54 protein-coding genes and 1 pseudogene (2 of these 55 cut by a window edge) are annotated in these 56,457 nt (G+C 58.8%); 32 read left to right on the top strand and 23 right to left on the bottom strand.

Annotated features, from left to right (window positions below; translation table 11 throughout):
* Positions 1-1,179, top strand: the 3' portion of a protein-coding gene (locus AC1Z24_RS10445; RefSeq protein ID WP_483745575.1) for a transglycosylase SLT domain-containing protein. The gene continues 750 nt to the left of window position 1, outside the view; the window shows 1,179 of its 1,929 coding nt (coding positions 751-1,929); its start codon lies off the left edge, out of view; it ends in the stop codon at positions 1,177-1,179.
* 115 nt (positions 1,180-1,294) lie between these two features.
* On the opposite strand, the gene AC1Z24_RS10440 is transcribed toward AC1Z24_RS10445, so the two are convergent.
* Positions 1,295-2,101: an MOSC domain-containing protein gene (locus AC1Z24_RS10440; RefSeq protein WP_483745574.1), complete on the bottom strand. Its 807-nt coding sequence runs from the start codon at positions 2,099-2,101 to the stop codon at positions 1,295-1,297.
* 67 nt (positions 2,102-2,168) lie between these two features.
* Positions 2,169-3,098, bottom strand: coding sequence for a chemotaxis protein CheV (locus tag AC1Z24_RS10435; protein WP_413305030.1), 930 nt, complete (start codon positions 3,096-3,098; stop codon positions 2,169-2,171).
* 277 nt (positions 3,099-3,375) lie between these two features.
* On the opposite strand from AC1Z24_RS10435, the gene AC1Z24_RS10430 reads away from it, so the two are divergent.
* From AC1Z24_RS10430 to AC1Z24_RS10415, 4 genes are all read left to right on the top strand, one after another.
* Positions 3,376-3,651, top strand: a complete 276-nt coding sequence (locus AC1Z24_RS10430; protein WP_483745573.1) for a hypothetical protein — start codon at positions 3,376-3,378, stop codon at positions 3,649-3,651.
* Positions 3,645-4,109, top strand: coding sequence for a hypothetical protein (locus AC1Z24_RS10425; RefSeq protein ID WP_483745572.1), 465 nt, complete (start codon positions 3,645-3,647; stop codon positions 4,107-4,109). Before AC1Z24_RS10430 ends, AC1Z24_RS10425 begins: the two co-directional genes overlap by 7 nt.
* 418 nt (positions 4,110-4,527) lie before the next feature.
* Positions 4,528-5,421 carry a sensor histidine kinase gene (locus AC1Z24_RS10420; protein ID WP_483746591.1) on the top strand — a complete coding sequence of 298 codons (894 nt, stop codon included), beginning with the start codon at positions 4,528-4,530 and terminating at the stop codon, positions 5,419-5,421.
* On the top strand, positions 5,418-6,077 hold the full coding sequence (locus AC1Z24_RS10415; RefSeq protein ID WP_483745571.1) for a response regulator: 660 nt from the start codon (positions 5,418-5,420) through the stop codon (positions 6,075-6,077). Before AC1Z24_RS10420 ends, AC1Z24_RS10415 begins: the two co-directional genes overlap by 4 nt.
* Before the next feature lie 113 nt (positions 6,078-6,190).
* Here AC1Z24_RS10415 and yegS read toward each other — a convergent pair whose 3' ends face one another.
* Positions 6,191-7,105, bottom strand: a complete 915-nt coding sequence (yegS, locus tag AC1Z24_RS10410) for a lipid kinase YegS (RefSeq protein ID WP_483745570.1) — start codon at positions 7,103-7,105, stop codon at positions 6,191-6,193.
* A gap of 432 nt (positions 7,106-7,537) precedes the next feature.
* On the opposite strand from yegS, the gene AC1Z24_RS10405 reads away from it, so the two are divergent.
* The 11 genes from AC1Z24_RS10405 (at position 7,538) to AC1Z24_RS10355 (ending at position 21,984) form a co-directional block, all read left to right on the top strand.
* Positions 7,538-8,977: an undecaprenyl-phosphate glucose phosphotransferase gene (locus tag AC1Z24_RS10405; RefSeq protein WP_483745569.1), complete on the top strand. Its 1,440-nt coding sequence runs from the start codon at positions 7,538-7,540 to the stop codon at positions 8,975-8,977.
* Positions 8,977-10,431 carry a mannose-1-phosphate guanylyltransferase/mannose-6-phosphate isomerase gene (locus AC1Z24_RS10400; RefSeq protein ID WP_483745568.1) on the top strand — a complete coding sequence of 485 codons (1,455 nt, stop codon included), beginning with the start codon at positions 8,977-8,979 and terminating at the stop codon, positions 10,429-10,431. Before AC1Z24_RS10405 ends, AC1Z24_RS10400 begins: the two co-directional genes overlap by 1 nt.
* 131 nt (positions 10,432-10,562) lie before the next feature.
* The gene (locus AC1Z24_RS10395) at positions 10,563-11,369 is read left to right on the top strand and encodes a polysaccharide biosynthesis/export family protein (RefSeq protein WP_483745567.1); all 807 of its coding nucleotides are present in this window, start codon (positions 10,563-10,565) and stop codon (positions 11,367-11,369) included.
* Positions 11,370-11,384: 15 nt separating this feature from the next.
* A complete protein-coding gene (locus AC1Z24_RS10390) occupies positions 11,385-13,376 on the top strand; it encodes a GumC family protein (protein ID WP_483745566.1) in 1,992 nt (663 codons plus the stop codon).
* A 1-nt stretch (position 13,377) separates the two neighbouring features.
* Positions 13,378-14,559, top strand: coding sequence for a glycosyltransferase (locus AC1Z24_RS10385; RefSeq protein ID WP_483745565.1), 1,182 nt, complete (start codon positions 13,378-13,380; stop codon positions 14,557-14,559).
* Positions 14,560-14,735: 176 nt separating this feature from the next.
* The gene (locus tag AC1Z24_RS10380; protein WP_483746590.1) at positions 14,736-16,016 is read left to right on the top strand and encodes a beta-galactosidase; all 1,281 of its coding nucleotides are present in this window, start codon (positions 14,736-14,738) and stop codon (positions 16,014-16,016) included.
* A gap of 3 nt (positions 16,017-16,019) precedes the next feature.
* Positions 16,020-17,243 carry a glycosyltransferase family 4 protein gene (locus tag AC1Z24_RS10375; protein WP_483745564.1) on the top strand — a complete coding sequence of 408 codons (1,224 nt, stop codon included), beginning with the start codon at positions 16,020-16,022 and terminating at the stop codon, positions 17,241-17,243.
* Positions 17,227-18,327, top strand: a complete 1,101-nt coding sequence (locus tag AC1Z24_RS10370; protein WP_483745563.1) for a glycosyltransferase family 4 protein — start codon at positions 17,227-17,229, stop codon at positions 18,325-18,327. Before AC1Z24_RS10375 ends, AC1Z24_RS10370 begins: the two co-directional genes overlap by 17 nt.
* Positions 18,327-19,745, top strand: a complete 1,419-nt coding sequence (locus AC1Z24_RS10365) for an O-antigen ligase family protein (protein WP_483745562.1) — start codon at positions 18,327-18,329, stop codon at positions 19,743-19,745. The genes AC1Z24_RS10370 and AC1Z24_RS10365 overlap by 1 nt, the downstream gene beginning before the upstream one ends.
* Positions 19,742-20,563, top strand: coding sequence for an acyltransferase (locus AC1Z24_RS10360; RefSeq protein ID WP_483745561.1), 822 nt, complete (start codon positions 19,742-19,744; stop codon positions 20,561-20,563). Before AC1Z24_RS10365 ends, AC1Z24_RS10360 begins: the two co-directional genes overlap by 4 nt.
* 8 nt (positions 20,564-20,571) lie before the next feature.
* The gene (locus AC1Z24_RS10355) at positions 20,572-21,984 is read left to right on the top strand and encodes a lipid II flippase MurJ (protein WP_483745560.1); all 1,413 of its coding nucleotides are present in this window, start codon (positions 20,572-20,574) and stop codon (positions 21,982-21,984) included.
* Between the two features lie 27 nt (positions 21,985-22,011).
* On the opposite strand, the gene AC1Z24_RS10350 is transcribed toward AC1Z24_RS10355, so the two are convergent.
* Positions 22,012-22,263, bottom strand: a complete 252-nt coding sequence (locus AC1Z24_RS10350) for a hypothetical protein (protein WP_483745559.1) — start codon at positions 22,261-22,263, stop codon at positions 22,012-22,014.
* A 109-nt stretch (positions 22,264-22,372) separates the two neighbouring features.
* Between AC1Z24_RS10350 and AC1Z24_RS10345 the strand changes: the two genes are divergently transcribed.
* From AC1Z24_RS10345 to AC1Z24_RS10335, 3 genes are all read left to right on the top strand, one after another.
* On the top strand, positions 22,373-22,621 hold the full coding sequence (locus AC1Z24_RS10345; RefSeq protein ID WP_483745558.1) for a helix-turn-helix domain-containing protein: 249 nt from the start codon (positions 22,373-22,375) through the stop codon (positions 22,619-22,621).
* 375 nt (positions 22,622-22,996) lie between these two features.
* Positions 22,997-23,464 (top strand): hypothetical protein, encoded by a 468-nt coding sequence (locus tag AC1Z24_RS10340; RefSeq protein ID WP_483745557.1) that lies wholly within the window; start codon positions 22,997-22,999, stop codon positions 23,462-23,464.
* A 130-nt stretch (positions 23,465-23,594) separates the two neighbouring features.
* Entirely contained in the window at positions 23,595-24,041 is a 447-nt protein-coding gene (locus AC1Z24_RS10335) for a GNAT family N-acetyltransferase (protein WP_483745556.1), read from the top strand.
* 324 nt (positions 24,042-24,365) lie between these two features.
* Here the strand turns inward: AC1Z24_RS10335 and AC1Z24_RS10330 are convergent, their stop codons facing one another.
* Positions 24,366-24,794: a response regulator gene (locus tag AC1Z24_RS10330; protein WP_483745555.1), complete on the bottom strand. Its 429-nt coding sequence runs from the start codon at positions 24,792-24,794 to the stop codon at positions 24,366-24,368.
* 390 nt (positions 24,795-25,184) lie between these two features.
* Here AC1Z24_RS10330 and AC1Z24_RS10325 point away from each other — a divergent pair.
* Positions 25,185-25,430: pseudogene (locus AC1Z24_RS10325) on the top strand (tyrosine-type recombinase/integrase); the annotation flags it as partial.
* Between the two features lie 255 nt (positions 25,431-25,685).
* Here the strand turns inward: AC1Z24_RS10325 and AC1Z24_RS10320 are convergent.
* The 4 genes from AC1Z24_RS10320 to mauJ form a co-directional block, all read right to left on the bottom strand.
* Positions 25,686-26,573 carry a DUF4214 domain-containing protein gene (locus AC1Z24_RS10320; RefSeq protein ID WP_483745554.1) on the bottom strand — a complete coding sequence of 296 codons (888 nt, stop codon included), beginning with the start codon at positions 26,571-26,573 and terminating at the stop codon, positions 25,686-25,688.
* Positions 26,574-26,629: 56 nt separating this feature from the next.
* Positions 26,630-27,547 (bottom strand): DUF4214 domain-containing protein, encoded by a 918-nt coding sequence (locus tag AC1Z24_RS10315; RefSeq protein ID WP_483745553.1) that lies wholly within the window; start codon positions 27,545-27,547, stop codon positions 26,630-26,632.
* Between the two features lie 934 nt (positions 27,548-28,481).
* Positions 28,482-29,120 (bottom strand): hypothetical protein, encoded by a 639-nt coding sequence (locus AC1Z24_RS10310; RefSeq protein ID WP_483745552.1) that lies wholly within the window; start codon positions 29,118-29,120, stop codon positions 28,482-28,484.
* A gap of 924 nt (positions 29,121-30,044) precedes the next feature.
* Complete coding sequence (mauJ, locus tag AC1Z24_RS10305; protein ID WP_483745551.1) at positions 30,045-31,388, bottom strand: methylamine utilization protein MauJ; 1,344 nt, start codon at positions 31,386-31,388, stop codon at positions 30,045-30,047.
* 603 nt (positions 31,389-31,991) lie between these two features.
* Between mauJ and AC1Z24_RS10300 the strand changes: the two genes are divergently transcribed.
* The 5 genes from AC1Z24_RS10300 to AC1Z24_RS10280 all read left to right on the top strand — a co-directional run bounded on the left by AC1Z24_RS10300 (position 31,992) and on the right by AC1Z24_RS10280 (position 37,212).
* Positions 31,992-32,975, top strand: coding sequence for a LacI family DNA-binding transcriptional regulator (locus AC1Z24_RS10300; protein ID WP_483746589.1), 984 nt, complete (start codon positions 31,992-31,994; stop codon positions 32,973-32,975).
* Positions 32,976-33,079: 104 nt separating this feature from the next.
* Positions 33,080-33,877 carry a sugar phosphate isomerase/epimerase family protein gene (locus AC1Z24_RS10295; RefSeq protein WP_483745550.1) on the top strand — a complete coding sequence of 266 codons (798 nt, stop codon included), beginning with the start codon at positions 33,080-33,082 and terminating at the stop codon, positions 33,875-33,877.
* Entirely contained in the window at positions 33,870-34,835 is a 966-nt protein-coding gene (locus tag AC1Z24_RS10290; RefSeq protein WP_483745549.1) for a sugar kinase, read from the top strand. Before AC1Z24_RS10295 ends, AC1Z24_RS10290 begins: the two co-directional genes overlap by 8 nt.
* A 60-nt stretch (positions 34,836-34,895) precedes the next feature.
* Positions 34,896-36,212, top strand: a complete 1,317-nt coding sequence (locus tag AC1Z24_RS10285) for an MFS transporter (protein ID WP_483745548.1) — start codon at positions 34,896-34,898, stop codon at positions 36,210-36,212.
* Positions 36,213-36,225: 13 nt separating this feature from the next.
* On the top strand, positions 36,226-37,212 hold the full coding sequence (locus AC1Z24_RS10280; protein WP_483745547.1) for an NAD(P)-dependent oxidoreductase: 987 nt from the start codon (positions 36,226-36,228) through the stop codon (positions 37,210-37,212).
* Positions 37,213-37,328: 116 nt separating this feature from the next.
* On the opposite strand, the gene AC1Z24_RS10275 is transcribed toward AC1Z24_RS10280, so the two are convergent.
* On the bottom strand, positions 37,329-38,039 hold the full coding sequence (locus AC1Z24_RS10275) for an SDR family NAD(P)-dependent oxidoreductase (protein ID WP_483745546.1): 711 nt from the start codon (positions 38,037-38,039) through the stop codon (positions 37,329-37,331).
* A 79-nt stretch (positions 38,040-38,118) separates the two neighbouring features.
* On the opposite strand from AC1Z24_RS10275, the gene AC1Z24_RS10270 reads away from it, so the two are divergent.
* The gene (locus AC1Z24_RS10270; RefSeq protein ID WP_483745545.1) at positions 38,119-39,003 is read left to right on the top strand and encodes a LysR family transcriptional regulator; all 885 of its coding nucleotides are present in this window, start codon (positions 38,119-38,121) and stop codon (positions 39,001-39,003) included.
* A gap of 114 nt (positions 39,004-39,117) precedes the next feature.
* Here the strand turns inward: AC1Z24_RS10270 and AC1Z24_RS10265 are convergent, their stop codons facing one another.
* Positions 39,118-40,134 carry an alpha/beta hydrolase gene (locus AC1Z24_RS10265; protein WP_483746588.1) on the bottom strand — a complete coding sequence of 339 codons (1,017 nt, stop codon included), beginning with the start codon at positions 40,132-40,134 and terminating at the stop codon, positions 39,118-39,120.
* Between the two features lie 270 nt (positions 40,135-40,404).
* Here AC1Z24_RS10265 and AC1Z24_RS10260 point away from each other — a divergent pair, with 270 nt between their 5' ends.
* On the top strand, positions 40,405-41,283 hold the full coding sequence (locus AC1Z24_RS10260; RefSeq protein ID WP_483745544.1) for a LysR family transcriptional regulator: 879 nt from the start codon (positions 40,405-40,407) through the stop codon (positions 41,281-41,283).
* A gap of 171 nt (positions 41,284-41,454) precedes the next feature.
* Here the strand turns inward: AC1Z24_RS10260 and AC1Z24_RS10255 are convergent, their stop codons facing one another.
* Positions 41,455-43,266, bottom strand: a complete 1,812-nt coding sequence (locus tag AC1Z24_RS10255) for an ABC transporter ATP-binding protein (RefSeq protein ID WP_483745543.1) — start codon at positions 43,264-43,266, stop codon at positions 41,455-41,457.
* A 538-nt stretch (positions 43,267-43,804) separates the two neighbouring features.
* On the opposite strand from AC1Z24_RS10255, the gene AC1Z24_RS10250 reads away from it, so the two are divergent.
* Entirely contained in the window at positions 43,805-44,209 is a 405-nt protein-coding gene (locus AC1Z24_RS10250; protein ID WP_483745542.1) for a DUF6632 domain-containing protein, read from the top strand.
* Between the two features lie 97 nt (positions 44,210-44,306).
* Here the strand turns inward: AC1Z24_RS10250 and AC1Z24_RS10245 are convergent, their stop codons facing one another.
* Positions 44,307-44,858, bottom strand: coding sequence for a TetR/AcrR family transcriptional regulator (locus AC1Z24_RS10245; RefSeq protein ID WP_483745541.1), 552 nt, complete (start codon positions 44,856-44,858; stop codon positions 44,307-44,309).
* Between the two features lie 90 nt (positions 44,859-44,948).
* On the opposite strand from AC1Z24_RS10245, the gene AC1Z24_RS10240 reads away from it, so the two are divergent.
* The gene (locus AC1Z24_RS10240) at positions 44,949-45,962 is read left to right on the top strand and encodes an NADP-dependent oxidoreductase (RefSeq protein ID WP_483745540.1); all 1,014 of its coding nucleotides are present in this window, start codon (positions 44,949-44,951) and stop codon (positions 45,960-45,962) included.
* 73 nt (positions 45,963-46,035) lie between these two features.
* Here AC1Z24_RS10240 and AC1Z24_RS10235 read toward each other — a convergent pair whose 3' ends face one another.
* Genes AC1Z24_RS10235 through AC1Z24_RS10225 form a run of 3 tightly spaced genes read right to left on the bottom strand, consistent with a single transcriptional unit; the run spans position 46,036 to position 47,478 of the window.
* Positions 46,036-46,419: a GFA family protein gene (locus AC1Z24_RS10235; protein WP_483745539.1), complete on the bottom strand. Its 384-nt coding sequence runs from the start codon at positions 46,417-46,419 to the stop codon at positions 46,036-46,038.
* Positions 46,397-46,828 carry a hypothetical protein gene (locus AC1Z24_RS10230; protein WP_483745538.1) on the bottom strand — a complete coding sequence of 144 codons (432 nt, stop codon included), beginning with the start codon at positions 46,826-46,828 and terminating at the stop codon, positions 46,397-46,399. The genes AC1Z24_RS10235 and AC1Z24_RS10230 overlap by 23 nt, the downstream gene beginning before the upstream one ends.
* Before the next feature lie 47 nt (positions 46,829-46,875).
* Complete coding sequence (locus AC1Z24_RS10225; protein ID WP_483745537.1) at positions 46,876-47,478, bottom strand: hypothetical protein; 603 nt, start codon at positions 47,476-47,478, stop codon at positions 46,876-46,878.
* Between the two features lie 465 nt (positions 47,479-47,943).
* Between AC1Z24_RS10225 and AC1Z24_RS10220 the strand changes: the two genes are divergently transcribed.
* Entirely contained in the window at positions 47,944-49,062 is a 1,119-nt protein-coding gene (locus AC1Z24_RS10220) for a hypothetical protein (protein WP_483745536.1), read from the top strand.
* A 45-nt stretch (positions 49,063-49,107) separates the two neighbouring features.
* Here AC1Z24_RS10220 and chrA read toward each other — a convergent pair whose 3' ends face one another.
* The 4 genes from chrA to AC1Z24_RS10200 all read right to left on the bottom strand — a co-directional run bounded on the left by chrA (position 49,108) and on the right by AC1Z24_RS10200 (position 52,576).
* A complete protein-coding gene (gene chrA, locus AC1Z24_RS10215; RefSeq protein WP_483745535.1) occupies positions 49,108-50,322 on the bottom strand; it encodes a chromate efflux transporter in 1,215 nt (404 codons plus the stop codon).
* An 82-nt stretch (positions 50,323-50,404) separates the two neighbouring features.
* Positions 50,405-51,010 (bottom strand): hypothetical protein, encoded by a 606-nt coding sequence (locus AC1Z24_RS10210; RefSeq protein WP_483745534.1) that lies wholly within the window; start codon positions 51,008-51,010, stop codon positions 50,405-50,407.
* Between the two features lie 164 nt (positions 51,011-51,174).
* The gene (locus tag AC1Z24_RS10205) at positions 51,175-51,810 is read right to left on the bottom strand and encodes a hypothetical protein (RefSeq protein ID WP_483745533.1); all 636 of its coding nucleotides are present in this window, start codon (positions 51,808-51,810) and stop codon (positions 51,175-51,177) included.
* Positions 51,811-51,826: 16 nt separating this feature from the next.
* Positions 51,827-52,576, bottom strand: coding sequence for a creatininase family protein (locus AC1Z24_RS10200; protein WP_483745532.1), 750 nt, complete (start codon positions 52,574-52,576; stop codon positions 51,827-51,829).
* Between the two features lie 263 nt (positions 52,577-52,839).
* On the opposite strand from AC1Z24_RS10200, the gene AC1Z24_RS10195 reads away from it, so the two are divergent.
* Positions 52,840-53,748: an alpha/beta fold hydrolase gene (locus AC1Z24_RS10195; RefSeq protein ID WP_483745531.1), complete on the top strand. Its 909-nt coding sequence runs from the start codon at positions 52,840-52,842 to the stop codon at positions 53,746-53,748.
* Here the strand turns inward: AC1Z24_RS10195 and AC1Z24_RS10190 are convergent, their stop codons facing one another.
* Both AC1Z24_RS10190 and AC1Z24_RS10185 read right to left on the bottom strand, forming a co-directional pair.
* Positions 53,749-54,078 carry a DHCW motif cupin fold protein gene (locus tag AC1Z24_RS10190; RefSeq protein ID WP_483745530.1) on the bottom strand — a complete coding sequence of 110 codons (330 nt, stop codon included), beginning with the start codon at positions 54,076-54,078 and terminating at the stop codon, positions 53,749-53,751. It lies immediately after the preceding gene.
* 158 nt (positions 54,079-54,236) lie between these two features.
* A complete protein-coding gene (locus tag AC1Z24_RS10185) occupies positions 54,237-55,145 on the bottom strand; it encodes a DUF6508 domain-containing protein (RefSeq protein ID WP_483745529.1) in 909 nt (302 codons plus the stop codon).
* Between the two features lie 96 nt (positions 55,146-55,241).
* Between AC1Z24_RS10185 and AC1Z24_RS10180 the strand changes: the two genes are divergently transcribed.
* Entirely contained in the window at positions 55,242-56,039 is a 798-nt protein-coding gene (locus tag AC1Z24_RS10180; RefSeq protein ID WP_483745528.1) for a phosphodiesterase, read from the top strand.
* Between the two features lie 169 nt (positions 56,040-56,208).
* Here the strand turns inward: AC1Z24_RS10180 and AC1Z24_RS10175 are convergent, their stop codons facing one another.
* Positions 56,209-56,457 carry the final stretch of an SdiA-regulated domain-containing protein gene (locus AC1Z24_RS10175; protein WP_483745527.1) on the bottom strand. The gene runs 693 nt beyond the window's last position, so 249 of the gene's 942 nt are visible here — the last part of the coding sequence; its start codon lies off the right edge, out of view; the stop codon is at positions 56,209-56,211.

The raw sequence follows: 56,457 nt of genomic DNA, 5'->3' as shown, positions 1-56,457 counted from the left end.
CAGGACCCGCAAAAAGCCCTGGAAATGCTCGACGGCTATGCCGCACGCCTGCACTTCTCCCGCGAGGAGCAAGTGGCCATTGCCAAGGAGATCGGTCTGACCCTGGCCCGCCGTTACGACGACCGAGCCCTGGAAATCATGACCAAATATGATCCGGACCTGCGCGACAACACCGTCACCGAATGGCGCCTGCGCCTGCTGTTGCGCCTGGGCCGCTGGGAGGATGCCTACGAGCTGACCCGCCGCCTGCCCAAGGACCTGGCCGATACCAATCGCTGGAAATACTGGGAAGCCCGCGCCCTGGAACTGGCCCAGCCGAACAATCCGTTGATCCCGAGCCTGTACAAGGGTGTGGCCAAGGAGCGCGACTTCTACGGTTTCCTCGCCGCCGACCGCACGCAAAGCCCGTATCAGCTGTTGAACAAGCCGCTGCTGTTGAGCCAGGCCACCATTACCAAGGTGCGCAACACCCCTGGCATTCGACGTGCCTTGGAGTTTCATGATCGCGGCCAAGTGGTCGATGGCCGTCGTGAATGGTATTACGCCAGCCGTCAGTTCAACCGCGACGAAATGGTCGCCCAGGCCAAACTGGCCTACGACCTGAAATGGTACTTCCCTGCGATCCGGACCATCAGCCAGGCGCAGTACTGGGATGACCTGGATATCCGCTTCCCCATGGCCCACCGCGAAACCCTGGTCCGTGAGGCCGGTGTGCGTGGCCTGCACTCGAGCTGGGTATTTGCCATTACCCGCCAGGAAAGCGCCTTCATGGACGACGCTCGCTCCGGCGTTGGCGCCAGCGGCCTGATGCAACTGATGCCGGCCACGGCCAAGGAAACTGCGCGCAAGTTCAGCATCCCCCTCGCCTCTTCCGAGCAGGTGCTGGACCCGGACAAGAACATCCAGCTCGGTGCCGCCTATCTGAGCCAGGTACACAGCCAGTTCAACGGTAACCGCGTCCTGGCCTCTGCCGCCTACAACGCCGGACCCGGCCGCGTCCGTCAGTGGCTCAAGGGCGCCAACCACCTGGCCTTCGACGTCTGGGTAGAGAGCATCCCGTTCGACGAAACCCGCCAGTACGTACAGAACGTGCTGTCGTATTCGGTGATCTACGGGCAGAAGCTCAATTCACCGCAACCGCTGGTGGATTGGCATGAGCGGTTCTTTGACGACTTGTGATAATCAATTGAGATGAGACCTTGTAGGAGCTGCCGAAGGCTGCGAATGACGGCATCAAGCCATTCGCAGCCTTCGGCAGCTCCTACAGGATTTGTGTTTTTCGATCCAAATCGCGCTATTCCAACACCACCACTTTCATCCCCACTTCCAGCACACCCGGCCCGTCATTGACCATGTTCTGCCCAAACCAGATCTCGCCTTCGCGTTCGCGATAGGTCTTGAGGGTAGTCAGGGGTTCACGGTCGGCGTTGCGCTCGCCAGTGGCCGGGTCGATGGTGGTGAGGATGCAGCGCGAGCAACCCTTGAGCAGGCGGAACTCCAGGGTGCCGATACGAATGCGTTTCCAGCTGTCCTCAGCAAAAGGCTCGGCCCCCTCCACCACCAGATTGGGCCTAAAGCGCAACATCTCCTGAGGTCGGCCAATGCGTGACGACAGATCATCCAGGGAGCCCTGGCCAATCAGCAGCAGCGGGAAGCCATCGGCAAAGCTCACGCGGTCCTCGATGGCGCCGTAACCGCTGGGCAGCCAGCGCGCGCGCTCGTCAGGCAGATGAACCATACGCGTCGGCTTGCCGAGAAACTCACTGGCCCAACGGGCCGCCTCGTCACCGGCATCCGGCACGCGCAAGGTATCGCGCCACACGGTCACACCGCGCAGGTTTGCTTCAATATCTTGCGGGAGAGGCACGTCCAGCGGCGAAAGCCCCGGCGCGCAAAGGGTCACGCCACCGTCGGCATTCCATAACACCGACAGCTGCGACATCTGCGGCAGAGCGCGTTGCGTGAAGAAGCGCCCACTGGCTTCATCCACCAGCATCCAGCGTCGATCCCCGGCCAGGCCGAGACCGTCGAACGCTGCCTGCTGCAACGGCTCGGGCTTGCATGACTTGAGGGGGAAACGGTAGAGCGCACTGAGATGCATGACCTGATCCTTGAGAGTTTAAGCTGCGACAACCAGGTCGCAGCTTAATGACAGGACGGGCCGATACTCAAGCGTTGTCGAGCATGATGCGTTCGCGCACGACATCGACCAACTTGTCGGGCTGGAACTTGGAAAGGAAGTTGTCGCAACCGACTTTTTTCACCATGGATTCGTTGAAGCTGCCCGACAGCGACGTATGCAGCACCACATAAAGGCCACGCAGGCGCGGGTCATCACGGATCTCGGTGGTCAGGCGATAACCATCCATCTCAGGCATTTCGGCGTCGGTGAAGACCATCAGGAGCTTGTCGGTCATGACCACACCGCTGTCAGCCCAAGCCTTGAGCATATTCAGGGCCTTGAGACCGTCGCTGGCGGTATGCAGCTTGACGCCGAGCTGGGACAGGGTGTCCTTGAGCTGGGACAGAGCCACCTTGGAATCGTCGACCAGGAGGATTTCCCGACCGCGAGCCTGTTCCAGCACCGGGTCTTCGAGCTTGTCGCGGGAGACCTTGGCATTGTAAGGAACGATTTCAGCCAGGACCTTCTCGACGTCGATGATCTCCACCAACTGGTCGTCGACCTTGCTGATGGCCGTCAGATAGTGCTGACGACCCGCGCTGGTCGGCGGCGGCATAATCGCTTCCCAGTTCATGTTGACGATGCGGTCCACGCCGCCGACCAGGAACGCCTGCACCGAACGGTTGTACTCGGTGACGATAATGGTGCTGTTCTCACCTGGCACCAGAGGACGCATACCAATGGCCTGGGACAGGTCAATCACCGGCAGGGTCTGGCCGCGCAGGTTGACTACACCGCAAACGAATGGATGACGCTGGGGCATCAGGGTCAGTTTCGGCAGTTGCAGGACTTCCTGCACCTTGAACACGTTGATCGCGAACAGCTGTCGACCGGCCAGGCGAAACATGAGGATTTCCAGGCGATTCTCGCCCACCAGCTGTGTGCGTTGATCTACCGAGTCGAGAATGCCAGCCATTTAGAGCTCCTGAAGCGAGGTATACAGTTGAGTCCGCTAACCTGTTATCGGCTGAAAACAGCCGGACCTTAATTGTTATAAAATGCCATGCTAGCCCATTGATGTCACATTAACATCATGCTCTACTGGCATCCGTCTTCCGACCTACACGTTCACAGCGTGGGCCTTACTGCCCCTAGGGGTACGCCTTACCAGCAATCGGGGCTGACCCGATATTCCCAATATCTAATAGCTATTATTGTGACGCCATTCTCATTGCATGAATGGAGTCAGGCTTTTGTTTGCGTTCACGGCCAGCCAATCGAGCAACACCTTCAAGCGTCCTCGCCAGGGCGGCGCTGATGCCATGCTTGCCGAAGCAGACCACATAACGCTCGCAAACAATATCATTACGCCATCACTTAGCAATAGTGCTGCAATGCAGAATGCCATTAGCTGGCAACAATCGGAATCGTCCTACAGACTTTCCTTTGAAATCCGCATTAACTTCCAGCCACTCGCCGCGCCGCCAAGTCGGTCGCCATCCATGACGTGTGGAGATGAAGCATGCTGAACGAGCAAGAATGGCAGCAGCAACACTGCGAATTTCTCAGCGAATCCGAGACCCTGCTATTGCGTTCTGAGGAGTGCCTGGCACACCTGGAACTCATCGCTGATGATCGCGACGCAATCGATTGCCTTCTGGCATCACTGCGTAATCTGACCGTCAAAGCCGACGTCGCCTGCGTCGAGCGCATCGCCGCATTTACCCGGCAACTGCACGATCTACTGGACGCCGCCTGCCCTCGCATCGTCCTGCAAGGCGACCCCCTGCATACCCTGAAAAGCTGCATCACCCTGCTGGCCTGGCAGATCGAGTTCATTGATCGACGCAGCGGGCAGATGCCTCTGGATGACAGCGAACAACGCGAACTGCTTGAACGCCTGGCTTTCCAGTGCGGCCTCGACAGCCCACAGGCCAGGGCCAGTCAGGCGCAAACCGACAGCCTGATCTGCCAGCCCCATGCCTGAGCGCAGTGTCATAGCGCAACAATGCCCGCAGCGCGTATCCAAAAACGACAATCCATCCAGTTATAACGCTGTATCGACGTCAATCACGACATTAAACGGCAAGTTGATGATTAGCTTGCTCGCCAATGCCGGCACACATGTCGATAAGTCGGGCTGATTCCAGCCCACTCAAAACAATACCGATGAACCAAAACTTCTGATCAGCCGGACAAGATAAGTTGTCGATAACGCTTGGCGGATTAACTGATAGTCTTATTTAATACGATCATATGATGAATTATTGCAACATTAAGGTAATATCACGACCCGAGAATTGATCACGGCTTTCCGGAAACTGTGCCAAGACACAGCGACTGACATTGACCTGAAATGATTGATTCAGGTTATCCGCAGTGACCACCCGATGGCTCCAGCCGCTATGCACTTCAGCACCCGATATTCAAGGCTTTGGCCGCTCAGTACGAAAAACTCCCGCTGGCTCACAGCTGTCCTGTGTATCGGTTCTATTGCAGGCAATATCGCGTTTTATCTGACATCTTCAGAGTTTCCATTGAGCCTGCTGCTGCTTAACCTGGCCGCCCTTGCCAGCATCCTGCATAGCCAATTGCGCACCGACCACTCGATCAAATTCCAGCCTCAGGAACTGGCCGACCGCATGCTCGAAGTGCAGGAAACCGAACGTCACCGGCTCAGCCGCGAACTGCACGACGACATCGGCCAGATGCTCACCGCCGCCAAGATGCAATGCGATTGGCTGCAACGGCGCCTGCCCAAAGAGCTGTGCACCTACAGCATTCAGCTTACCAATACCCTGGACGAAACCCTGGAAAAGGTCCGCGACCTGTCGGCCATCCTCAACCCGCGACAGCTGGCCAGCCTGGGCCTTGAAGCCAGCCTGCGCGCCCATCTGCTACGCACCCTGGCCGACAGCCAAGTGCACTGGAGCCTGGAATGCCATCAGCGGCTGGCGGGAATTCCCGAAGAGATGTCGATTGCGGCCTTTCGCATCACCCAGGAAGCAGTGACCAATATGCTGCGCCACGCCCATGCCAAGAACCTGCTGGTACGCCTGCAACGCCTGCCCGAGGGCCTGACCCTGCTGGTGACCGACGATGGCCTGGGCTTCGATCCGGCGCCCGATCCCGGCCAGCAAGGCCAGCGCGGCATGGCCGGAATGGCCGAGCGTGTGGCGCTGCTGGGTGGCACCTGGTCGGTGCACAGCGAGCCCGGCCGTGGCACGCAGATCAACGTGCTGTTCCCCTGGGCACCACGCGCCCATGAAAGAGCCCACACGAACAAGAAGCCAACATGACCTGCAATTTGCTATTGATCGACGACCATTCGCTGATCAGGGCCGGCGTGCGCGCCCTGGTAGCGGATATCCCCGGCTACGCGGTGATAGGCGAAGCGGCCGACGGCAGTCAGCTCTCGGAGCTGGCACTGACACTGCAACCGGACATCATCCTGCTGGACATCTCCATGCGTGATACCAATGGTCTCGATGCCCTGGAGAAACTCCGCGGCGTACTGCCTGGCAGCAAGGTGCTGATCCTGTCGATGCACACCGAGCCGGATCTGATCATGCGCGCCCTGGAGATGGGCGCCCACGGCTACCTGCTCAAGGACGCCACCGCCACCGAGCTGGAACAGGCCCTCGAAGCCCTGCGCAACGGCGAGCGCTACTTGAGCCCGGCCATCGCCCATACGGTGATCAATCAGGCCCTGACCAGCGTGCAGGCGAACAAGCCCGAAGCCATCGAAAACCACAACCTGACCGGTCGCCAGCTGGAAATCCTGCGCCTGATCGTGCGCGGCAAATCTACCCGGGAAATCGCCAGCGGCCTGGGCTTGAGCATCAAGACTGTGGAAACCCACCGCTCGCAGATCATGAAACGCCTGCAGATCTACGACGTCGCCGGGTTGGTGTTGTTCTGCGTGCGTGAACAGATTATCAGTCTGGATGATTGACCCCGCTCTGTGGGACCGGCTTTAGCCGGGAAGACGTCAGCACAAACGACGAAGATGCATCACCTGTGCAACCCCTTCCCGGCTAAAGCCGGCCCCACAAATCCCGCGTCGATTCAGGGTGCGATGTGTTGTTGCTGCGCATGCCGCTTCAATAACGGCGAATGATTCGGCAAATGCATGCGCAACGCCTCTCTGCGCACTTCAAAACGCAAATGCTCACCGGACAGCGGCTCGCCGTCGAGATTGATATCCAGCCCCTGCTCCGACTTCAGCTCGACCCACGGCAATCGCGCCCGGACGAACATATTGTCCAACCCGAGGCCGCCTTCCAGCAGACCCTTGAGGGTGCCGACCAGCTCCTTGGGCGCAGGCAGGATACTGACGTCCAGCAGGCCATCATCGATCAGCGCCGTAGGGCACAGCACATGCCCGCCACCGGCTTGACGGCCATTGCCGATACCCAGTGCCAATAATTCGCCGCTCCAGTGAAAGTCCGGGCCGCTCAGCTCACCATGCACAGCGCGCAACTCGCTGAAACGTGACAGACCGGTAAACAGATAGGCCGCGCCCCCCAGCACCTTCTTCAGATCTTCAGAGGTATTGGCGGTCACCTGACTACCGAACCCGCCGGTAGCCATATTCAGAAACAGATTACCGTCTACTTCTCCCAGATCGACGCTATGTACCGGCGCATCGAGCAGGTCCAGCGCCGATTTGGGCAGCAGCCCGAGACCGGCTGCACGGGCAAAATCGTTGGCCGTGCCCAACGGCATGGCAACCATGGCCGCCTCGGACCCGGCCATGGCCTCGGCAATGTCACGCAAGGTGCCGTCGCCGCCACCGGCGATGATGTGCCGATGCCCGGCCGCCAAGGCCTCAGCTACCAGGCGCTGGGCGTCACCGCCCTCCCAGGTCAGGCGCACATCGATGTCCCAGCCCTGACGGCGCTTGGCGTTGACCGCCTCGCGCACCTCTTCGTTGAGGGATTGTTTGCCGTGAAGAATCACAATTGCCCTGCGCTCGCTCATTACCGCTCCCTCTGGAAAATCCGTTGCATCCGATGTGGACCGCAGCCGCCATGAAAAAAGCCATGCGACGCAAAAAGTAACCCCCGCAATCATTGGGCCATCACAGAAACGGGATCCAAATCATCCGTTCAGCCAAGTGACAGATGCTGTTCCATCAGCTTTACTCACGCCAGACACCCATTTGAGTGTCTTTTCCTGCTGACTGAGTGGAAAACTCCTACTCACTAAGTCATTAACACCTTGGCGCAAATATTAATTTTCTGACAACACACGTAAAAATTAATCTGCAAGAACACTCGATACGACAAAATACCGTCTATATTTGAAAATATAGTAAAAATAGTCATTTTATTGACCTTGTTAATGCGTGCGTCTGGGATCTGGCAGCAGGCACCCAGCGCCATTCATGGATCGAAGCATTGGGGGAGCATTATGCGGTTGCAACCTGTTGACAGTCTTTTGCTCACACGTACCAGCCTGATCGAATACTTCCTCTTCGGCGTGCGCTTGATGCACGGCATCACAGCCCTGGTCCCGGGCCTGCTGATTCTCGCACTCTGGCATGACGCCAACACGGCCACGCCCCCGGACACCTACTACTTCACCCTGACATTTTTCGGCTTTGTCTGCGTCCTGCTGTTCCAGGCTCTGGGGCTGTACTCCGAAGCCGTATTCAGCAACGCCCTGCGCCTGCGCCTGATCCTCATCGCCTGGTCGGCGGCCTTCGTCATGCTGCTGTTCATGCACCAGGCCCTGAACCTGTTCATCTACATCACCCCTGACCAACTGGTGGTCTGGTTCATTGCCAGCCTGGGGCTTTTCTACGTCGAGCGCATCGGCATGCTGGCAATTTTCAAACATCAGATGAAAAAGGGCTTTTTCCTGCAGAACGCGGTGATTCTCGGCGCCACGGAAAACGGTCAGCGCCTGGCCGAATACATGCTGGAAAATCAGGACATCCGTTCCGGCGTCTCGGGTTTCATTGATGACCGCATCGGCCGCCTGCCCAAGACCGTGGCCAATCTGCCGATGCTGGGCAACTCCAGCGACCTGGAACGGTTGATCCGCGAGGAGAAAGTCACCCAGGTACTGGTTGCCCTGCCCTGGACTGCGGAAAACCGTATGGACTACATCATCCGCGAGCTGCGCCGACTGCCGGTCAACGTACTGCTGGTGCCGGACATGATCGCCTTCCGCCATGCCCACAACCGCATCACCGAAGTCGCCAAGCTGCCGATGTTCAATGCCTCGGACGTGCCTCTAAGCGGCTGGTCACCGTTCTTCAAGCGCGCTGAGGACATTGTGTTTTCCTCCCTGGCACTGTTGCTGTTGTCGCCTATCATGTTGGTGGTGGCCTTGGCGATCAAGCTGGACTCCCCCGGCCCCGTGCTGTTCCGGCAGAAACGCTACGGTTACAACAACCGCCTGATTCAGGTGTGCAAATTCCGCTCAATGCATCAGCACCAGGCCGATGCGACGGCGGAGAAACAGACCACCCGTGGCGACGCCAGGGTTACCCGGGTCGGCCGCTTTATCCGCAAGACCAGCCTGGATGAACTGCCCCAGTTGTTCAACGTGGTCGCCGGCAGCATGTCCATGGTCGGCCCACGCCCTCACGCCACCGCCACCAAGGCGGCCGGGATTCTGTTTGAGGAAGCGGTGAAGGAGTACACGTCACGCCATCGGGTCAAGCCAGGCATTACCGGCCTGGCGCAGATCAATGGCTATCGTGGTGAAACAGACACCGTGGAGAAGATCGAGAAGCGCGTGGAGTTCGATCTTGAGTACATCGAAAACTGGTCCGTCTGGTTCGACATCTACATCCTTCTGCGCACTGTTCCGGCAGTGCTCTTCACTCGCGAGGCCTACTGATGAGTACTCTCATCCCCTGCATCATCGCTGGCGGCTCCGGCACCCGACTCTGGCCAGTCTCGCGGGAAGCCATGCCCAAGCCGTTCATGCGCCTTCCCGATGGCGAAAGCCTGCTGCAAAAAACCTTCCTGCGCGCCACCGGCCTGCCCGGCGTCGAGCGCCTGCTGACCGTGACCAATCGTGAAGTGTATTTCCGCACGATGGACGATTACCGCACGCTGAACAAAGGCCGCTGCCAGCTGGATTTTATCCTCGAGCCTTTCGGCCGCAATACCGCGCCGGCGGTTGCCGCAGCCGCCCTGCACGTCTCACGGCTGTACGGCGACGATGCGCAACTGCTGATCCTGCCCGCCGACCACTTGATCAGCGACCTGCCCGCCTTCACCCAGGCCGTACAGGACGCCCGCGCGCTGGCTGATCAAGGCTGGCTAGTAACCTTCGGCATCCGCCCGACCAAGGCCGAGACCGGCTTCGGTTATATCGAACAAGGCCTGGCGCTGGCCCATAACGGCCATCAGGTGGCTCGCTTCGTTGAGAAACCCGACGCCGCCACCGCGCAAAGCTACCTGGACGGCGGCCTGCACCTGTGGAATGCCGGGATGTTCTGCATGCGCGCCGATGTGCTGCTGCGCGAACTGGCCGAACACGCGCCCGCCGTGCTCGCGGCGGTGGACACCTGCCTGAGCAATAGCGCGACCAAACAGGGCCAGCGCGAACTGCAGATCGAGCTGGACAGCGACACCTTTGTCCTGGCCGAAGATATTTCCATTGACTACGCATTGATGGAACGCTCGCAGAAGGTCGCGGTGATTCCCTGCCAACTGGGCTGGAGCGATATCGGCTCCTGGCAGGCCCTGCGCGAACTGGTCCCGGCCGATGCCAATGGCAACCAGTGCAATGGCCAGACCGTGTTGTACGACGTCAGCAATTGCTACATCGACTCCAAACGCCTGGTCGGCGCCATCGGCCTGGACGACCTGATCATCATCGACACCCCCGATGCGCTGCTGATCGCCGATGGCAAGCGCAGCCAGGAGGTCAAGCTGATCGCCCAGGAACTCAAGCGCCAGGACCACGATGCCTATCGCCTGCACCGCACCGTAACCCGGCCCTGGGGCACCTACACCGTGCTCGAGGAAGGCAAGCGCTTCAAGATCAAACGCATTGTCGTGCGCCCGCAAGGCTCGCTGTCACTGCAAATGCACCACCATCGCAGCGAACACTGGATCGTGGTCAGCGGCATGGCTCAGGTCACCAATGGCGAGCGCGAATTCATGCTCGACACCAACGAATCGACCTTCATCAAACCCGGCCATACCCATCGTCTGGTCAATCCGGGGGTGATCGACCTGGTGATGATCGAAGTGCAGAGCGGCGAGTACCTGGGCGAGGACGACATCGTGCGCTTTACCGATATCTACGGCCGTGTGCCTGCCGAGGCGGCCAAGGCCTGACGGGGTTTTCTGCCCGGGTACGGGTCTGACGGGCCGAGGCCTGTCGTAGTGGCACGTATCCGGGCGTTTTATCGCAACACGCTGCAACGTAACTGCCGACATGATGTTTTACCCGACAGGGAGTGGTAATCATGCATGACAGAGCAAGGGGCACTCTGTTGCCTGTAGGGCTGACACTGGCAATGCTGATGCTCAGTGCCTGCAACACCCCGGCGCGCATTGGCGTGCCCGAGGACGATGCAGTGATCAAGGCCGGGCAGGAAGCCGGTCGCGCCCTGGCGGGCAAACCGTTGCCTCCAACGCGAATCCGCCCCGGTGACACATTACGGATCGTGCGCAACACCGGCGAGGCGCCGTCGATCTCGGCGTTCACCGCCAACTCCATCTATGAGCTGACCCTGTTCCAGGTGCTCAATGACGGCACCTTCTCCTACCCCTATATCGGTTCGGTGCCTGCAGCGGGCCTGACCGTACCGCAACTGATCGAGGCCCTGGAGGGTCGCCTGCACGACGTCTATCGCGAAACCGCCCTGACCATCAATATCACCCAGACGCCGAGCAATACGGTGTTTATCGGCGGCGCCGTGCGCAACCCGGTGGCCCTGCCCTCCACCGTTGCCACCACCCTGGAACAGGCGCTGATGGGTGCCGGTGGTGTCGCCCCGGATGCCGACGCCAGCCTGGTCGCCCTGCTGCGTCAGGAAGACAACGGCCTCTACAAGACCTACTTCTTCGATTACAGCAAGCTGCTCTGGGCAGGTACGGCCGGCGGCCCCACTGCGCCGGTGCTGCTGCAACGCGGCGATGTGGTGTTCGTGCCCAAGTCCTCGGTGGGCAACAAGGCGGCAGGCGTAGACCTGTATTTCAATCAACTGATCCCCTTCGCCAAATCACTGGGCTTCGGTGTGAACTACAACTTGCGCAGCAGCGGCCAATAAGTCAGGGACCCAGACATGATTAATATCCGTTCATTCCGCGACCTGTTGCGCCTGTTTTTTATCTTCAAGGATGAAATCAAGGCCACGGTACTGGTGTCCTTCATCATCATTCTGCTTGGCGCCTTCCTCCTGCCCAGCCGCTACGAGTCCACCGCGCTGCTGCTGGTCAAGCCCGGCCGTGACAGCAGCACCGTGCCGATCGAGTTCTCCGACCGCCAGGCCATCGTCATTCCGAGCGCCCAGCGCGACCCGATCCTCGACGAAGAACGCATGCTCACCGGGCGCCCGATCATGCGCACGGTGGCTGAAAAATACCTCACCGAGCTGTCCCAGGTGCCGCAACAGACGGGCTTTCTCGCCTCGACCAAACGCCTGATCAAGGACACCATCGGCTCCGTGCTGGACATCGGCCAAGGCTTCCTGCAACTGATCGGTCTGGTGGAAAAACGCTCGCCGGAAGACCACATGGCCGAAGATCTGGAGAGGAACTTCAAGGTCAACCACGATCCGGGATCGGCGGTGATGGAACTGCGCTTCGTCTGGAATGACCCGGTCGTCGCCCAGACCGTGCTGCGCACCTGGGTCGAGCAATATCAGATCCAGCGCACCCAGACGCTGGGCCGGGTCAGCCTGTATGCCTTCTACGAAGCCGAGGTCAAGGACAGTCAGGCCGAGATCGTCGATCACAAGCAGCAGATCCAGGGCTATCTGAACCAACTCGGCGCCGTGAGCATCAGCCAGCGCCTGGCCGACACCTCCCAGGGCCTGAACGATCTGCGCACCGAACGCAACAACACCATCCGTGCCATCGCCTCGACCAAGGCCGGCCTGGACATGCTCCAGCAACAACTGGGCAAACAATCGAAAACCGTGTCGGCCGGTCGCGAACTGGCCCTCAACCCCAACCGTCAGGACCTGCAAAACCGCATCAACGGCAAGGAAGTCGAACGTCAGGAGCTGCTGCGCTCGTTCAAGGAACAGGCACCGCCGGTATTGGCCCTGAACGAAGAAATCAAGAACCTCAGGGCGCTGCTGAACAAGGAAGAAGCCACCGTGCAACGCACGGAAAACATCACCCCCAACCCAATCTACAACCGTATGCAGAACGTGCTGGCCGACCAACAGACCAGCTACGCCCGCCTGCAGACGCAACTGACACAACAGAACCTGCAACTGGCGCAACTGGAGAAAGACCGGCAACTGGCCCTGAGCCTGGAGCCGGAGCTGTCGCGTCTGCAAAGCGAACTCAGCGCCACGGAAAAAAGCTACGCGCTGTATACCGACAGCCTGGAAAAAGCCCGCATCGACCGTGAACTGGACAAGAGCCAGATCAGCAACATCGCCATTATCGAAGAGGCCACCCTCAACCCCAGCCGGGTCTTCCCGAAAAGCATGCTGATGGTGGTGCTGGCGTTCCCCTTGAGCCTGGCCATCGGCTTGCTGGCGATGTACTTCTTCTACCTGCTCGACCAGCGTATCCATGACGGCGACAAGATCGAGAGCCGCTTCGGCGTGTCGGTGTGGAGCACCCTGCCCGACGTCAAGGGCAGCCAACCGGAACGCAACAGCTCCTTCACCGCCAGCCTCTACCGACTCTACGGCATCCTGCCCCTGGGCCAGGTGGCCGAACGCGGCCTGGCGGTGGGCATGACCTCGCTGAACCACGGCGATGGCGTGAGCTTTGTCATCGAACACATGCGCACGCTGTTCGAAGACCACGGCCACCAGGTCCGCACTGAAGGCCCTGGCCCGGCAACCCCCGGCGAGATCCTGCTGATCGACGCGGCAAGCTTCTTCAGCAATCAGGAGGCCTTCGTCCTGCTGCGTGAAGCCGACGTGATCATCCTGGTCATCCGCGCAGAAAAAACCACGGTACCGGCCCTGGAAATCGCCCTGAACACTCTCAATACCGCGTTCAAGCGCGTTGACGGCATCGTTCTCAACCGCCGTCGCTTCGAAGTGCCGGAGCGCGTTCTCAACTACTTCAACCGTTTCCGCCGGGGGTGATATGCACATTGCCCTGCTCGCTCCGCTGCCACCGGAACAGAACGGCATCGCCGACTATGCCGGGCATCTCAAACAAGCCCTGCAGAAGCTCGGCGTGCAGATCAGCACGCCCCTGGCCGGGATCGGCAATGATCCGCAAGAAGCCGAACGCCATGTGGCGCAGATCCACTGGCAAGGCATCGACCTGGTCCACGCCGAACTCGGTGGTGGGCGCCTGGCTGAGTTCCATGCCCTGCGCGCGTTGCGCCAGCGCTTTGCTCACTTGCCGCTGACGGCCACGGTGCACGATCCGGAACGGCTGGTCTGGCGTCGCGCCAGCCTGCCCTGGCCGCTGTCCATGGCGAGCAAGCTGCCATCACCGCTGCCTCAGGTCGCCACGGTGCTCAGTGACCCGTTGTGCCTGCACGAAGAACGTCAGGTGGCCCGAGGCATGACCCGCCTGGTCACCCTGACCCACGCCGGCAGCGCCGCATTGCGTGAACGCATGGGCCTGGCCCAGGCGCAGATGGCGGTGATCCCCCATGGCAATCTCGACATCGCCCCCCTGCCCCTGCCACCGCTGGAGCCCCTGCGCCTGCTGTATTTCGGCTTTATCTACCGCGGCAAAGGTATTGAAGATTTGCTCGACGCCCTGGCCAACTGCATCAGCCAGCAGCCTGCCCTGCGCGAGCGGGTGCGCCTGACCCTGGCCGGTGGCAGCGAACCGGAAATGGCCTTCGGACCTTCCGGCAGCTACCTCGATGAACTGCGCCAGCGCATCGGCCAATTGGGCCTGAGCGGCTCGATCGACTGGCAGCTCGACCTGCCCGCCGAACAGATTGCACCGACCATCCAGGCCCACCATGTGATGGTGCTGCCGTACCGCGAGTCGAGCAAACTCAAGCTGCTGGGCAAGCTGCGTGGCACCAGTGGCGCGCTGTCCTGGGCGGTGGCCTGCGGGCGCGGGGCGATCACCTCAGACGCCCGCTCCTTCGCCGAAGAAGTCGCCCATGGCAACGGCATGATCTTTCCCCAGGGCGATATCACTGCGCTGTCCCAGGCCCTGAACACGCTGTTTGCCAACCCGGAACTGGCCTGCACCTGGGCCGACCGCGCCGCCAGCCTGGCAAAAGAACGGGTGTGGAGCCGCACGGCGGAGCGTTTTCGGCAGTTGTTCGAATTGGCCTGTGAGGGGGATAACTGATGGAAGGATATCGCGATCTCCTGCTGAACCATTGCGGCCCTGTGGCACAAGATGAATTGCAACGCGATTCCTGTGGGACCGGCTTCAGCCGGGAAAGCACCGGTGAAGCCAACGACGTCTTCCCGGCTAAAGCCGGTCCCACCAGTGCTGTGGCCCAGACTTGGCGAAAAGGCCTGATGGCCGTCGCCCTGCTGTTCCTGGGTATCAGCAGCGCCGGTGCCGAAACCGTGCTCAAGGGCCCGCGCCCTATCGCCTGGAAAGACTTTCTCGGGGTCAACGTGCAGTTCCAGTATTTCCCGGCGGACATCTATCGCCTGCAAATGGAGCAGCTCGACAAGCTCGGATTGACCTGGGTACGCCAAACCATTCACTGGCCGATCATCGAACCCAAAGAGGGGCAATACGACCTCACCGATCTCGACGCCGCCATGGCCGAGGCCGCCAAACACAATTACCACACCCTGGCCTATCTGGTCGGCTCGGCGCCCTTTGCCAGCAGCGCCCCGGCCAAGGCGGCCAGCCGCGACCAGTATCCACCCAAGGACTACAACGTCTTCGCCTCGCGCATGGTCGCCCTGGCCAAGCGTTATCAGCAGGTCGGCAACTGGCAGGTATGGAACGAGCCGAATATCGTCTGGCTGCCCAAGGAAAACCCCGCCGCCTACGGCCGCCTGCTCACCACCAGCGCCGCCGCCCTGCGCACCGCAGTGCCGGAAACCACCATCGTTACCGCCGGCATGGCCTACTACAGCCAGATGCACAGCACGCCGGGCTACATGCTGCAAACCCTGGTCGATGGCGGGCTCGGTTCGCAGAACATTGTTGCCGCCTACCACCCTTATTCGGAATTCCCCGAAGGCGATTCGCCACCGGACCGCGACTTCCTGGTCCTCGCCGGGGCCATGAACGAACTGCTGCACAACAATGGCGTGCAACAGGTATGGGCCACCGAGTGGGGCTGGTCCAGCTATGCGGGGCCCAAGGAAATGCAGGCGATCATTGGCGTCAATGGTCAGGCCGACTTCACCCTGCGCCGCCTGGCGCTGATGGCCACCATGGATTTCCAACGCATCTTCCTGTTCAACTTGAGTGACCTCGACACCCGCGCCAGCGCCCGGGACCAGGGTTACGGCCTGTTGGATCTGGCGGCCAACCCCAAACCGGTCTATACCGCGCTGAAAAACTTCCTCGACGTCACCGGCCCGAACCTGATCCCCGATGACCCGCCGGGCGTCAGCAACCTGCCCGATGACCTCTACGCCATCCCCTGGCTCAAGCCCGACGGCAGCAAGCTGCTGATGCTGTGGAGCGCCAACGGCACCACCCTGAACTTCCCGCGGATCAAGGCCGGGACGGTACACGACCCGTTGCGCGGCACCCATACCCCTCTGGCCGCGACACAGGGCATCACCGTGGTGCTCAAACCCAGCCTGCAAATTCTTGAGTGGAGGCCCTGAGCCATGCGCATCCTCTGGACGTTGCCCTATCTGCCCTGGCCCACCACCAGCGGCGGCAAGACCCGGGAATATCATTTGCTGCGCAACCTCGCCGCCCGTGGTCATCGGATCACCCTGCTGGTGCAATCCAAAGTCGCCCTGGACGATGCCACCCGCGCCGCCCTGGAACCCTGGCTGGAGCGCCTGATCGTCTTGCCCCGCCGCCCCCTGCGCAGTGCCCGCACCCTGCTCGCCGTGGCCTTCGCCATGCCGCCGATGCTGGCCAGCGTCAACGGCTTCGCCCCGGACTTGCAGCACACGTTCGAGCAACTGCTGGAAGAGGACTGGGACGTGATCCAGATCCAGCACAGCTACGGTTTCCAGCCCTTCGAACGGCCACTGCAAAAGGCCCACAAGCCTTTCGTGCTGGCCGAGCACAATATCGAATCGGCCCTCGGCGCCGCCTCCTACAGCCTGCTGCCGGGTTGGGCCGGGCTGTTCGCCCGCTATGACCGCTGGCGCTACCGGCGCTGGGAAAGCCGCGTGCTGCGTCAGGCCAGTGAGCTGATCGCGGTCAGCGAAGACGACGCCCGAGGCCTGGCCCGGCTCAGCGCCAAGACCACCGCCGTTGTCGTCAATAGCGTTGATTGCGACTACTACGCCAAGGTGCGCCCGGACCGCGCCAGCCAGCGCCTGCTGTTTATCGGCAACTACGAATACGGCCCCAATGTCGATGCCGTGGAATGGGCACTGGACGAAATCATGCCCCACGTCTGGCAACTGGCGCCCAACGTGCGCTTCAGCATCGGCGGCTTCGCCATGCCCGAACAATGGCGTGAGCGCTGGACCGATCCGCGCATCGACTGGCTGGGCTTCGTCCCCGATCTGCGCGTACTGCAAAACCAGACCGCGATCTTCTTCGCGCCCCTGCGCCAGGGCGGCGGCTCCAAGCTCAAGGTACTGGAAGCCATGGCCGCCGGGCTGCCGGTGGTCACCACCGAACAGGGCGCATCGGGTCTTGCAGTGATCAACGGTGAGCACTACCTGGGCAGCGAATACCCTGCCGAACTGGCGCGGATCATCGCCAGCAGCCTCAACCGCCCGGAACGCCTGGAACAGGTCGGCGAAGCTGGCCGTGCCTACGTGCGCGCGACCCATGACTGGGCCGTGTCGGCCCGGCAACTGGAAGCCATCTATACCCGTCTCTCCCCAGCCAAGGAAACGGCCAACTATGCATATCGGACTTGATTACCGCCCGGCTGCGGGCTACGCCACCACCGGTATCGGCCGGCAGAACTTCGCCCTGGAACACGCCCTGCGTGCCCATCCCGACGTGCGGCTGCAACTGTTCGGCGTGGCGCCTTTCGATCACCCGATCCGCCGCCTGATCCAATGCCCACGCAGCTCTACGCCGCTCAATGCCGTGCACCGCCTGCCCGACCGCCTGGGGTTCGAGGCCTGCTTCCTGCCCACTGCGCTACAGGATGCGGGTATCGAGATCTACATGGCCAACCTCAATATGGGCCTGCCCATCGGCCGCAAACCGGCGGGCATGCGCTACGTACTGCAACTGCACGACGTGTTCCAGCTGACCCAGAAAAACAGCCACGGCTCGCGACTCAAGGCGGCCTTCTACCGGCTCACTGACTACCTGTCGATCGCCTGGTCCCTGCGCGTGGCCGACCGGGTCTGGGTCGCTTCCGAGTACACCGCCAGCGAAGTGCGGCGGCTGTTTCCTTCGGCCAACGCAAAGCTGCGGGTGTTGCCATTGCTGGTCGAAGGCTTCGTCGGCGAACCAGCGGATATCAGCGACCTGCAACTGCCCGAGGGTTACTGGCTGTGTGTCGGCACGCGTGAACCGCGCAAAAACATTTCCTGGTTCGTCGATGCCTGGCAGAGCGCGCGCATGCAATTTCCCTCTACTCCGGACCTGGTCCTGGTCGGCGGCGATGCCTGCCTGACCGAGAGTCAGCGCCAGTTGCCGGGCCTGCACGCCCTCACCGACCTCAGCGATGCGCAGTTGCACGCCGTGTACCGTCACGCCGGGCGCCTGTGGCATCCGTCCCGTGGCGAGGGTTTCGGCCTGCCGGTGATCGAAGCCCTGAGCGTCGGCACCCCGGTGGCAGTGGCCAGCGGATCCTCCCTCGACGAGATCAGCCCGCCACACAGCCCGCGCTTTTCCCCCACTGACAGCGCCGCACTGATTCGCCTGATGGGCCAACTGGCGAGCGCCGCCCCGGAAGATCCCCAGCCCCTGCAGGACTGGGCGGCAAACTACGCCATCGATGCGTTCAAGCAACGCTTCAATGTCTTGCTCGAGGAACTGCGCTGATGCCCATTGCGTTGCCCACGGGGTTGTTTCTGGCCCTGATCTTCAGCCTGATGTTCTGGCTCCTGCCGGCCCCCGTGGTGCTGGTGGCCATGGCCGGCCTGGGCGCGGGCATCACCATCATTCGTCAACCCGTGCGCGGCCTGCTGCTGTTCGGCCTGATTGCTTGCTTCCTGCCCTACGCGACCATGAATATCGGCTTTCGCACCACGGTATCCGAAGCCCTGCTGATGCTGACCTGGGCTGCCTACCTGGCCCACAACATGTTCGGCGACCCGCCCCGGGTGCCGCCGATGATGCGCACCGAGCGCTGGTTGTTCATCCTCATGCTCTACACCGCCCTGCCTTTTGTCGTCGGCCAACTGATGATCACTGCCGAGGGCAACGGCCCGATCAACTGGGTGCGCTGGCTGTTCAACCTGTCGGCGCTATTCCTCGTGCCGCGCCTGCTCGTCAATGCGCGGGCCCTGGACTGCATGGTCTTCTCGATGATGGCCGGCACGCTGCTGCTGTTGCTGCTGTCGATCCCGGTGTACCTGGTCAACCGTAGCGCCACGGCGATGACGCCGATCCTTGGCGCCCTCGGCTACGGTGGCATTGGCGTACTCGGTGACAGTCTTTCGGCACTGTCGACACGCATGGGCTCACCGTGGATGCACCCCAACGTTGCGGGCGGTGCCATGGCCCTGACCCTGCCCCTGGCCTTCTGCTACGGCATTACCCGCAGCGGCTGGGCGCGCTCGCTGGGCTTGTCAGTGGCGATACTGGGCAGCATCGGCCTGCTGCTGACCGGCTCCCGGGGCGCACTGGTCAGCCTGATGGTGGTGATGATCATGATGGCGGCCAAGCGCGTGCCCCATGTCGGCCGCATCCTCATGGCCGGTGCCGTGGCCGGTGCGCTGTTGCTGATGTTCTATCCGCCGTTGCAGGAACGCCTGCTCGGCCTGTTCACCCAGGACGACACCAGTACCGCGATTCGCTTCCTCGAGTACGAACACTTCCCCGAAGCCGTCGCCCAATTCCCCCTCGGCATCGGCTTCAAGATCGACCCGCCGGTGCCCGGCACCACCTTGTTCGGTATCTCCAACCTGTGGCTGAACTTCGTCTACAAGATCGGCATCCCCGGCATGCTGCTGTACATCGCCGTGATCTGGAGCTGGTGGAATGAAACCCGCCCGGCCCGCGGGCGCATCCGCCTGAGCCACGACAACGCCCTGTGGCTCGGCACCCTGGCCGGGCTGCGGGCGGCGCTGCTGAGCGGCGTCTTCGACCACTACTTCAGCTTTACCACCGTGCTGGTCGCGCTGTTCTGGCTGTTTCTGGGCATCAACCTGCACGAAGCCAAACGCCTCAAGGCCAGCGGCGTGGTCCGGCCTTACGCCACTCCTGCTGCCCGCACCGATATGGGAATCCAATCATGAAGCACCGCATGCTGCACTCCCACGACCTGCGCCTGGCGCTGCCCGACTATGCACAGAAAATGGCCGTGCCCCTGGACGAACTGCAAGCCGCCTACCAATGGATGCTCGACAACGAGGTGTGCTTCGAACAACCCCTGAAAAACCGCACCCTGTCCTTTATCAGCTACCTGAACATCGAGACCCGCATCGACCATCCCCTGGCCCGACGCTTCTACAAACTGCTGACCCGCGAAACCCTCGGCCCGCTGATCCCGCTGTACGGCATCAACTGGCCGACCCTGCGCGACCGCATGCTGCGCACCTGGGAACAGGCCTACAACATCCTGATCTGCAAGATTCCCAGCCATAACGTGCGCCTGGCCTGGCTGCGCCTGGGGGGCGCGAAAATCGGCAAGGGCTCGTCGGTATGGCGCAACACCGAAATACTCGGCGTCGACAGCCTGCGCATCGGCAACGACAGCACCGTGGGCTGGCATTGTCAGCTCGATGCGCGGGGTGGTCTGGTCATTGGCGATCACGTAACCATCGCCTCACATGTGCTGATCATCGCCGGTGGTCACGACCTGCAAGCGCCGGAGTTCTGGGCCGTGGGCGGGCCGGTCTTCATCCGCGACTACGCCTGGATCTGTAGCCGCGCGCTGCTGTCCTTCGGTGCCGATATCGGTGAAGGCGCAGTGGTGGGCGGCGCCAGCGTGGTGTCCAAACCGATACCGCCCTACGCCATCGTCAGCGGCCCCAACGCCGAAATCAAAGGCGAGCGCGCCCGTGGCCTCAACTACAAAGTGGGCGGCAAAGGCCTGTTCACGTTGTTCCATTGAGCCGCGCCATGTTGGGCTCAACCCTGTGGCTGACCCTGGCTACCCTCACCGGCCTGGCGGCCGGTTTTGCCCGTGAGTGGCTATTGGTCGCGGCCTGGGGTGCGGGGGCACAGAGCGACGCTTTTCTCGTCTCGATGTTCCTGCCCGAAGCCCTGCGCATGGCCTTGGCCGCCGGCCTGCTCAGCGCCGCAGCCCTGCCTCTCTATCAACAGCGCGACACCGGGCAACAGCAACGCTGGCTCGGCGCCCTGGCCCCGCGCCTGCTGCTCTGCGGCCTGGGCATCAGCCTGCTGCTGAGCCTCGGCGCACCGCTATGGGTGCGCGCCGTCGGCCCCGGCCTGGATGACAGCGGCTACCTGCTGGCGGGCAACAGCCTGCATTGGCTGGCCTGGTGTGCACCGGGCTTTCTGCTCCATGGCCTGCTCTGCGTGCCGTTACAGGCCCATTCGCGCTTTGTTCTGGCCGGGCTCGGCTCCCTGCTGTTCAACCTGCCGCCGGTGCTTTACCTCGCCATCAGCCATCACGCCGCCACGCCCACGGGCCTTGCCAGCGCCTGCGTGCTCGGCAGCCTGCTGATGCCCGGCGTCCTGCTGCCGACCCTGTTTCGACTGGGCTGGACACCCTGGCACTGGCACAGCGAACCCGGCGCCAGCAAAGAACTGCTGCAACGCATCGGCCCGCTGCTCAGCAGCAACCTCGCCAGCCAGGGCCTGGCCCTGCTCGAACGCATGGTCGCCTCCCTGCTCGGCGAAGGCGCCGTCACCTGGATCAACCTGGCGCGCAAACTGATCAACCTGCCGCTGATCGCCCTGATGAGCCTGAATCAGGTCCTGCTCGGCCTGATGAGCGGCAGTGTCGGCGACCAACGCCTGCTCCTGCTGCGCAAAGGCCTGGCCAGCGCCACCCTCCTCACCCTCCCCGCCGTCGCTGGCCTTATCGGCGCCGCCAGCGCTCTGGTCGCCCTGCTCCTGCCCAACCAGACCCACGACGGCCCATTGCCGGAACTGCTCGCCTGGTTTGCCGTGCCCTTGATGTTTGGCGCCTGGAACGCACTGCTGGCCCGCTACGCCTACGCCGCAGGCGATACCCGCATGCCGCTGAACTGCGAACTGCTCGGCAGCCTGTGCAATGCGTTGCTATTGGCCGTGCTGCCGCTCTTCCTCGGGCTGATCGGCATCGCCATTGCCGCACTGGCCGGGGCTATCGTCACCGGATTGCTGCTGATGCGGCGGCAAGAATTGCTGGTGGTCCTGCCATGGCGCAGCCAGTGGGCACTCGGCGCGGTGGTCATGCTGATGGCGGCGGTGTGGCTGCATCCGATCTACAACATCTGGCTGCAACTGGGCTTGAGCTGCGCCTACGGCCTGATTCTGCTGGTTGGCCTGGCGCTATGGCTAAAACCGTGGCGCAATGGCCCATGACCTGAAATGCAATCCATGTGGGGGGCCCTACCCATCCAACCCCAACCGCCGACGCCGCGCCATCAACGCCCGGCCAAACGACAGCTCGGCATACTCGATAAACAACCGCGCCATATGCCGCAACGCCCGCTCCTCGCTTTCACTGCCGGGGACACAGTCAAAGCCCAGGGCGCGTTTGCTGTCTTCGGGGAGGTCCTCCCAGGTGTGCATAATGTGGGTGTACATGGCACTCGCCACTTCGTGTCGATTCATTTGAATGCGTGCTTTACGACTCTGCATCCTTTGGCCTCCTTGACCGTTTGAACAAATACAGCACAACAATATCTGAATATCAGATATCTGAAAACCAGTTATAGCTTAAGTCGCTGTTCCACCACGAGCAGCACCCATGACCAAAGCCATCTACCGAAACGAACACCAGGTCCTGATCAAATTGCTCAAGGCCATCCGCAGCAACACCGGCATGACCCAGACCGACTGCTCCAAAGCCCTGGGCCGCCCCCAGTCCTACATCAGCGACGTCGAAACCGGCCTGCGCCGCCTGGACCTGGTCCAATTGCGCGACCTCTGCGCTGTACTCGGCTACACCCTGCCGCAGTTCGTTGAAGAGTACGAAGCAGCGCTGCTGACACCCTGATCACAATGCCAAACCTCTATCCCAATCCCCTGTGGGAGCGAGGCTTGCCCGCGAAGAGGCCCGAATATCCGACACACATGCCGGGGCTCTGAAATAGCAGTGGCAGGTTCATCTTCCCCTCTCACACCTCACTCAGACTCAAACCGACGACGCTGTGCTATCGCAGTGGTATACGCACATCATCATGGGGTTTGAGAAATATCCCAACTTGGAATATTGACGACGGAAAACCTTACGCCCTCAGAAGCAGCTCGCGCATTGCCTGACCTGTGGCCGACACTAAAGGCAAGAGCTGAGGAATCAGGGGTGCGTCTGGACACTCCAACCCGTCGAAACTATATAGTTTGATCCAGCACAGCAGTGGTGAAAGGCTCGATGATCTTCTTCTTGATTTTTATGGGATTTTTGGCGCTATTCTCAGGTTATGCCGTATCGCTTGAGGACCGCTTTAAAAGGGATGGACTGTTCTGCCCTTTCAGCCTTACGACGAATTTGAGGGCATCACCGCGGGCACGAAAAGTCCTGACTTGGCTAGGTGTGCTAATTTGGGCATTTACAGCTGTTTTCTACCTCTTTACACAGAGTGAGCCGGTATCAACGCGGGACGGTTTGAGACTCTGTGCCGTTGTAATGATCATCTACACGTTCATGCTATTGGGTTACACCAGGGAACGTGAGTTTAATGACTCGGGAAAATCTTCAAATTCATTTTCCTATCTACAGTCCCTTACACGGCAACAGCAGATGGTTATTGCTGTGCGGGCTGGCTGGGCGACCTCGAAGATACTTATCGCTTTCACATCGTTGTTTTTGTTGAAATGCATCGTTGGCTGGGCCAAATGAACAATCAGGCTCGTGAAAGCAAAAAAAGCGCAGGGTCGTTTCGGGTCGATAGCCCCCTCTAGCTTACTTTCCCACCTAACCACGAAGGCTAGAGTCAAATGAAAGGATTCACGCCAGTCAGAGAAGATGAATGAACCAAGTCGAAATTCGTCAGATCACGCAACTTCCGCCTCTCATTCTGACACTGGAAAAAGAGGCAGCCGCTGAAGGTTTCAGGTTTCTTACACGCCTGATCGAAGAATGGAAATCAGGGAAAAATCGCTTCGATGCACCAGGTGAGTGTCTGATGGCTGTGTATCTGGATCATTGCCTGATAGGTATCGGAGGCCTTTCAGTTGATCCGCACACTCAAAGCCATACGGCAAGGCTGCGCAGGGTATATATCGCAACCTCATTTAGAGGACAACGTATAGGACAAGCTCTGGTAAAGGCGCTTGTAGAATATGCTGCTCACCACTTTCAAATCGTGCGGCTTTCTACTGATACCCCGGAAGGAGACGATTTCTATGTACGTTGCGGCTTCAATAGATCAGATGATGCCCACGCTACCCACACCATGAGCCTTAGTAAAGTCTGATTCAGGCAGTGATTTGCCACCTGTCCTGGTCAACAAGAAAACCCCACGCCCTACGGGTGGCGGGGCTCTGTTGAATATCGCTTACTTGCGTGGATCCTCAGGCAACAAAATCAGCCACTTCCAGCTTCAGGTGAACTGATCAATGAATTTCGCCACGTCCGCCCGCAGCTTTGTCCAGAGCGTCCAGAGCATTGCTCAAAATATAGTGCGACAGCTCGCCCATAGACAACTTGTCGACAATTCAGCCGCGTGACTTAGAAGTTATGCGGGAGAAGATACGCAGCTGTCGCCCCCCTTTGTCATTCACCGCTTGCTGACTATCCGCTACTGACGGATATGCTCATTCGCGATCCCCCGTATCGGCCTCCTGGCCAAGACATGTCGGCACACGGCGCCTATCGCCATGGAATGCCAGGGCTTAGACACAAAAACAGGAGAGCAGCCGCTAGCCAGCGGCTGTTGGTACCGACTTCCCGAAGAAAGGATGATAGGCAGGTGAGGCCATCGCCCGTGAGTCAGGTTCGCAAGGTCGATACCGCTCAGCAGACCCGGGAAATGGATGTCGGAGAAAATGAGATCAACCTGGCAAGAGCCTGCCAGCAAAAACTGCCAGGCTTCGTCCGCAGTGTCGACCGCATGCACCTTAAACCCTTCAAATTCCAGGATGTCCTGAATTAATCCGTTGATAACCCAGTCGTCTTCGACGAGCAGGATCAAGGGCGCTTTTGACGGTACTACAGTGTGCTCATTCATGTTCATGTGAGCCAGCGATCAAGGGTGCGTTCAAAACGAACGCAGGGTCCCGACAAACGGAACCTTCTCTTTGCTCACGTCAAGCCTCCAGTGGCACGGGCCTAAGATAGGTGGCCATAGCCAGACATCAAAAGCGCTAGCGCAACCCGACCTGCAAAATAGTTTTTCTTTAGTGCCGCCCTAGTTCTTGTGGTTTGGCGCGTATCTCGGTTTTTTGGATAGTAGGCCCACGCCAAAGATAACGGCACATACCAACATCCCGACCGAGGTAATGACCATGACTGACTTGAACCGTAATTTTGATGACAAAATCGTTTTGATCACCGGCGGCACTTCCGGCATAGGCCTTGAAACGGCGCGCTAATTTGTGGCTCAAGGTGCTCGCGTGGTGAGCACCTGTCTAAGCGGCAATACGCACGTATCTTCAAGGCATGAGTGGCTTCGATAGGTCTCGATCCCGTTTTTTACGGTACTTATACGCTGCGCCGAACCAAAGCGACGTTAATCTACAGAAGAAATAAGAATCTAAGGGCTGCGCAGCTGCTCCTCGGACATACCAAGCTGGAAAGCACGGTACGCTACCTGGGTATTGAGGTAGACGATGCTTTGGAGATTTCGCAGCAGGCTGAGGAATGAGGAGTTGGCGGCGGTATTAAACCGTCGCTATCCGAACCAATGCAGCCCCCATAGTTTCTACGGTTAGGTGGGCGATTCAGTATGACTCAGCGTAAGTGGCGTATGAAAACAGCCTTGAGGCATCCACAAGGCAAATTCTCATCGTTCCCATCTCCAAGACGGCCATAATTTGACGCCGACTATCGCGGGCCAAACCCGCGATAACTTTTTTAGGCCCAAGTTGAGCGCCGGGAGGCGTTAAAATAGTGATGTCTGTTACATCCATACACCGTTTTGCAGCTCAGCTGCGGTGTTGCTGACGTTCTCGTTGCTCTCGGAAAACGCCACCAGAACATCATTGGCCCCCGCGCCGTTGGCCATTTGATTGCTCCAGAATTGCAAGCCTGTTGCGTCAGGGGCGCGATGCAATACATGTTGATAGTAGCTGTTAATCAAGGAGGCAGAGTCAGCATTCGGATTATTAGCCTTGAACTCGTTGCTGTTGACAAATCCCATGGCAACTTCAGCCATGCTGACACCTTGATCCAGTTTTTCAGTCCAGAGCTTCAAGCCCTCCTTATCGGCTTTACGATCAAACGCCGCCTGATAAAGACGATAGGCCGAGCCTGCGTTTTGACCGGCCTGGACGTCTAGCGCCAGAGTCGTACCATCTTCCTGAAAGTTGATACGTTCGATGTTAAACAGCGTATCGCTTTTGCCCAGGCCTTTAACGGTGGCGACAGTACCTACTGACGAGACTGCAAAGTCGCTTTTGAGCGCTGAGTAGTGCACGGTATCAATACCTGCGTTACCGCTGTAGGTGTCGTTACCCGGCCAGGCGTAAAAATGGTCATTGCCGTTGGAGCCTATGTACTGATCGTTACCGCTGAAGAGCGAACCAGAGTTTGCTGCATCGCCGACTTTTACGTTAAGCCCGCTAATGGTGACGTAAGGTGTGTCATTGAGAGAATACGTGATGCCCGTAAAAAAGCTCGCCTGTGAATTACCTGATGGAAAGAAGCCACTCAGGTCCGCCTTATAATTACCCTCACCGAAGACAATGTGAGTGCTTGACATCGACACTACTTGCCCAGTAGCACCAACCTGGGCCGCTTTATTCAAGTCGAAGTTGTCGAGAGGTTGATTATAGGTAATGCGTGCCATTGTGATGAGTCCTTATCGTTTGTATATAAATCGTGAGCAAAGGTGATGCTGCCAAATCAGGTCAGCCACAGCCCGGTGCTGAGCACGGCCTCGGAGTTACTGAGGTTTTCTTGACTTTCGGAGAATGACACCAGCATTTCGCTGGCCGACATGCCATTAGCCGTGGCGTTACTCCAGTACGCCAAACCCGTTGCGTCGGGTGCCCGATGCAAAACGTGTTGGTAGTAGCTGTTGATGAGGGTACTGGCGTCAGTGCTTGAATGGGCGGCCTTGAACTCACTGCTGTTGACGAAGCCTGTAGCGACCTGAGTCAGGCTGGCGCCATTGTCCAATTGCGTGATCCAGAACGTCAGGCCCTTGTTATCTGGCGTGCGATCAAATGCGGCCTGATACAGGCGATACGCCGACCCCGCATTTTGGCCCGATTCAACGTCTATCGCTAAAGTCGAGCCATCACTAAAACCAATGCGTTCTACGTTGGACAGGACGTCGTGCTTGCCGTCCACCGTGATCGCGTACGCTCTGCCATTGGCATCTACGGTGCGATTGACGATCAGGCCAGCCTTGCTGTTGTATTGAACGGTATCGATCCCGCCGCCGCCGTTGATCGTGTCATCGCCTGCACCGCTTTTGATCACGTCACTGCCTGCCGAGCCAATGACGATGTCATTGCCCTTCAGGACTTCATTAAGCGCGTTTTTGAAATCGAAGCCGCCGATGTATTCGGCCACAGTCGCGGCGTCGGCGTTTATACCGGTGACTTCGTAGTACAGGCCGCCGTTCTGGTAGGCGGCTGTGGAGGTTAGGGTACCGCCGCTGACTTCGCCGTTGCTGAACTGGAAGCTGCCGAAGTAATCCTGGGTTCTGAAACCGTCGGTAGCGCGAATGTGGCCAGAATCCACAATGGGGAATGCCCCGTCCCACGCCTGCAAATTACTCATGTTGATCGGTTGGTACAGCTTGAGAGTCGCCATTAGTCTTCCTTAACCGATGCATCGACGTGCTACCAGAACTGGCCCTGGGTAGCGGTTTTGACAGCTTCATGTTGTCAGTCGATGCGGATACAAACCGGATACAAATTGAAATACGTAGGCTGTCTGACTCGGCTTATGGAGAATTGTTCCCATCCTTCGGCATCTAAGACTACTGGCGCTGATCGAAAACTGACCTCACGGCTGTGATTCCGGACGAAAAATGGCTTGCGTGTATCACCAGATTCCAGATTAGGACCGGCACGTGTACTTGTTCTCCATGATCGACTGTTTCTGCGTAATTGCTGGGGCCTGAACACTTATTTGCACTGGATTTGACCAGTCGTTCCCAACGGACTTGACCAGCGCACCTGGTAGCCTTGACTGGCGTAGCGGCCCTTGGCGACAGGCACCAAACGGCCGATTCTGTTGAAAAAGTCGGCTTCGAATTCCACGCCAAAAAAGTGCGCGCCTAAGATTGAAATCTGAATTTTTGGCAGAGGGCTCAGGACCCGGATTTCACGTAGCAGCGTGCGACGGGGGTGTTTTCATCCATCAATATTTGAGCGTTTTGGGAAAACCGACTTTTTCAACACAATCGGCCAAGAGCCGCCCCTCAGAGTTATCTGTTTTGGGTCGATAGGAACGCGACCGGCTTGCCCAATCTGAATCTAAGCCAAAACGACCTTCAGCTTCTGGTCGTAGCGGGCGAGTTGAGCGTCGGCTCTTGGCCGTTCATTACTTCTCGACAAAGTATAGGAGCGACCAGTAACAGCCAGGCAACGGTAAATAATTCCGTTTTTTTACTTTCGCGCGCTTGAGCCGCTATTGCATTCGGGGTTAAAACAGCCGCATCCGTATGACGGGATATTGGTTCCAGCAACCAAGTTTAACGGCCGTCTTTATCTACTAGTAAATAATTTTTGGTATATGTTACTTATGACGCTCTACGATTAGAGGCAAATGGCTCTAATAGTGGAAACTGGTGTTCACAGCAATATTCTAGCCTGTTATAGATGTTGGTGTCTCCAGTTGCGTGCGTTGCCATACACAGATAGATATTCCCTGTTGTCTCCTTAGAAAAAACTAACCATTCACCCGTTATCCGTTTTTCATTACTACGCGTTTCGATTGTGCCCTCAACCAAGTTGTGCACAAGTTTGTCCAGATGTTTCCGCTCTATAACGGAATTTTTTTCTCCCATCGATTCATCCCATATAGTGTTGAAGCTTTTCTTAATCTCATTTTGAATATTGTGCACTAAAAAGTGAGCAGAAAAATAATGCTGATGCCACAGCGGGTGTAGTGGCGCATGTTTAAATTGAGCAGCTTCTTTTGTATAGCCATCACTACCTAACGTTTCAAGACGCTTGACTTCATCAATGATGTGCTTTGGATCGACTCCACTTAGCTCAAGATTCACGATCAAATCAACCACGAAAATTTCTGAGTAACGATTTGGTATGAGTTCGTCAAGTCCGTACAGCTGAACAAACTCAGTCCTTTGTTTGCCGTCAATATTTATGGTTTCACCGTTAACAACAACGTCGATGTTTAAGTTGCGAAATTTACTCATTCACATATTCGCCTGAAGTTCGATTAATTTTATAAGGGTTTTTTGATTTATTCGCTCGATATAGCGAGCATTATCATACTCCCCCTCACTACTTACACCTGATAAAAACTTCGCTTCTTGAGACTTTTCCGGTGAAATTTGGCATTTTTTCGTCTAGAAATCTTTTAAACTCTTTTGCATCTTCTTCAAACGTTTTCACACAGCCTGGCCCCATAGCGGACCCTGATGTGCGACGGAAAGGTCGGCCCAGTTGCGGGACGTGCCTTTCACGCAGGGAGTAGACCTCTGGCGCCGATTGGCGAAGATCATTTTGTACAAAGGACGGGCCAACCATAGTGAATTCGCCACAAGCGTTCGATCGGCTCGGCAAACTCTGCATAACTATGTTGATGAACGAATGGGACTTCGCTCCACAAGACATAGGAGTATCTCCAGTTATCGAGTTCATGCAGTGAACTGCCACGGATAGCGAGTGAACCAGTGCCCTCGCCGCCCCTGAATTCACCGAGTATTCGTTCGCGCAGACCACCGTGTCCACGTGGCCCGAGGCCGCCAATGCCGTTGTACACCAACCGAAACTCTCCGACGGCTCGTTGGCAGACATTCGTTAGTGAGGTATGCATCGTTGCCATGCATTTGAAGTCGACAGAGGCCCGCTTAGTGCTCGGCGCTGAGTTAAGCAACTCGTCGTTTGTGTGACGCGTGTAGATCCAATAGAGGCCATCTTGCTTGGTGTCAGGGCCGTCCACTAGCTGGAGCCTATCCTTCTTCAAGGTCACGGCGCGAAGTCGAGACTCCTGAAGCGCATTGATGGTCTCAATGGGATTTTTGTACATGTATCACCTGGTAGGTCTAACGTTTGAGCTCGGCGGCGATCCGCTAAGACCGTCGCAGCAGCGAATTTTTGGGTTGCACCGACTATGATTATTCTGTTGCCGCAGTCCCACCCTTAGTGGCTGCCTCCACCCTGAAATTTTCGAGAGTCTGCTTGATGGCCTCATCTGGATTGGGCGGAATAATGTTTACTGGAATTACAACTTCACAATCTACTGGCTCAAGCTCGCCACAAGTTAGTTCGGCGATACAATTTCCAAGCACCTTGTAAAAAAAAGTGGCGTAAGCTAATACATCTTGCTCATCAGGCTCCTCGGTTCCCCAGAGTAGGCCGCCATCCTCGAGATTGGTGTGTGCCTTCCCGCTCCTGAAGTCCAAGAAGAACACAAGGAGAATGGTCTTGCGCTCGTTTACCAGGACGATCTTTACAACGCCATCCTTAACAGTGTCAACGTGTAGAGTCATGCTCTCAAGGCCGCGGATTGGGCCATCCGGCCACAAGCCGACGGATACTTTCTGCCCCTGTAACTGACCGCAATCATTAGGCGTTCCGCCCTTTGCGAGTAGACTAAAGGTATCCTCTGCCAGAAGCGTACTCCATGGTAATAGCCTATTACGTGAACGATAGAGAGACCTTGAGTCAGGAATTCCTAGCTCGTCCCGGATATACATGCGGGAGAGTTCTTCTACTATCACCAAGTCATCCTGGAGTCGCTTTCGATCGCTGGGAATATCTGGGTCTACGATTTCACCATCAAGCGAGGCATGCGCCACAGCGCAGCGACCGCTTTGGAAAAGATGTACACCAACGTCTTTTCCAGCAGTTCTCAGTTCTGCAACACGCTTGGATGCATCACCCGACAAGCGCTCGATAGCTTCATTTATCCAGGCAACTTTTCTCTTGGCATTGGAGAATTGGGACTCAACGACCTTATAGAAACTAAGGAAAGCGTAGCTCGCGTGCCCCCCCCGAAGTCTCTGCCCTTCTCTCCAAAAGGATAATGCCCTACGTGCACTTTCACACCCTATGATAGGCATGTGATTACAGCTGAATGATTTCTTGCCGAAAATCCCCAAAGATGAATATACAGTTTGAGGATCTCCATACAGGCATGGATGCGTTCCCCACACATACCCAGATACATCCACATACCCGCCGAGATACCAGCTAAGTACAGAGGTGAATCGGTATATCTTTGAGATGGCATCATCTGGATTATCTCTTACGCAGGCAATAGTTATCCCGGGTGGAGACGGCTTTCCATCCCTTTCTGAGCCTCGTAGAAAGTATTCATCTCCGGCGTACTCAACGCAGACGTCGTGTGATGGCCAAGTAATCGAAGATGCAACACCTGCGGTTAGCCAACCGAGCCGGCTTCTCAGCTTTCGATCAACCTCTTCGCCAAATGTATGCTTAGCGTACGGCGTCATCATTGACGTTGCTCCCTGCTAATTGTGCGGCCCAGCTATAAGTAGGCGACACATGTGGGGTGACGTTTTCCGCCACTTGTGTTGCGTGCCATCCTTTGTCCACGCGTACCCCCAGAGCCAGTTGAGTCGACTGCTAGAAACACGGCATAGGTAGAGGGGGGAAAAGCGACAAGACCAGCCTCGATGTTACGAAGCCGTTGGCAGTGTGTCTATGGTCGGTATCGGGGCAAGCGTCGTCGTCCGTGTCTGCTTCTGGCCGATTTCTGCCTGTTCTGACCGCCTATTGACGCTGATGCGCAGACGACCTGCACGCTAACGCGCCGACGCACGGTGCGAGGCGAACAAGAAGCCCACTCATGGATGGGCCGGGCCAGCAAATCCCTGAGCCAGTGAGACTTTTGGCAGGCCGATTAATTTCGAATCAACGGCCACACTCAGCCTCTGATCCATCCTTTTATCCGATTCTGCATTGACGATAGGCGAGCTTTGGTGTTTCCTGAAACCGGTTTCAGGGCAGCAATGCTCTATCCGTACAAGCCTGCAGACAAGACCAAAAAGGACCAGGCCGTGACCAGCTTTCCCACACCTTCACGTGCACGCGTGACCATGAATGACGTCGCTGATCTGGCGGGTGTATCCAAGGCCAGCGTCTCCCGTTTTATCGGTGATGACCGTCAACTGCTGTCTGTCGCCATTGCCCGGCGTATCGAACAGGCTATCGAGACGCTCGGTTATCGCCCCAATCAAATGGCGCGAGGGCTCAAGCGCGGGCGTACTCGCCTGATCGGCATGCTGATGGCCGACATCCGCAATCCTTATTCCGTTGCCGTCATGCATGGCGTAGAAACCGCGTGCCGCAAACACGGCTACAGCCTGGTGGTGTGCAACACTGACCGCGACGATGAGCAGGAGCGCCTGCATCTGGCGGCGTTGCGTTCTTACAACATCGAAGGGCTGATCGTGAACACGCTCGGCCATCACCTGGATGAACTGCGCGAACTGCACAACGAACTACCAATGGTTCTGGTCGATCGTAAGGTCGATGAATTGCACAGCGATTTGGTCGGGCTGGACAACACCGCTACTGTCAGGCAAGCCCTCGATCATCTGTACATCTCGGGTTATCGCGACATTCTGCTGGTGACTGAACCGCAGGATGGCACCAGCTCGCGGATCGAGCGCATCGAGGCGTTCATGGCGCAAATAGCTCTGCGTTCGGACATGCTTGGGCAGGTCTGTGAAACCAGTGACAAGCTGGGGCGGCGGCTGCAGGCATTCCTGGCTGCCAGCGGCCCCGGGCCCAAGGCAATCTTCACAGGTAATGGTGTGGCGACGCTGATTACCACACGTCGGCTGCATGAGCTTGGCTGCCCGTTGTTTGACGAGGTGGGGCTGATCGCCCTCGATGAGCTGGATTGGTACCCGCTGGTAGGCAGCGGCATCACCTCACTCGCTCAGCCCACTCATGAGATAGGCGTCACGGCGTTTGAGTGTCTGCTCAAGCGTCTGGCGGGCGATCAGGCGCCGGCGCGAACCTACGACTTTGCTGCACAGCTGATCGTGCGCGGTTCTACACGCCCAGGCCGCTGACGCCCTCCCCCTTAATACCGCAGGTCTACCGCTGGGATTTACGCGAACTTTTGTAATTGTGCCCATTCAAATAAAAATGAAACCGGTTTCAGAGGACAACAATAATGAATCAATACCCCGTTGCCATTAGCTTGGGTGCCTTTGGTGCCGACCTGGTTCGTGAGCGAGGTCAGGCCAGTTTTATTCCGCTGTTGGGCGAGGCGGGTGTGACGCGAATCGAGGTGCGCGAAGAACTGCTTCTCGATGAGGATCTTTACGCAATGGCCGAGCAGATCGCTGCACAGGGTCTGCAATGTTTGTACTCGGCGCCACTCGAGCTGTGGCTGCAAGGGCAGACTCAGGTCAATCCTGAGCTGGAACCTACCCTCAATCGTGCCATCGCCTGTGGCGCAGCATGGCTCAAGGTGTCGCTGGGGTATTTTTCCGAGCGCTGTGATATTGCGCAGTTGGCGGAACACCTGGCGCGCCACGATGTTCGTCTGTTGGTGGAAAACGACCAAACCTCGCAAGGCGGTCGAATCGAGCCACTCGTGGCTTTTTTCAGCGCGGTACAGAGGCTTCAATTGCCCCTCGGCATGACGTTCGATATTGGTAACTGGCTCTGGCAGGAACAATCCGTGATGGGCGCTGCGCAGCAACTGGGGCGTTATGTCGAGTACGTCCATTGCAAAGCCGTCCGCCGTAACCCGGCTGGCAAATTGATCGCTTTGCCACCTGAACAGGCCGACCTGCAACTCTGGGAACGGCTGTTCGAGCACTTCGCGCAAGGCTTGCCCCGTGCTGTGGAATACCCGCTACAAGGTGATGACCTGCTTGGCGTGACGCGAGAACAGGTCGCACTCCTCGCCTGCCTCGGCCCTCTACCGCCCGTTCACAGTGCCGGGGAGGCCAGTCATGTCTGATATCGATATCCTTTCGTTCGGCGAAACCATGACCATGCTAGTCGCCGAGCAACCCGGTGATCTGGCGCAAGTACGTCATTACGAAAAACGAATCGCCGGGGCCGACAGTAACGTCGCTATCGGTTTGTCCCGGCTGGGTTTCAACGTGGCGTGGCTGAGCCGGGTCGGCAACGACTCCATGGGGCGATTCGTCACTGACAGTCTTCGGCAGGAAGGCGTGGACTGTCAGCACGTGACCGTCGATTCGCGCCATCCCACCGGTTTTCAGTTCAAATCACTGGAGCTTGGAGGCGCGGATCCGGTCGTCGAATACTTCCGCCGCGGCTCGGCGGCCAGCCATCTCTGCGTCGATGACATTGTCCCCAGGCTGCTCAAGGCACGCCATCTGCACGCCACCGGTATTCCGGCTGCTCTTTCCGACAGCTGCCGTGCGTTGTCCCGCGAGCTGATGGGGCAGATGCGTGAGGCCGGGCGCAGCGTGTCGTTCGATCCTAATCTGAGGCCATCGCTGTGGTCGAGTAAGGCAACCATGATCCGCGAGATCAATCACCTTGCCAGCCTGGCCCATTGGGTGATGCCGGGCTTGGCCGAAGGCCAGTTGCTGACGGGTTTTGACACGCCGGCGGACATTGCCCGGTTCTATCTGGACAAAGGGGTTGAAGCCGTGGTGATCAAACTCGGCGCCAGTGGCGCGTATTACCGCACTGAATTGGCTGAGGCTTTCGTGCCCGGCCAGCCTGTGGCGCATGTCGTAGACACGGTGGGCGCAGGAGATGGTTTTGCCGTCGGTGTGATCAGCGCGCTACTGGAAAATCTCGGATTTGCACAGGCTACCGCGCGGGGTAACTGGATTGGCAGCCTGGCGGTGCAAAGCCGGGGCGATATGGAAGGGCTGCCCACCCGTGCTGCCTTGCAGGCGGCGCAGCTTGCGCAAATGTCACAGACACAAACCGCCTGACCCGTTTGGGGGGCTGCGTCATTCACCACCTGCTCAACAATAACAACACTGGAGCCTGACATGGCAAAGCTACTCGATACCACCCGGCCTGGCGGCCTCAAACGCCGCTGGCTGCTGATCATGCCCATCGTATTCATCACTTACAGCCTGGCTTACCTGGACCGCGCCAACTACGGTTTCGCGGCGGCGTCGGGCATGGCCGAGGACCTGCACATCACCCCCGGCATGTCCTCATTGCTCGGGGCGTTGTTCTTTCTCGGTTACTTCTTTTTTCAGGTGCCGGGGGCGATCTACGCGCAAAAGAAAAGCGTGAAAAAGCTGATTTTTGTCAGCCTGATTCTGTGGGGCGGCCTGGCCACCCTGACCGGTGTGGTCTCCAACGCCTATATGTTGATCGGTATCCGCTTCATGCTTGGCGTGGTCGAGGCCGCCGTGATGCCGGCCATGCTGGTATACCTCTGCTATTGGTTCACACGAGCCGAACGCTCACGGGCCAACACTGTGCTGATCCTGGGCAACCCAACGACCATGCTGTGGATGTCAGTGGTGTCGGGTTACCTGGTAGCGCATTTCAGCTGGCGCTGGATGTTCATCGTAGAAGGTTTGCCAGCAGTGATCTGGGCATTTATCTGGTGGCGGTTGGTGGACGAACGTCCGGCCGGGGCCAAGTGGCTGACGGCTGAAGAGAAGGATGAGTTGCAGACCCGACTGGACGCCGAGCAGGTTGGCATCAAGCCGGTAAAAAATTATGCCGAAGCGTTCCGCTCGCCAAAGGTGCTGTTGCTGGCCGCGCAATACTTTTGCTGGAGTATCGGTGTGTACGGCTTTGTGCTGTGGCTGCCGACCATCATTAAAAAAGGCATGCAAATGGATATGGTTGAGGCCGGCTGGCTTTCGGCGTTGCCTTATCTGGCGGCCGTTATCGGCATGATCCTGGTGTCTTGGGCGTCGGACAAATTGCAAAAACGCAAGGCGTTCGTCTGGCCGCCACTCTTGTTGGCTGCCGTGGCGTTTTATGGCTCATATGCGTTGGGTACCGAGCATTTCTGGTGGTCGTATTCACTGCTGGTGGTCGCGGGCGCGTGTATGTATGCACCCTATGGTCCGTTCTTTGCCATCGTGCCGGAAATTCTGCCGGCCAACGTCGCGGGTGGGGCCATGGCGCTTATCAATAGCCTGGGCGCACTGGGCTCGTTTGCCGGCTCCTACCTGGTGGGCTACCTCAATGGGGTCACCGGTTCACTGAGTGCGTCGTATCTGTTCATGAGCGGGGCTTTGTTGGTCTCGGTGGTGCTGACGCTGCTGCTCAAGCCGGACAATAAACCGCAGCCCTTGCAGGATGATCCGAGTGTTCGTCGTGCCCCTGCGCACTCCTGACTGGAATCGACCTATGAACAACCATGTAGTGCTGTACAAAAAACTCTCGGCACCGCTGATGCAACGTTTGCAGGCGCACGCTGAGGTCACGTTGATTGATGACCCCAAATCCGACGATGGCCTGGCTTGCCTGCGTGATGCCTTGCACAAGGCCGATGGCTTGCTCGGCGCGAGCCTGAAGCTTGATGCCGCGTTGCTGGATCTGGCGCCCAGGCTCAAAGTGGTTTCAAGCGTCTCGGTGGGCGTCGATAACTACGACATTGATTACCTGACAAAGCGCGGCATCCTGCTGAGCAATACCCCGGATGTCCTGACCGAAACTACTGCCGATACCGGCTTTGCCTTGATCATGGCCACTGCGCGGCGTGTGGTTGAGCTTGCAAACCTGGTACGCAGCGGTCAATGGACGCAAAACATCGGGCCTGCGCATTTTGGCAGTGATGTTCACGGCAAAAAGCTGGGCATCATCGGCATGGGCAGAATTGGCGAAGCCCTGGCCCAGCGCGGCCATTTCGGCTTCGGCATGCCGATCCTCTATCACAGCCACTCGCCCAAGCCTGCCGTTGAGGCCCGCTTCAATGCCGAGTATCGAAGCCTTCAGGACTTGCTCAAAGAGGCGGACTTTGTCTGCCTGACATTACCGCTGACGGCAGAAACCGAGGGCCTGATCGGCGCCGAGCAATTTGCGCTGATGCGCCCGGAGACGATCTTCATCAACATTGCCCGTGGCAAGATTGTGGACGAACAGGCACTGATTGATGCGTTGAGTCATCAACGGATTCGCGCGGCGGGTCTGGATGTGTTTGAGCATGAACCTTTGGATAAAGGGTCTGCGCTGTTGCAGTTGGATAATGTGGTCGCCACCCCGCACATGGGCTCGGCAACGTTCGAGACCCGTGAGGCGATGGCACGTTGTGCGGTGGACAATCTGCTCAGCGCCTTGAATGGTGAGCGGCCGGCAAATCTGGTGAATCCGGATGCCTGGTCAGTCAAACGCTGACCGGGAATGCTGGCTTCCCGGTGTGGTGCCTTCACGGGTGACAAGGATGTTTACGATTGGCATAGATATTATCCAAGGGCGACGGGGAGCGCCGAGGGCGCTCTCCTCTGAGGGAATCAACGGCCGGCGATCAGGCCGCCGTCGACGTGCAGGATTTCACCGGTCGAGAAGGCGGCATCCTCAAGGTAGAGAACCGCGCGCACGATATCCTCGACTTCGCCCAGCTTATTCATGGGGTGAAAGGCTGCCAACTGCTCAACAATTTCCGGGTTGTGCATCGGCGTGCGAATGACGCCGGGAGCAACGGCGTTCACGCGAATGCCGCGGGTGGCATATTCGATCGCCAGGCTCTTGGTGGCGGAGTTCATACCGCCTTTCGTCAACATGGCAATGAAGGCGGGCGAACGAGAACTGGCAAACTCCGCCGTAGAGGCGGTGATCTGCACGACATGGCCGCTGCCTTGCTCCAGCATCACCGGAATGACCGCCTGGGTGGCAAAGAAGAAACCGTCGAGATTAGTCTTCAACTTCAAGCGGTAATCTTCTTCTGTGTAGTCCGTAAACGCCTTGCCGATGAAAATGCCTGCGTTGTTCACCAGCGTGTCGATACGGCCAAACCGCTCGAGCGCCGCTGCTGCCAGCCGTTTGCTCGTCTCGGGATCGCCAATGTCACCCGCAACAGTGATCAGGTCCGGGTCGGTGGATTGCTGGATCGAACGCGACGTGGCGACGACTCCGTAACCCCTGGCCCGATAGGCGTTCACGATAGCTTCACCCATCCCCTGTGAGGCGCCGGTGACGATCGCAACTTTCTTGATGTCTGACATCGCTTTACTCCTTCATGCTCGTTTGGTGAGCGAAAGATAAAGCGTTGTCAGATGATCGAAAATTCCCTATCTTCGATCAATGACTGATCAAAAACGCACAGACCTCGATTGGCAGGATGTCAGAATTTTTTTGGCGCTGGCCCGGCACGGAAGCTTGTCCGCCGCCGCCAGAATGCTCTCCGTCAACCACGCGACAATCGCGCGGCGGCTTCACTCACTGGAGGACAGCCTCGGAGAGAAGCTTGTCGAGCGCCGCCCGGACGGCTATGCCCTGACGTTGGCCGGTACGCACGCGCTTGAGGCTGCCAGTGACATGGAGCAAGCTGCGCAGATCCTTAGCCGAGGCCTGCAGGACGGCAAACCTGCAGGTCTTATACGGATCAGTTCATCGCCCGGCTTAGCTGGCGGCTTTCTTATAACGCGCCTTCCGGCATTGACAGCCCGTTATCCCAAGCTGGATATCGACCTGTCCCCTGCGCTGCGTTCCGTCAGCCTTGACAGACACGAAGCGGATATTGCCATCCGTTTCGACAGACCCAAGGACGGCGATATTATCGCGCGTCCGCTGGCCACTGTCGGATACGGTTTCTACGGGACGGAGGAGGCCTGCCGGTCGGTTGAAGCGGGGGGCAATCTGGTTCTGATTGGCTTTAACGAAGCCGATGCTTACCTGTCCCAAGAGAAATGGACGGCCCGGCACTTCCCCCGTGCTCGCGTAGCCTTTCGCGCCAAGGACCAGGCTCTGCATGCCATGGCGGCCCGATCAGGTATCGGACTCGCCTTGATTCCCCACTACATTGGCCGCACTGATCCAATATTGCGGGTATGCGATCTGGGTGTAGTGCCCTCCAGCCGGGAAGTGTATCTACTCACCCGCAGCCGCGACCGTAAGGACGCCTCCATCCGTGTGGTTGCCGATGAAGTGGCCGATATGTTCGAGCAGGAACGCAGTCTGTTTGTATGAGGTCTGCCAAATTGCGCGGCTACGATCGGTATGCTTCGTTGCAAGCCTGTTGAGACGCCGAACATCGACTGATATGAACGCGTAAATAAAGACGATTGGGGCTACGCCAGGGCATCAAAGCTTTTTACTTTGAAGCCAGCTATCAATGGCAACCACGAGTTCTGACTTGCACTCCACAGGCAGCCAATGCGCGCCTGGCAGGCTCGTAATGGTGAGGTCTGCACAAGCCGCCCGCATCGGATCGCCCAACCGATTGCCCTTGATGTTGTTCATCTGGTCGTAGTCGCCGTTCACAAATAGCACGGGCAATGACAGCCTGCCGCCATCAGGCGCTCGGTGAGCGTAAGCGATGTTGGCATCATCGTTTAGATACCATGCGCAGGGAGTACGGAAGCCTCGCGCCTCGAATGCCTGCACCAGTACCGAGAAGTCCGGTGCAGGCCAGAGCGCCGGATCAGGCTGGGTAGGCGGGGCACGATGACTGGCGCCGAACCGCCCCCCTTTGCTGGTCACTTCGGCATTCGACGCGACCTTGCCAATACTCGCCGGGTCACCTCGTCGATAGATCGAGGCCAGCGACGCCGCTTTGTCCGCGTCCAGGTCAGCGACGGCCGACGCGAAGTGCGTGTTGTAGTAGCGGTAATAGTCCCATTGACCATCCGGAAAGTGGTTGGCGGGATAGATCGCCCGATCAACCAATGGAACCAGCGTCGGTAACGCGTTGGTGTCAGGGAAATACGGCACGGAGATCAGCACCGCGCCGCGACTGCGCTGCGGTTCGTGAGCCACCAACTCACCCGCCACCACACTGCCCCAGTCGTGGCCAACCCAGATGGCGGGCTTGCCGCCGAGATGGTCATGAAGTTCGGCCATGTCCGCCACGATTTTTTCCATTGTGTATTCACGGGTGGATTCTGGCGCGGAAGAACTGCCATAGCCGCGCATATCCGGGGCAACGCAGTGCCAGCCTTTTGCCGCGAACGCTTGCATCTGCGCGCGCCAGACCAGGCCAAGCTCCGGCCAACCATGCAGGAACATCATCAGCGGCCCGTCGGCTGGCCCGGAATCCAGATAATGCGTCGTATGGCGAGGGGTGCTGAACATGCGCGAGGTCAACGTGGATGTGGACAACAGAGCCCCCCAGGCTTTGCCGCCGGACATCAGCACAGCGGCTGCGCTCATATTGATAAGTACAGACCGCCGACTGAACGATAGCGCTGTCGACGTGGGTTCCGGTGCAATGGCGATAAGGTCAGTGTCCATTTTTTAATGTCTTGGTTCATTGGAAAGACATCTTATGATGAGCGAATCATCGCTATTAGTCCCATAATCGAGCATGACGCTTGAAGTAAAACTTAAAGGTCTTAAATGCGACAGAAGGACAGTACCGAAGGTGTGGCCATGTTCGTGGCCGTCGCAGAAGCCGGCAGTTTTTCCGAGGCTGCGAGGCAACTGGGCATTTCACCATCAGCCGTTAGCCAGGCGATCAGCGCTCTTGAAGAGCGACTCGGTACGTCGCTCTTTCGCCGCTCCACGCGGAGCCTTAGCCTGACAGATGTCGGCAACGACTATTTGCTCGCGACGGGCCCTGCTCTCTCGCAGTTGCGGCAGGCGGCAGAAGAGGTATCGGGTCGGGCAGGACGACCCACCGGCCCTTTGCGGCTGACGATGCCACGCGCGCCGTTTGAGTTATTCATCGCGCCAGCGTTGCAGGCGTTTCAGAATATCTACCCCGATATTGAACTTGAAATTGCCGTTGAAGCACGGCTCATCGACATCGTTAAACAAGGCTATGACGCAGGTTTACGCTACGGCAACTGCATTGAGAAGGATATGGTGGCGCTGCCCATTGCGCCCAAGTCGCAAGCGGTGCTCGTCTCATCCCCTGCATATCTTCGCGACCAAGTGATCGAGCATCCCGACGATCTGCTCAATCACCGCGCCATCATATGCCGCAGTCAGATCGATGGTTTGATCATCCCCTGGACGCTGGAATCTGCGAGCAAGGTGGTACAAATCGTCCCGCCGACATCCATGGTTGTCCACGACCTGGCATCGCAAATCGAGCTGACGCTGCGGGGATTGGGGATTGTTAACGCGCCTGCCGCGTATGTGTCCAACCTTATGGCATCGGGAAGGCTGTCACGGGTCCTTCCCGCATGGTCTTGCCCCCTGGAAGCCGTTTACCTCTATTTTCCAAGTCGCCGCCACCAATCGGCAGCGCTACGGGCGTTCGTGGCGTTTTTAAAGACGACGGATTTTGACGGTGCTTCCAGATAAAGCCGGCGTTCAATCTGGAAGCAGAGAAATAGGACTGCCCTGTAGTCGGTAACGAAATCTCGGCGTTTAAAAAATGGATTGTTGATCGGCCTACAGGCCGCCGGTTTGTTCAACCATTACTACCTGGAAGACTAAACGAGCGTTGCCTCGTCAGTGCTTGGTCGGGGGCGGTTACCGATACCCGCGCGCCTGGATGTCGAACAGGCTGGCATAGCGCCCGCCGCCAGCCATCAGTTGCACGTGGGTGCCTTGTTCCAGAATCCGGCCCTGATCCAGCACGATGATGTGATCAGCGTTGCGCACGCTGGAGAATCGATGGGAAATCAGCAACGTCATGCGCCCCTTGGCGTACTCGCGGAAGTGCTCGAATACGGCAGCCTCCGCCGCAGCGTCGAGGGCGGCCGTCGGTTCGTCCAAAATCAGCAGATCGGCCTCACGGCGCATGTAGGCCCGCGACAGCGCTAACTTTTGCCATTGCCCACCAGACAGTTCCTGCCCACCGGAGAACCAGCGCCCCAACTGCGTGTGATAACCGTTGCTCAAGCGTTCGATGAATTCGGCAGCGATCCCTTGAGTGGCCGCATCGCGCCAGCGGTCCTGATCATCGAAAGCGTCGACGTCACCCACCCCAAGGTTTTCGCCGACCGTCATCTGGTAACGAATGTAGTCCTGAAAGATCACCCCGATGCGCTGGTGCAAGGCCTGTTCGTCCCAGTCCTGCAAATCGCTGCCGTCCAGCAGGATTCGGCCTTCGTCAGGCGTATAGAGTCGGGTAAGCAGTTTGATCAATGTGGTTTTACCCGAGCCGTTTTCGCCCACCAGGGCCAGGCTCATCCCATGCGTCAGGTGCAGGCTGATGTCGCTGAGCGTGGGGTGCGCGGCACCCGGGTAGCGGAACCCCAAGCGCTCGCAGCGCAGGCCGTCGCCTGGGCGTGCACCGGCCTTCAGCGTGCCGCGTTCAGGTGCCACCGGCACCTCAAGGTATTCGTAGAGATCAGACAGGTACAGGCCGTCCTCGTACAAACCGGCAATCGCGCTGAGGCTGGCGGTAATGGCGACCTGGCCTTGCTTGAACAGCACCAGGTACATAGTCATCTGCCCCAGTGTGGTCTGGCCACGCACGGTGTCCAGTACCACCCAGGCGTAGGCCAGGTAGAACGCGGCAGTGCCCAATAGCCCGAGGGCAAAGCCCCAGGCGTCGCGTCGCACGGTGAGCCGACGGTCTTCGGCGTACAGGCGCATGAAATTGTCGCGATAGCGTTGCAGCAACAACGGCGCCATGCCGAAAAGCTTCACTTCCTTGGTGTGCGCCTCATGGGACAGCAATGCTTCCAGGTAATTTTGATGGCGGGTTTCCGGGGCGCGACGCTGAAACAGGCGGAAGGCATTACCGGAAAAATGCGTCTCGGCGAAGAACACCGGCAGCGCGCCGAGCACCAGGATCAGCAGCGCCCAAGGGGAAAAATGCACCAGCAGAACCGCAAAACTGACAAGCGAGATAAGGTTTTGCGTAAGCCCCAGGCCTTTTGTGACGAGGCCCAGTGGCCGGGTCGATGCATCGCGGCGCACGCGCACCAACTTGTCGTAAAAGGCCGAGTCCTCGAATTGCAGCAGCGAAAGGGTCTGGGCCTTTTCCAGGATCATCAGGTTGACCTTCTGCCCCAGCTGCACCCGCAATAGCGCTTGTTGCATGGAAAGCGCCCGTTGCGCTGCGGCCAGCAACGCCAATACGCCCGCCTCGGCCAACACGTAACGCAGGACAGGCCATACGGGCGCCTGGCTGCCATTCCCATGGATCTGCATCGCCTGAACCACCGCATCGACGATCCGCTGGCCGATCCAGGCGGCGAGCGCGGGCAAAATGCCGGCGATCAGCGTCGCCACGATCAAGCCGCCGAACAAGGGGCGCGAAGTCGCCCAGACAAGGCCGACCGCCCTGCCGCTCTGGGTTGAAAATGCAGTCAAACGATTGAACAACGACATTAAAGGCGCAGGCTCCGGGTTGTCAGTGACAGGGGATTGTACCTGCTGGTTTGGCACGCTTCGCTGGTCTTGTTGATAGCGACAGCGCGCGCTCCGGATGAGCCCGGTCCGCCCTGAAGGAATGAGTGATGCGGTTTTGGTAAATCGGTTAAGGCAATCAACCTTTTAAGCAACCCATAGCACCGACCATTCGGGCTCCCGGCGAGGGTTTCTGTATCTCAATACCCGGAGGCAAGCTGGTTGAGTTCCCCGTCAGGGGATGCCGTTGCCTTGCACACTCTCAAACAACTACTTCCCGTACTGGTACCAGTGCTGACCGCCTGCATTGGGTCGCAAGCAGTCCGTTGACGCAGCAATAGTAAATATGAAGCTATGCTTGGCCTAATGCTGGAACTGATTGAACAGACCGGGATTTGCGCATGGTGCATAAACCCCGTCAGCAGTCACCTGACTGTCATAATGCCCGGCCTGGACCAGGATATTTCCCACCCAGCCCGTGAAGGGCCAATTTAGAGTCAAGCCCAAAGAGGAGTCCGCCATGACGGTAGTCGATCGCCTCAGGTATTTGCGCGTCGTTCTGATTTCGGCTGGCCTCGCGTGCCTTGCGCTCTACCCACTCATGTTGTTCTGGCCGTCCGGCTGGGCCTGGCACGTTGGTCACTCGGACTATCCGATGATGATCGTTGGCATCTACGCCACACTTGGCGTGTTCTTGATCCTGGCCGCACGGGATCCGTTAGCCAATCTGAGCCTGATCTGGTTCACCGTATGGTCTAGCGCCGTACACGGAGGAATCATGGCCGTCCAGGCGGTCACCCGGCCGGGGCAAATGGGGCACTTGGCAGGTGACGTGCCAGCGCTCTTGATCGTGGCGGTGGCCTTGGCCATCCTGACGCCGCCCTCGCAATTGGCAGCCAGACTACGGACGTACAATAGGGCCTGAGAGCAGGTTTGATTGTCAGGTTGGGGACGATAGCGGGCGCCCTCGATAGCGCCCCTGTTAAACGGTACAGGACGGCTCTTCAGCAATCACCGCGCACCTACGCCCGCCCCACCAAAATCGCCCCCGAAATAATCCCGAACAACCGCTCACCCCGCCCGACCAACGCTGGCTGATCCTGTATCCACGTCAACGCCCCCACCAACGCAAACAGATCCGCCCCATCCATATCACTGCGCGCCAGCCCTTGCGCCTGGGCGCGTTCCAGCAGTCGTGTGCCGGACGCTTTCATGGTGACGCACGACGCATGCAGTGCCGAGTCGGGTTCTTCGATGGCGGCGACCATGGCAGCGATGACGCCGCGCAGGCTGCAGGCGATTTCGACGATTTCCCGCAGCCAGGTCACCAGTGCCTGATCGGCCGGCTCCATGCTTTGTAGCTCTTCGGCGCGCATCTGCAGGGTATTGAAGCTGCTGCGCAGCAAGGCTTCGAACAAGGCTTCACGGCTCGGAAAGTGGCGGTACAGCGTGCCCAGGCCGACGTCGGCTTTGCGCGCGACATCGCGGATTGAGGCCTCGGCACCCTGCTCGGTGAATACCTCACGGGCGACGGTCAGGATGTGGGCGTAGTTTTTCTGCGCGTCAGCTCTCATAAAGGCCTTCTTGACTAATCGGAACACTGATCCGTATATTCGGAGCCATGTTCCGTTAATCATATCCGATGCCTGGATAGGGAGAAAGCAATGGTCGGCAAGACAATGAAAGCAGTGCGACAACATGAATTTGGCGGTCCTGAGGTGCTGCGTTACGAGGACGCACCGCTGCCCGAGATCCGGCCCGGTGAAGTGCTGGTCCGGGTGCGCGCGGTCGGGGTCAATCCTCCTGACTGGTATCTGCGCGACGGCTACAAGATGCTGCCGCCTGAATGGCAGCCTCAGGTGCCCTTCCCCGTCATCCTCGGCACGGATATCTCGGGCGTGGTCGAAGCGTTGGCCGATGATGTCAGCGGTTTCAGCGTCGGTGACGAGGTGTATGCGATGGTCCGTTTCCCCAGCTTCGGGCCGAGTAAAGCCTATGCCGAGTACGTCACCGTGCCCGCCACGGAACTCGCGCTCAAGCCGCCAGGCATCGATCACCAACATGCCGCCGCTGCGCCCATGTCGTTGCTGACGGCATGGCAATTCATGATCGAACTGGGCCATGACGAACCGAACCCGCTGCAACCCTCAATGCACCAACCGGTGCCCTTGCAAGGCAAGACGGTACTGGTCAATGGCGCCGCAGGCGGCGTGGGGCATCTGGTGGTGCAAATCGCAAAATGGCGGGGAGCGCGGGTGATTGCGGTGGCTTCGGCTGAGCACGAGGCGTTCTTGCGCGAGCTGGGTGCCGATGAGTTTATCGACTACACCCAGACGGCTGCCGAAGAGGTGGTGCGCGATATTGACCTGGTCATTGATGCCGTGGGCGGGCCGAATACGCGGCGCTTTTTGCGCACGCTCAAACGCGGCGGCGCGTTGTTCCCGATCTTTCCCTTGGGCTTTTCCGGTGCCGAGGAAGCGGCGCAGTTGGGCGTTACGGTGTCGGCGACTCAGGTGCGTTCCAACGGCGCACAGCTGGCAGAGGTCGGCCGTTTGCTCGATGCGGGGACGTTACGCGTGGTGATCGACAGTAGCTTTGCGCTGGCGGATGCCGCTAAAGCCCATGAGCGCGCGGCACGGGGGCATATTCGCGGGAAGATTGTGCTGAGGGTCGATTGAGCGGTGTAGTTGCGCAAGGTTTGAGAGCTCAGTGGCGGGGCCACGCGCACTGAGCCCCGCACTCTGTGGAGACTTAGTCCAGATATGCCCAGCTATCGGCCCCGTCAAACAACCGCACGGGGGTTGCCCGGATCAGCGCTTGACCAAAGTTGTTGATGTTCACGCCAATGTCGACACCCGCCTCGGGCGAAATCGCCTCCCAATGGGTAACGCAGCCGCAGGCGCTGCAGCGGATCGTCCTTAGGGTTTCCTTACCCCAGACGTATGAGGCGGTGTGTTCCGGGTGCCCGACAATGTCTACGCTTGCCGCGTCGTAATGAGCCCAAAGCGCACCCAGCCTGATGCAGATCGAACAATTGCATTTGATGGCGTGTACGGGCGGATGGGCAAGCGCAAGACGTACTTTTCCACAATGGCAGGAGCCTTCCAGGCGATCATGTTGGGTTTGCATGTCCATGCTTGCTCCTTGTTTCAAGCTCACTCTCCAGCTGCGATAACGCAACACTTTTCCCTTCATCCCCGTACGCAACGCCCCGCTCACAATCAACCACCACCCCGCCCCCCGCCCTGTTCCCCGGAAATTTGCGCAACTCAAGCTGCACCAGCGTATCGCTCAGCCAAACCGACCGATCCACCGACCAACATGCATCGGTAAAGCGAAAAACACACATCCCCAGCCGCGTATCAACAATGCAGGGCGAATACACCCAAAGCGTATTACGTGCCTCCCAGGGAATTACTCGCACGCAGTAGCGCCCGTCAGGCGAAGTGGAATGAAGCTCACTGCCCTGCATCGGCATTTCAAATGTCGGCGTATTGGGTTCGGTTTGTGAAGCGGATTGATCAACTTGCCGATACACGTCCACGCCCGTTCTCCCGCCAAGGCAAGCCCTCGACCACCGCGTAAACCTGATCACTTCGGTTTCAGCCCCATGGAAAACTCATCCAGTGCTTCCTTGCCCACCCACCCCGCCGCGCAGTCGCCGGTATAGGTGTAGCCCCGGCCGGTGAAGTTTGTACCCACTCGGGTGCAGGGTTTACCAGTGACGGGTTTGAACCATTGCACGGGGCGTTCGCCGTAGTCAGTGCAAATAGCGATGTATTTGCAGTTTTCCAAGGTGGCGACCGGTACGGCCTGGATGTAGTAGCGCAGGGTTTCTTCTTTTTTGCCGACGACCTGAATGCAGACGAACTGCCCTTTGGACAGGTGGGCGATGGGTTGGGTCAGGTCCAGGTTGATGTTGTCGGCAAGGGTGACGCCTTCCTCGGCGTAGACGCCTGCGTAAAAACCGTCGCTGTCGCAGCCGTAGCCGCCGATTTCGTAGCCGTCGGCGGTGCATTCGGGGTAATTGTATGCGTTCTTGTGGCAGTCGAGTTTCGCGGTGGGGGCACGGGCGGCGATGTAGGCACGGGCCAGGTCGACGTTGCGCAGCGGGTCATCGTCTTTGCTGGCAGCAAAAGCTATGAGTGACAGGGCACAAAGTGCAAAGGAACAGATGATTTTCGTCAGTTTCATAAAGGTCTCGAGTCCTTGCTTCGGAACTGGAGCAGCCCAACCCCAAGGCGGGGAGCGGGACGCCAACAATCCCTGTCGCTGGCCAATAGAACCTGAAGTGTATTGGCAGTGAAGTTGCGAAGCCTCCGGTCTTTAATTGGGGCATTCAAACCTCAGTGTCAGGGAGAAAGTGTCCCGATCTGATCAAATTTTTCTGAAACGTCGCGTTGTTCACACAGCGGTTTTTCGGGGTTTGACAGTGTCCCAGGAAAAGCCGGAGGATTTGCTGAGAAACTTTTTTATAACCAGGAACCCCCTGAATGGGCTCGCCATGTTAACCAGCATACCTCTTGTCGCTCAGCTATGCCTGCTGAGCCTGTTTGCTTTTCCGGCCTTGTCCCAGTGGGCGAGTCAGTTGCAGGCGGCGTATCAAGGCCAGCCCGTAAAAACACTATGAAGATCCGCTCGGTACTATTCAGTTTTCTAATGCGCGCGTTGCAGATTGCCTTGAGCTTTGCGGGCTTTTTCATCGCGGGCTTTACCTTGGGCATGTCGTTTGACATGGGTGCGCAGCCCTTTTCCACCATTCTGGGAGTGATCGTGCTGGGCTTCCTTGCCACTGCCCTGCATGAAGCCGGTCACTGGCTGGGTGCATGGCTGGGCGGGATGACGGTGTTACAGGCAAGGGTCTTTGCCATCGATATTCAGGCCTTGCGCCACGGGGTTCGAGCCCGGTGGACAAAGGGGAGCAAGGGGCAGTCGTGGCTGGGCTTTGTGTTTGCGGCGAATGCGCCCGATCGGCCCGTTCGCCACGCCAAGCTGTTGTTTATCGCCATGGGCCCGCTGGTAAACCTGATGATTGGCGGCGTTTGCCTGGCCTGCGCGGTCATCGCCTGGCCCCATGGCGGTGTGGTATTAGCGTTTGCCGCAGTCAACCTGGCTATCGGGCTGGCCAACCTGGTGCCCACCAACAGAGGCATGCCGAGCGATGGTGCGCAGTTGCTGAGCTGGTGGCGCAGACCTGATGAACACAGTGCCGATTTTGCTTATTCGCGCTTGTTGGCGCTGTATGTGTCAGGCGTCGATGCGGCGCAGTTGCCCGCTGCGGATATGGAAACCCTGGCCCGACAACCCATGCCCATGCCGTTGGTGGCGCTGTCCTTCCGCCTTGCGGCTTTGCAAGTCACCGGTGACTGGAATGCGGCGCTGCGCCTTGATGACGAGTTGAAAGACTTGCTCGACGCCAACCCGAAGGCCCTGGGTCCCTGCGCTGCAAGCATTGCCATCGTGCGTCGTGAACTGGATTTCTGTCGGGCGATGGCCCATGGCGACGCCGGGATATTGAATGTGCCGTTGCTCAATCGCGATATCGACTGGTACTCGCCGACACTGGCACCGCGTTGCCATGCCCTGCAGGCGGCGCTGGCCGGCGATGGCGTCGCGACGGAGCATTATCTGGCTGAGGCCATGAGCGTTGCGCAGAACTCCCGGGTCCGATCCTTCGCGCCGTTTGAGGCGGCGCTGGCCCCGCAAATCCGGGCATGCCTGCGTAATCCTCAAGACGTATCGACGGCGTTGTATTCGTCGGGTGAGCTGCAGGCGTGAAGGTGAAAGGCAAAAGCCTGCGCCAACGCCCCGAAACGGTTTGTCTCAAACAAACGCGCCAAGCAGCCATCCACACAAGCCACTGCCCAACACGACGACCCAGGGCGACACCTTCCAGAACATCAGGGCCACCAGGGCGATCAGGGCCAGGCCGAAGTCCAGTGGCTGCACGATGGCACTGGTCCAGACCGGGTTGTACAACGCGGCCAGAAGCAGTCCCACTACCCCTGCGTTGACACCGGCGAGCGCCGCTTGTGTGCACAAGCTATGGCGCAGCCTTTCCCAGAATGGCAATACGCCGATCACCAGCAGGAATGACGGCGCAAAAATCGCGACGAGGCAGATCATGGCGCCGGCCCAGCCAGAAGGCGGCACGTTCATGGATGCGCCGAGAAATGCCGCGAACGTAAAAAGCGGGCCGGGCACGGCCTGGGCCAGGCCATATCCGGCGAGAAAAGTGTCGTTGCCCACCCAGCCGTTGGGGACAGTGGCAGACTGAAGCAACGGCAACACCACATGACCGCCACCGAACACCAATGAGCCCGCGCGGTAAAAGGCATTTACCATGCTCAGAGCCTGAGACGGCACAGCCTGAATCAGCAATGGCAGGCCAGCCAGTAAGCCGAAGAACAACAAAAGCGATATCAGACCTGCTTTGCGGCTGATCGCGAATGGCAGAGACTCGTCAATCTTCGCGTGCACGGGCTTGAACAGCAGCAAGCCTATGCCAGCGGTGCAGCCAATCACGCCTATCTGCACCACGGCACTGGGCCACAGGAGTGCAGCACCGGCGGAGAACGCAGTGAGGGTCACGCGCGGTACGTCGGTGCAAAGATTACGTGCCATGCCCCATACCGCCTGCGCGACAACAGCGACCGCGACTATCTTGAGGCCGTGCAGCAGTCCGTTTGGCAGAGCCTCGCCCCAAGTGGAGAGCCCCTGGGCGAACAGCATCAGGACGACCGCTGAAGGCAGCGTGAACCCTGCCCAGGCGGCGACGGCGCCTGAAAATCCGGCGCGAGACAGGCCGATGCCTATGCCGACCTGGCTGCTTGCCGGGCCTGGAAGAAACTGGCAGAGGGCGACCAGATCGATATAACTGCGTTCACTGAGCCATTGGCGCCGAACGACGAACTCTTCACGAAAGTAACCAAGATGGGCAATCGGGCCGCCGAATGAGGTCAGCCCCAGGCGCAGGAAGATCAGAAACACTCTCCAGGCGGGATCAGGCGTGGCTGCCCTGTTGTTATTTGCCGACACGACTCAGGCTCCTCAAAGCGGATGTTTCAGATGAAATTAATCATTACGAAATCACGCTTATAGAGTATGCAAGCCAGGCCCATCACGGTTTTTTCGCTGGATGCGCCGCCACCATAAAATTAAACGGCATGCGCTTCTCGGGGGTCTCCATCATGAAATACTGCCCGGCAATGCGAATCTGCCCATTCTCTTCGTGAAAACCCTTGCCGCCTTTCTCCACCCAGGCTGAATAAGCGTCATCGATACCAGGAATATCCACGTCCTGATTGCTGATTATTTTCCCGGTGGCCGGGGACAATTCCGTCACGCTCAGTAGGGTCTGCGACAGGGAGGTCGCCTGATTGGTGTCGGTCTGGACCAATACGAACAGCGACCCGCCCATGGCAAAGCAATGGGTAGCGCGGTTCTGGTACATGTCGACGTCCGCCAGCGGGATGGCGGTCATCCAGCGTGGCTGGCGGGTCTTGCTGTCTTTGAAGTAGACGTAGGCGCGGCCGTCCATGCCTTCCTTGGTCGCGTCCCCGGCAACGCATTCGCCGCCCTCCGCCGCCGTGGAACCGTAGACATGGAAGCTCTTTGACCATTTGCTCTCGGCAGGCTCGGTTTTCGTGGCGGTGGCGCCATGGGCGAGCCAGGGTAAGGCGAGCAGGCCGGCAAGCAGCCAGGCGCAGGAACGGTCATTCGTCACGGGTAACTCCTGTTTAGCGGGCGCGAGTGTTTTGTCGGCGTCCTGAATACCCGTCGCCCGACGGTTGAGCAACTGATGGCACGGCACAAGGCAACAAGGATGAGACCGACTTGGCAATTCAGGCGTTTCGTGGCTCCCGTCGATGCATTGCTTGAATCCAGTCACTACAAATCCAGTTGCATAACCTCCTGCATGCGCTCGCCGAGGGAGCGCCGCAACCAGGTTGCATGAAACTCCATTTGCTCAAGTGGAATGTCCAGGCCGAAGCGACGTTCGGTCGGCTTACCGTTGGCGCCGATGTAACTCACCTGGTAGTGCCCGGACCTGGCATAGCTATAAAGCAGATAGGGGGTAATCGACTGGATTGCACTGTAGGCCACCGTGATTTCAGCGGGCTTTCGCATAGAGCGGAGCTCAGTGAAGGTCATGATTTGTCGCGACTCATCGAAGCTGAACCTTGCCACGGTCGGGCCAGACGCCGCCCAACGAACCGCCACCGCGCCTAGCAACGCGGTGCCGATCATGGACCCGAAAAACATGGGGCTGCCCAGCGTTTGCATATAGGACAACGGCAACCCCTTGAGCGCCTCGGCAACGGTGATAACCAATAACGCCAGAGCGTAAAACGGCAAACAGATCGCGATGACGACGACAAAAATAAATCCCATCACTGACAGGCCCGGATGGGCATGCAAACCATCGTCCGAATGCCAGTAAGGTGGATGATCCAAGACGGGCTTGCCTTCGGTCACGACAGAGGTCGTCGACTGGATCAACCGGGGCGGCAGTTTAGGTTTCATCAAAGGCTCTGCGACTTCACTGCGGCGACACCTCCCGACTGAACGCCTCCACCGCCCGCACCAGCCCCTGCGCCGCCAGTTTGACCAGTTCGCCGCCTTTTTCCGGCGTAGCCAGAGCCGGGTCGGAGCCCATACGGCCATCAGGGAAGCGTGCGCGGAAGTCCAGGGCTTCGCGGATGGGACCGGTCGCGGCGATTTGCGGCTGGTAGTCGGCGGTCTTGATCGACTCCGGGTAGGCCCATTGGGTGATGGCGATTTCCGAAGGCGTGGCATGGCTGCCATGGCCGACAGGGAATTGTTGGTTGGCCAGGGCATTAACGCCCTCCAGATCCCACCAGTTACACAGCTTCAAGGCAAAGCCTGCGGGGCGCCGGCCGAAACTGGCTTCGGCGTACAGCTCGGAGAATGCCGCTTCAATGGTGGCGATATTGCCGCCATGGCCATTGAGGAAGAGAATTTTTTCGAAACCGTGCCCTGCCAGCGAACGAACCCAGTCACCGATGGCGGCGATAAAGGTCGAGGGGCGCAGGGAGATGGTACCGGGGAAGCCCAGATGATGTTGTGCCATGCCGATATTGAAGGTCGGGCCGATGAGGATATCGGCGCTGGCCTGGGCCTCATGGGCAATGATTTCCGGACACATCCAGTCGGTGCCCAACAGACCGGTGGGACCGTGCTGCTCGTTGGAGCCGATGGGCACGACGATGGTGCGGCTGTGAGTGAGGAATTGTTCGATTTCAATCCAGGTTGAGCGGTGTAAGAGCATCTGCGCCTCTGTGCTGGCAGGGATAGGCGGCGCGCGGGTTACAGGCGCCATGGCACAGATATAACAGAGGATGAGGATGTTGTCGCAGTGGACGACTGCATGGACATCCGCTCTTGGCAGGAGCTGCCGATGGCTGCGAATGGGTCGGGCAGAAATACCGGGCTCGCAGCCTTCGGTGGCTCAAGTAGTGCACCGTTCATCCGGAATGCGTCTACGCTCCTCCATCGTGCCCTCCCCCTACTTAAACAACTGGAGTCACCGTCATGACCCGCTATCTGTTGAGCGCTCTCGCACTAATGGCCCTGAGCGGTCAGGCCCATGCTGACGTAACGCCTTTTCCCGCGGCCTTTCAAACCCGGGACATCGCCGTCGACGGTGCGACGATGCACGTTCGCGTCGGCGGCAAAGGTCCGGCCGTGGTGTTGTTGCACGGCTTCGGCGATACCGGCGATATGTGGGCGCCGCTGGCGGCCGATCTGGCGCGGGATCATACGGTGGTGGTGCCGGACCTACGGGGCATGGGCCTATCGTCGATCCCCCAGTCCGGTTATGACAAGAAGACCCAGGCCGGTGATATACGCGAGGTGTTGAACGTACTGAAGATCGAGCACTCGGTGATCATCGGCCATGACATCGGCACCATGGTCGCGTTCGCCTATGCCGCGCGTTATCCGCAACGCACTGATCGCCTGGTGGTGATGGATGCGCCGGTGCCGGGCATCACGCCGTGGAACGACATCGTGCGCTCGCCGATGCTGTGGCACTTCGACTTCGGCGGCCCGGACATGGAGCGCCTGGTGGCCGGGCGTGAGCGCATCTACCTTGACCGCTTCTGGAATGAGTTCGCCGGCACACCGAGCAAGATCGATGAAGGCACGCGCAGGCACTACGCCAAACTCTACGCTCGCCCCGGTGCCATGCATGCGGCCTTCGCCCAGTTCCGCAGCATTCGCCAGGATGAAATCGACAATAAGCCGGTCATGCAGAAGCACTTGACCATGCCGGTGATGGCGGTGGGCGGCGAGAAATCCTTCGGCAGCAATGAGGCGATCGTGATGCGCAACGCTGCGGACAATGTGAAGGAAGTGGTGATTCCGGGGGCGGGACATTGGTTGATGGAGGAAGCGCCGACGCAAACCATTCAGGCGGTGCGCGATTTCATTGCCATGTGACTAATCGACAATAAACAGCTTGGCGCCGCTCGCGGTAAATGACCGGTGCCCTTCGGCCTTGTCGCCCACCTGATAGCTCATTCCGGCGGTCAGGACGAACTGCCGACCGTCCTCCAACTCGGTATGCAGCTCACCTTCGAGGCACAGCAGGATATGGCCCTTCCAGCACCAGTGATCGGCCAGGTAGCCGGGGCTGTATTCGACCATGCGCACACGGATCGAGCCGAACTGGCAGGTACGCCAAAAGGCCGTACCGGTCTCGCCGGGATGTGGGACGGCCTCGATGGTCGACCAGTCGCTGGTGCCGAAGGGAATGCCCGTGAGTTCCATGGCTGCCTCTCATTGAATAACGATGGAGGGGGACCGTAGCAATCAGGGCGATGTGGGCGGTAGACACAGATGCAGCGCTTTCAGGGCATACAGCATGAATGCTCCCACGGTTCGCTCCTTGCGATATCCTGCAGGTTCCGTGTTTGCTGCGCGACATCTCACATCTGTGCGCGCAACCCCGCCAGTCTCTGCAGGATCTGCAGCACACTCCCCTTCTCGATCATCGCCCCCCAATGCCCATCGCAAAAGCGCTCGCCTCTGGTGCACCAGGTCAACATGCTCTGTATCTCCGCGAGATTGGCCTGGACGATATAGGCCGGATTTTTCAGCATGGTTGCTGCGCCATGCAGGTTGTACTGCACATCTTCCCAACAGTCCTTTGCCAGCAGACTGTAGAAATCGGCAACCACTGAGTGGTAGTCCGGCCAATAGGTGCCTTCACGAACTGCATAGGTCTTGATGGCGACGCCATCGGGATATAAACGCGGGATGTAGAGCAGCAATTCGTCGATATCCGCTGCTTGAGGGACGGGCTCGTTTGGCTCTCGAACAAAGCTCGCAAGGCGTGCCAGAAGCGCCTCATCCCGCGCTGGATCTTCAGGCAGGCGGGCAATGACGTAGAGGTCGAATGCCCAGACCCGGGCCGTGGTCGGCGCCATGTCCTTGCAGTAATGAACATGCTTGCGGTAAGCGGCAAATTCATCCGATTGCGGGCCATCGGCATATAGCGAGGCGAGCGTCGCGCTCTGGACCAGCCAGTAGATATCCGGGGAGAATTCATGGGCTTTGCTGCTGCCCAAATCGACGGCCTTGGCCAGCAGATCCCTGGCCAAGTGCTGCCCGGTCTCTCGCAGCGCCTCATCGACCACGGGTATGGCAAGCCTCTCAACCTGGGCGATATACGTCATATAACGATTGCGCAACGGTTCAGCGGACGGCCCTAATGGAGGGCATGCCGGTGGAGACATGGCGGAAAGCGACGCTGTCGATACGGTGACGTCAAGCAATACATCAGTGCGCTCTGCGGGAGCGAAAAATGCCTTCATCCGGCGCACAAGTTTCATCATCGCAACGTTCCTGAACATAGAGTGGCAAGCTGAGCCAGCGAAAGGCGCCATGACTTGAAAGACCAATAATGCCCCGAAAACACTGGAGGACACACAGTGCTTATCGCCCAATTGTCAGACCTGCATATCAGACCCCATGGCGTCCTGTATCAGGGCCTGGTGGACTCAAACACCATGTGCGAGCAAGCCATCGAGCATCTTGACGCTCTGCGCCCCTGCCCGGATGTCGTGATCATTACCGGCGATATAGTCGATGAAGGGCTACCGGCCGAGTATGAAATGGCGCAAGCGCTGCTGGCAAAAATCAAGCAACCGTTACTGCTGATTCCCGGCAATCATGACGACCACGCGTTGTTCAGATCTGCTTTCGCCCAAACCCAAAGCGCAGCAGGCGACGGGCCGTTGCACTTCGTTGAGTCAAGCCTCGGACCGGTGCGGATCATTGGCCTGGACATCACCGTGCCCGGCGAGCATCACGGCGACATGAGCGAAGCGGCGCAGCATTGGCTTGAAACAGCCCTGGCACAGGAACCCGAGCGCCCTACTCTGATCATGCTGCACCAACCGCCGTTCCTCAGCGGCATTCCCTACATCGATACCTACGCCTGCCGCAATGCCCAACGGCTGGCGCAGGTGGTCGAGCGCTATCCGGCGGTCGAGCGAATCGTGTGCGGGCATATTCACCGTGCCATGCAACTGCGCTTCGGCGGCTCCCTGCTATGCACCGCTCCCAGTACCACCACCGCCATTGCCCTGAGGCTGCAAGCGGATGCGCCGCAAGCCTCCTTTGTTGAGCCACCCGCCTTGTTAGTGCATCACTGGAAGCCTGACACAGGATTGATTACCCACTGGGTGCCCATCGGCACATTCCGTGGGCCTTTACCCTTTGCCTGATGGGTAAGCCTGAATCCCCGTCAGCAACCCCGCTCAACCGTAGGACCGGCTTTAGCCGGAAGAGCGTCATTAAAGACCTCCTTCCGGCTAAAGCCGGTCATACGGTCAGGTGTTTGCTGCGCGACAGTGCGGTGTCAGAGACGCCACGGCGGCGCCTGCCGATAAGTCGTCAAGACCCTGTCCGGCCTTGCGTACCCTGTACGACACCCGCAGCCTTCCTGAACACATAAAAAAGATTCGGCTCACTCACCAGATAGACAGTGCCATCGTCATCCAGCGCCACACCCTCGGCCTGGGGGACGGTCTGGCTCAGGCCGTGAAAGCCACTGCGCAGCACCAATGTGCCGACCGGCTTGTGATCGGTACCCAACTCCACCAGCAGGCGCGACTGATCCGACAGGGCCAGCAGGTGATTATT

It is taken from the genome of Pseudomonas sp. JL23, from assembly GCF_056933585.1.
The sequence above is the reverse complement of the archived record's forward strand: the minus strand, read 5'-3'. Positions and strand labels throughout refer to the sequence as shown.

Coding starts and splice junctions, on each gene's coding strand:
- AC1Z24_RS10440 (WP_483745574.1), bottom strand. CDS start 2,101: ATGCATCTCAGTGCGCTCTACCGTTTCCCCCTCAAGTCATGCAAGCCC.
- AC1Z24_RS10435 (WP_413305030.1), bottom strand. CDS start 3,098: ATGGCTGGCATTCTCGACTCGGTAGATCAACGCACACAGCTGGTGGGC.
- AC1Z24_RS10425 (WP_483745572.1), top strand. CDS start 3,645: ATGCTGAACGAGCAAGAATGGCAGCAGCAACACTGCGAATTTCTCAGC.
- AC1Z24_RS10420 (WP_483746591.1), top strand. CDS start 4,528: ATGCACTTCAGCACCCGATATTCAAGGCTTTGGCCGCTCAGTACGAAA.
- AC1Z24_RS10415 (WP_483745571.1), top strand. CDS start 5,418: ATGACCTGCAATTTGCTATTGATCGACGACCATTCGCTGATCAGGGCC.
- yegS (WP_483745570.1), bottom strand. CDS start 7,105: ATGAGCGAGCGCAGGGCAATTGTGATTCTTCACGGCAAACAATCCCTC.
- AC1Z24_RS10405 (WP_483745569.1), top strand. CDS start 7,538: ATGCGGTTGCAACCTGTTGACAGTCTTTTGCTCACACGTACCAGCCTG.
- AC1Z24_RS10400 (WP_483745568.1), top strand. CDS start 8,977: ATGAGTACTCTCATCCCCTGCATCATCGCTGGCGGCTCCGGCACCCGA.
- AC1Z24_RS10395 (WP_483745567.1), top strand. CDS start 10,563: ATGCATGACAGAGCAAGGGGCACTCTGTTGCCTGTAGGGCTGACACTG.
- AC1Z24_RS10390 (WP_483745566.1), top strand. CDS start 11,385: ATGATTAATATCCGTTCATTCCGCGACCTGTTGCGCCTGTTTTTTATC.
- AC1Z24_RS10385 (WP_483745565.1), top strand. CDS start 13,378: ATGCACATTGCCCTGCTCGCTCCGCTGCCACCGGAACAGAACGGCATC.
- AC1Z24_RS10380 (WP_483746590.1), top strand. CDS start 14,736: ATGGCCGTCGCCCTGCTGTTCCTGGGTATCAGCAGCGCCGGTGCCGAA.
- AC1Z24_RS10375 (WP_483745564.1), top strand. CDS start 16,020: ATGCGCATCCTCTGGACGTTGCCCTATCTGCCCTGGCCCACCACCAGC.
- AC1Z24_RS10370 (WP_483745563.1), top strand. CDS start 17,227: ATGCATATCGGACTTGATTACCGCCCGGCTGCGGGCTACGCCACCACC.
- AC1Z24_RS10365 (WP_483745562.1), top strand. CDS start 18,327: ATGCCCATTGCGTTGCCCACGGGGTTGTTTCTGGCCCTGATCTTCAGC.
- AC1Z24_RS10360 (WP_483745561.1), top strand. CDS start 19,742: ATGAAGCACCGCATGCTGCACTCCCACGACCTGCGCCTGGCGCTGCCC.
- AC1Z24_RS10355 (WP_483745560.1), top strand. CDS start 20,572: ATGTTGGGCTCAACCCTGTGGCTGACCCTGGCTACCCTCACCGGCCTG.
- AC1Z24_RS10350 (WP_483745559.1), bottom strand. CDS start 22,263: ATGCAGAGTCGTAAAGCACGCATTCAAATGAATCGACACGAAGTGGCG.
- AC1Z24_RS10345 (WP_483745558.1), top strand. CDS start 22,373: ATGACCAAAGCCATCTACCGAAACGAACACCAGGTCCTGATCAAATTG.
- AC1Z24_RS10340 (WP_483745557.1), top strand. CDS start 22,997: ATGATCTTCTTCTTGATTTTTATGGGATTTTTGGCGCTATTCTCAGGT.
- AC1Z24_RS10335 (WP_483745556.1), top strand. CDS start 23,595: ATGAACCAAGTCGAAATTCGTCAGATCACGCAACTTCCGCCTCTCATT.
- AC1Z24_RS10330 (WP_483745555.1), bottom strand. CDS start 24,794: ATGAATGAGCACACTGTAGTACCGTCAAAAGCGCCCTTGATCCTGCTC.
- AC1Z24_RS10320 (WP_483745554.1), bottom strand. CDS start 26,573: ATGGCACGCATTACCTATAATCAACCTCTCGACAACTTCGACTTGAAT.
- AC1Z24_RS10315 (WP_483745553.1), bottom strand. CDS start 27,547: ATGGCGACTCTCAAGCTGTACCAACCGATCAACATGAGTAATTTGCAG.
- AC1Z24_RS10310 (WP_483745552.1), bottom strand. CDS start 29,120: ATGAGTAAATTTCGCAACTTAAACATCGACGTTGTTGTTAACGGTGAA.
- mauJ (WP_483745551.1), bottom strand. CDS start 31,388: ATGATGACGCCGTACGCTAAGCATACATTTGGCGAAGAGGTTGATCGA.
- AC1Z24_RS10300 (WP_483746589.1), top strand. CDS start 31,992: ATGAATGACGTCGCTGATCTGGCGGGTGTATCCAAGGCCAGCGTCTCC.
- AC1Z24_RS10295 (WP_483745550.1), top strand. CDS start 33,080: ATGAATCAATACCCCGTTGCCATTAGCTTGGGTGCCTTTGGTGCCGAC.
- AC1Z24_RS10290 (WP_483745549.1), top strand. CDS start 33,870: ATGTCTGATATCGATATCCTTTCGTTCGGCGAAACCATGACCATGCTA.
- AC1Z24_RS10285 (WP_483745548.1), top strand. CDS start 34,896: ATGGCAAAGCTACTCGATACCACCCGGCCTGGCGGCCTCAAACGCCGC.
- AC1Z24_RS10280 (WP_483745547.1), top strand. CDS start 36,226: ATGAACAACCATGTAGTGCTGTACAAAAAACTCTCGGCACCGCTGATG.
- AC1Z24_RS10275 (WP_483745546.1), bottom strand. CDS start 38,039: ATGTCAGACATCAAGAAAGTTGCGATCGTCACCGGCGCCTCACAGGGG.
- AC1Z24_RS10270 (WP_483745545.1), top strand. CDS start 38,119: ATGACTGATCAAAAACGCACAGACCTCGATTGGCAGGATGTCAGAATT.
- AC1Z24_RS10260 (WP_483745544.1), top strand. CDS start 40,405: ATGTTCGTGGCCGTCGCAGAAGCCGGCAGTTTTTCCGAGGCTGCGAGG.
- AC1Z24_RS10255 (WP_483745543.1), bottom strand. CDS start 43,266: ATGTCGTTGTTCAATCGTTTGACTGCATTTTCAACCCAGAGCGGCAGG.
- AC1Z24_RS10250 (WP_483745542.1), top strand. CDS start 43,805: ATGACGGTAGTCGATCGCCTCAGGTATTTGCGCGTCGTTCTGATTTCG.
- AC1Z24_RS10245 (WP_483745541.1), bottom strand. CDS start 44,858: ATGAGAGCTGACGCGCAGAAAAACTACGCCCACATCCTGACCGTCGCC.
- AC1Z24_RS10240 (WP_483745540.1), top strand. CDS start 44,949: ATGGTCGGCAAGACAATGAAAGCAGTGCGACAACATGAATTTGGCGGT.
- AC1Z24_RS10235 (WP_483745539.1), bottom strand. CDS start 46,419: ATGGACATGCAAACCCAACATGATCGCCTGGAAGGCTCCTGCCATTGT.
- AC1Z24_RS10225 (WP_483745537.1), bottom strand. CDS start 47,478: ATGAAACTGACGAAAATCATCTGTTCCTTTGCACTTTGTGCCCTGTCA.
- AC1Z24_RS10220 (WP_483745536.1), top strand. CDS start 47,944: ATGCGCGCGTTGCAGATTGCCTTGAGCTTTGCGGGCTTTTTCATCGCG.
- AC1Z24_RS10205 (WP_483745533.1), bottom strand. CDS start 51,810: ATGAAACCTAAACTGCCGCCCCGGTTGATCCAGTCGACGACCTCTGTC.
- AC1Z24_RS10200 (WP_483745532.1), bottom strand. CDS start 52,576: ATGCTCTTACACCGCTCAACCTGGATTGAAATCGAACAATTCCTCACT.
- AC1Z24_RS10195 (WP_483745531.1), top strand. CDS start 52,840: ATGACCCGCTATCTGTTGAGCGCTCTCGCACTAATGGCCCTGAGCGGT.
- AC1Z24_RS10190 (WP_483745530.1), bottom strand. CDS start 54,078: ATGGAACTCACGGGCATTCCCTTCGGCACCAGCGACTGGTCGACCATC.
- AC1Z24_RS10185 (WP_483745529.1), bottom strand. CDS start 55,145: ATGATGAAACTTGTGCGCCGGATGAAGGCATTTTTCGCTCCCGCAGAG.